The 57,671-nt window shown below is 69.1% G+C and carries 53 protein-coding genes (1 of these 53 cut by a window edge); 26 read left to right on the top strand and 27 right to left on the bottom strand.

Annotation, left to right across the window (positions count from 1 at the left end):
- On the top strand, window positions 1-1,197 hold the 3' portion of the coding sequence (locus DMH03_RS16505; protein ID WP_233611524.1) for a hypothetical protein. 255 nt of this gene lie to the left of the window's left edge; the window shows 1,197 of its 1,452 coding nt (coding positions 256-1,452); the start codon falls outside the window, past its left edge; the stop codon is at window positions 1,195-1,197.
- A gap of 161 nt (window positions 1,198-1,358) precedes the next feature.
- On the opposite strand, the gene DMH03_RS16500 is transcribed toward DMH03_RS16505, so the two are convergent.
- The gene (locus tag DMH03_RS16500; RefSeq protein WP_199748887.1) at window positions 1,359-2,732 is read right to left on the bottom strand and encodes an NAD(P)/FAD-dependent oxidoreductase; all 1,374 of its coding nucleotides are present in this window, start codon (window positions 2,730-2,732) and stop codon (window positions 1,359-1,361) included.
- A gap of 157 nt (window positions 2,733-2,889) precedes the next feature.
- Here DMH03_RS16500 and DMH03_RS16495 point away from each other — a divergent pair, with 157 nt between their 5' ends.
- Entirely contained in the window at window positions 2,890-3,618 is a 729-nt protein-coding gene (locus tag DMH03_RS16495) for a histone-like nucleoid-structuring protein Lsr2 (RefSeq protein ID WP_125792810.1), read from the top strand.
- Between the two features lie 101 nt (window positions 3,619-3,719).
- On the opposite strand, the gene DMH03_RS16490 is transcribed toward DMH03_RS16495, so the two are convergent.
- From DMH03_RS16490 to DMH03_RS16470, 5 genes are all read right to left on the bottom strand, one after another.
- On the bottom strand, window positions 3,720-4,469 hold the full coding sequence (locus tag DMH03_RS16490; protein WP_125792809.1) for a lipoate--protein ligase family protein: 750 nt from the start codon (window positions 4,467-4,469) through the stop codon (window positions 3,720-3,722).
- On the bottom strand, window positions 4,466-5,851 hold the full coding sequence (locus tag DMH03_RS16485) for an NAD(P)(+) transhydrogenase (Re/Si-specific) subunit beta (protein WP_125792808.1): 1,386 nt from the start codon (window positions 5,849-5,851) through the stop codon (window positions 4,466-4,468). The genes DMH03_RS16490 and DMH03_RS16485 overlap by 4 nt, the downstream gene beginning before the upstream one ends.
- Complete coding sequence (locus tag DMH03_RS16480) at window positions 5,848-6,147, bottom strand: NAD(P) transhydrogenase subunit alpha (RefSeq protein ID WP_007032801.1); 300 nt, start codon at window positions 6,145-6,147, stop codon at window positions 5,848-5,850. The genes DMH03_RS16485 and DMH03_RS16480 overlap by 4 nt, the downstream gene beginning before the upstream one ends.
- Window positions 6,147-7,253 (bottom strand): Re/Si-specific NAD(P)(+) transhydrogenase subunit alpha, encoded by a 1,107-nt coding sequence (locus tag DMH03_RS16475; protein WP_125792807.1) that lies wholly within the window; start codon window positions 7,251-7,253, stop codon window positions 6,147-6,149. Before DMH03_RS16475 ends, DMH03_RS16480 begins: the two co-directional genes overlap by 1 nt.
- 765 nt (window positions 7,254-8,018) lie before the next feature.
- Window positions 8,019-8,675, bottom strand: coding sequence for a TetR family transcriptional regulator (locus DMH03_RS16470; protein WP_125792806.1), 657 nt, complete (start codon window positions 8,673-8,675; stop codon window positions 8,019-8,021).
- Between the two features lie 89 nt (window positions 8,676-8,764).
- On the opposite strand from DMH03_RS16470, the gene DMH03_RS16465 reads away from it, so the two are divergent.
- The 5 genes from DMH03_RS16465 to DMH03_RS16445 all read left to right on the top strand — a co-directional run bounded on the left by DMH03_RS16465 (window position 8,765) and on the right by DMH03_RS16445 (window position 13,213).
- Window positions 8,765-9,856 (top strand): ferredoxin reductase, encoded by a 1,092-nt coding sequence (locus tag DMH03_RS16465; protein WP_125792805.1) that lies wholly within the window; start codon window positions 8,765-8,767, stop codon window positions 9,854-9,856.
- Window positions 9,857-9,869: 13 nt separating this feature from the next.
- The gene (locus tag DMH03_RS16460; RefSeq protein WP_125792804.1) at window positions 9,870-10,985 is read left to right on the top strand and encodes an acyl-CoA desaturase; all 1,116 of its coding nucleotides are present in this window, start codon (window positions 9,870-9,872) and stop codon (window positions 10,983-10,985) included.
- Window positions 10,986-10,995: 10 nt separating this feature from the next.
- The gene (locus DMH03_RS16455) at window positions 10,996-11,196 is read left to right on the top strand and encodes a hypothetical protein (RefSeq protein WP_125786427.1); all 201 of its coding nucleotides are present in this window, start codon (window positions 10,996-10,998) and stop codon (window positions 11,194-11,196) included.
- Between the two features lie 83 nt (window positions 11,197-11,279).
- Window positions 11,280-12,551, top strand: a complete 1,272-nt coding sequence (locus DMH03_RS16450; protein ID WP_125792803.1) for a sensor histidine kinase — start codon at window positions 11,280-11,282, stop codon at window positions 12,549-12,551.
- A 17-nt stretch (window positions 12,552-12,568) separates the two neighbouring features.
- Complete coding sequence (locus tag DMH03_RS16445) at window positions 12,569-13,213, top strand: response regulator transcription factor (RefSeq protein WP_125792802.1); 645 nt, start codon at window positions 12,569-12,571, stop codon at window positions 13,211-13,213.
- 86 nt (window positions 13,214-13,299) lie between these two features.
- Here DMH03_RS16445 and DMH03_RS16440 read toward each other — a convergent pair whose 3' ends face one another.
- Window positions 13,300-13,830: a GNAT family N-acetyltransferase gene (locus DMH03_RS16440; protein WP_125792801.1), complete on the bottom strand. Its 531-nt coding sequence runs from the start codon at window positions 13,828-13,830 to the stop codon at window positions 13,300-13,302.
- A gap of 31 nt (window positions 13,831-13,861) precedes the next feature.
- On the opposite strand from DMH03_RS16440, the gene DMH03_RS16435 reads away from it, so the two are divergent.
- The 3 genes from DMH03_RS16435 to DMH03_RS16425 are packed head-to-tail and all read left to right on the top strand — an operon-like array spanning window position 13,862 to window position 15,661.
- Window positions 13,862-14,425: an XRE family transcriptional regulator gene (locus DMH03_RS16435; protein WP_125792800.1), complete on the top strand. Its 564-nt coding sequence runs from the start codon at window positions 13,862-13,864 to the stop codon at window positions 14,423-14,425.
- Window positions 14,426-14,435: 10 nt separating this feature from the next.
- Window positions 14,436-15,245: a DUF3626 domain-containing protein gene (locus DMH03_RS16430; protein WP_199748886.1), complete on the top strand. Its 810-nt coding sequence runs from the start codon at window positions 14,436-14,438 to the stop codon at window positions 15,243-15,245.
- 5 nt (window positions 15,246-15,250) lie between these two features.
- Entirely contained in the window at window positions 15,251-15,661 is a 411-nt protein-coding gene (locus DMH03_RS16425; protein ID WP_125786430.1) for a secondary thiamine-phosphate synthase enzyme YjbQ, read from the top strand.
- On the opposite strand, the gene DMH03_RS16420 is transcribed toward DMH03_RS16425, so the two are convergent.
- A complete protein-coding gene (locus DMH03_RS16420; protein WP_125792799.1) occupies window positions 15,599-16,603 on the bottom strand; it encodes an ABC transporter permease in 1,005 nt (334 codons plus the stop codon). The two genes, DMH03_RS16425 and DMH03_RS16420, sit on opposite strands and share 63 nt — an antisense overlap.
- Window positions 16,604-16,731: 128 nt before the next feature.
- Here DMH03_RS16420 and DMH03_RS16415 point away from each other — a divergent pair, with 128 nt between their 5' ends.
- From DMH03_RS16415 to DMH03_RS16400, 4 genes are all read left to right on the top strand, one after another.
- Window positions 16,732-17,418, top strand: a complete 687-nt coding sequence (locus tag DMH03_RS16415) for an HAD hydrolase-like protein (protein ID WP_125792970.1) — start codon at window positions 16,732-16,734, stop codon at window positions 17,416-17,418.
- A 9-nt stretch (window positions 17,419-17,427) separates the two neighbouring features.
- Window positions 17,428-18,348 (top strand): hypothetical protein, encoded by a 921-nt coding sequence (locus DMH03_RS16410; protein WP_125792798.1) that lies wholly within the window; start codon window positions 17,428-17,430, stop codon window positions 18,346-18,348.
- Window positions 18,345-19,202 (top strand): hypothetical protein, encoded by an 858-nt coding sequence (locus DMH03_RS16405; RefSeq protein ID WP_125792797.1) that lies wholly within the window; start codon window positions 18,345-18,347, stop codon window positions 19,200-19,202. The genes DMH03_RS16410 and DMH03_RS16405 overlap by 4 nt, the downstream gene beginning before the upstream one ends.
- Window positions 19,203-19,273: 71 nt before the next feature.
- Complete coding sequence (locus DMH03_RS16400) at window positions 19,274-21,442, top strand: bifunctional lysylphosphatidylglycerol flippase/synthetase MprF (protein WP_125792796.1); 2,169 nt, start codon at window positions 19,274-19,276, stop codon at window positions 21,440-21,442.
- Between the two features lie 176 nt (window positions 21,443-21,618).
- Here the strand turns inward: DMH03_RS16400 and DMH03_RS16395 are convergent, their stop codons facing one another.
- Both DMH03_RS16395 and DMH03_RS16390 read right to left on the bottom strand, forming a co-directional pair.
- Entirely contained in the window at window positions 21,619-22,554 is a 936-nt protein-coding gene (locus DMH03_RS16395) for a hypothetical protein (protein WP_125792795.1), read from the bottom strand.
- Complete coding sequence (locus DMH03_RS16390) at window positions 22,554-24,302, bottom strand: proline--tRNA ligase (RefSeq protein WP_125792794.1); 1,749 nt, start codon at window positions 24,300-24,302, stop codon at window positions 22,554-22,556. Before DMH03_RS16390 ends, DMH03_RS16395 begins: the two co-directional genes overlap by 1 nt.
- A gap of 126 nt (window positions 24,303-24,428) precedes the next feature.
- Between DMH03_RS16390 and DMH03_RS16385 the strand changes: the two genes are divergently transcribed.
- Window positions 24,429-24,785 (top strand): VOC family protein, encoded by a 357-nt coding sequence (locus DMH03_RS16385; RefSeq protein ID WP_125792793.1) that lies wholly within the window; start codon window positions 24,429-24,431, stop codon window positions 24,783-24,785.
- A gap of 28 nt (window positions 24,786-24,813) precedes the next feature.
- Window positions 24,814-25,728 carry a 2-hydroxyacid dehydrogenase gene (locus tag DMH03_RS16380; RefSeq protein ID WP_125792792.1) on the top strand — a complete coding sequence of 305 codons (915 nt, stop codon included), beginning with the start codon at window positions 24,814-24,816 and terminating at the stop codon, window positions 25,726-25,728.
- A 320-nt stretch (window positions 25,729-26,048) separates the two neighbouring features.
- Here DMH03_RS16380 and DMH03_RS16375 read toward each other — a convergent pair whose 3' ends face one another.
- Both DMH03_RS16375 and DMH03_RS16370 read right to left on the bottom strand, forming a co-directional pair.
- Window positions 26,049-26,984, bottom strand: coding sequence for an aminoglycoside phosphotransferase (locus DMH03_RS16375; protein ID WP_125792791.1), 936 nt, complete (start codon window positions 26,982-26,984; stop codon window positions 26,049-26,051).
- A gap of 73 nt (window positions 26,985-27,057) precedes the next feature.
- Window positions 27,058-28,026: a GNAT family N-acetyltransferase gene (locus tag DMH03_RS16370; RefSeq protein ID WP_125792790.1), complete on the bottom strand. Its 969-nt coding sequence runs from the start codon at window positions 28,024-28,026 to the stop codon at window positions 27,058-27,060.
- A 59-nt stretch (window positions 28,027-28,085) separates the two neighbouring features.
- Between DMH03_RS16370 and yaaA the strand changes: the two genes are divergently transcribed.
- Both yaaA and DMH03_RS16360 read left to right on the top strand, forming a co-directional pair.
- On the top strand, window positions 28,086-28,841 hold the full coding sequence (gene yaaA, locus DMH03_RS16365) for a peroxide stress protein YaaA (protein ID WP_125792789.1): 756 nt from the start codon (window positions 28,086-28,088) through the stop codon (window positions 28,839-28,841).
- An 87-nt stretch (window positions 28,842-28,928) separates the two neighbouring features.
- The gene (locus DMH03_RS16360; RefSeq protein WP_125792788.1) at window positions 28,929-30,380 is read left to right on the top strand and encodes a trypsin-like serine protease; all 1,452 of its coding nucleotides are present in this window, start codon (window positions 28,929-28,931) and stop codon (window positions 30,378-30,380) included.
- Between the two features lie 61 nt (window positions 30,381-30,441).
- Here the strand turns inward: DMH03_RS16360 and DMH03_RS16355 are convergent, their stop codons facing one another.
- The 3 genes from DMH03_RS16355 to DMH03_RS16345 all read right to left on the bottom strand — a co-directional run bounded on the left by DMH03_RS16355 (window position 30,442) and on the right by DMH03_RS16345 (window position 34,746).
- Entirely contained in the window at window positions 30,442-31,965 is a 1,524-nt protein-coding gene (locus DMH03_RS16355; protein WP_125792787.1) for an NAD(P)/FAD-dependent oxidoreductase, read from the bottom strand.
- Window positions 31,966-32,035: 70 nt separating this feature from the next.
- Window positions 32,036-33,583: a S8 family serine peptidase gene (locus DMH03_RS16350; protein WP_125792786.1), complete on the bottom strand. Its 1,548-nt coding sequence runs from the start codon at window positions 33,581-33,583 to the stop codon at window positions 32,036-32,038.
- The gene (locus DMH03_RS16345) at window positions 33,583-34,746 is read right to left on the bottom strand and encodes a S8 family peptidase (RefSeq protein ID WP_125792785.1); all 1,164 of its coding nucleotides are present in this window, start codon (window positions 34,744-34,746) and stop codon (window positions 33,583-33,585) included. Before DMH03_RS16345 ends, DMH03_RS16350 begins: the two co-directional genes overlap by 1 nt.
- A 309-nt stretch (window positions 34,747-35,055) precedes the next feature.
- On the opposite strand from DMH03_RS16345, the gene DMH03_RS16340 reads away from it, so the two are divergent.
- A complete protein-coding gene (locus DMH03_RS16340) occupies window positions 35,056-37,881 on the top strand; it encodes an AAA family ATPase (RefSeq protein WP_125792969.1) in 2,826 nt (941 codons plus the stop codon).
- Window positions 37,882-37,936: 55 nt separating this feature from the next.
- Here the strand turns inward: DMH03_RS16340 and DMH03_RS16335 are convergent, their stop codons facing one another.
- Window positions 37,937-38,125 (bottom strand): hypothetical protein, encoded by a 189-nt coding sequence (locus DMH03_RS16335; protein WP_199748885.1) that lies wholly within the window; start codon window positions 38,123-38,125, stop codon window positions 37,937-37,939.
- A gap of 264 nt (window positions 38,126-38,389) precedes the next feature.
- Here DMH03_RS16335 and DMH03_RS16330 point away from each other — a divergent pair, with 264 nt between their 5' ends.
- From DMH03_RS16330 to DMH03_RS16320, 3 genes are all read left to right on the top strand, one after another.
- Window positions 38,390-39,331 (top strand): serine protein kinase RIO, encoded by a 942-nt coding sequence (locus DMH03_RS16330; protein ID WP_125792784.1) that lies wholly within the window; start codon window positions 38,390-38,392, stop codon window positions 39,329-39,331.
- Window positions 39,332-39,697: 366 nt separating this feature from the next.
- Window positions 39,698-41,194, top strand: a complete 1,497-nt coding sequence (locus tag DMH03_RS16325) for a DEAD/DEAH box helicase (protein WP_125792783.1) — start codon at window positions 39,698-39,700, stop codon at window positions 41,192-41,194.
- Between the two features lie 141 nt (window positions 41,195-41,335).
- Entirely contained in the window at window positions 41,336-42,523 is a 1,188-nt protein-coding gene (locus tag DMH03_RS16320) for an 8-amino-7-oxononanoate synthase (protein WP_125792782.1), read from the top strand.
- On the opposite strand, the gene DMH03_RS16315 is transcribed toward DMH03_RS16320, so the two are convergent.
- Complete coding sequence (locus tag DMH03_RS16315; RefSeq protein WP_125792781.1) at window positions 42,489-42,971, bottom strand: GNAT family N-acetyltransferase; 483 nt, start codon at window positions 42,969-42,971, stop codon at window positions 42,489-42,491. The genes DMH03_RS16320 and DMH03_RS16315 overlap by 35 nt on opposite strands.
- 33 nt (window positions 42,972-43,004) lie before the next feature.
- The gene (locus tag DMH03_RS16310) at window positions 43,005-43,838 is read right to left on the bottom strand and encodes a trypsin-like serine protease (protein ID WP_125792780.1); all 834 of its coding nucleotides are present in this window, start codon (window positions 43,836-43,838) and stop codon (window positions 43,005-43,007) included.
- 322 nt (window positions 43,839-44,160) lie between these two features.
- Here DMH03_RS16310 and DMH03_RS16305 point away from each other — a divergent pair, with 322 nt between their 5' ends.
- Window positions 44,161-44,823, top strand: a complete 663-nt coding sequence (locus DMH03_RS16305; protein WP_125792779.1) for a M15 family metallopeptidase — start codon at window positions 44,161-44,163, stop codon at window positions 44,821-44,823.
- A 74-nt stretch (window positions 44,824-44,897) separates the two neighbouring features.
- Window positions 44,898-46,292, top strand: coding sequence for a mycothione reductase (locus DMH03_RS16300; RefSeq protein WP_125792778.1), 1,395 nt, complete (start codon window positions 44,898-44,900; stop codon window positions 46,290-46,292).
- 86 nt (window positions 46,293-46,378) lie between these two features.
- Here DMH03_RS16300 and DMH03_RS16295 read toward each other — a convergent pair whose 3' ends face one another.
- A complete protein-coding gene (locus tag DMH03_RS16295; protein ID WP_233611522.1) occupies window positions 46,379-46,891 on the bottom strand; it encodes a hypothetical protein in 513 nt (170 codons plus the stop codon).
- Between the two features lie 55 nt (window positions 46,892-46,946).
- Entirely contained in the window at window positions 46,947-48,194 is a 1,248-nt protein-coding gene (locus DMH03_RS16290) for an MFS transporter (protein WP_125792777.1), read from the bottom strand.
- Window positions 48,195-48,242: 48 nt separating this feature from the next.
- On the opposite strand from DMH03_RS16290, the gene DMH03_RS16285 reads away from it, so the two are divergent.
- Window positions 48,243-48,932 (top strand): FadR/GntR family transcriptional regulator, encoded by a 690-nt coding sequence (locus DMH03_RS16285; RefSeq protein ID WP_125792776.1) that lies wholly within the window; start codon window positions 48,243-48,245, stop codon window positions 48,930-48,932.
- Between the two features lie 73 nt (window positions 48,933-49,005).
- On the opposite strand, the gene map is transcribed toward DMH03_RS16285, so the two are convergent.
- The 6 genes from map to dxr all read right to left on the bottom strand — a co-directional run bounded on the left by map (window position 49,006) and on the right by dxr (window position 56,478).
- The gene (gene map, locus DMH03_RS16280; protein ID WP_125792775.1) at window positions 49,006-49,863 is read right to left on the bottom strand and encodes a type I methionyl aminopeptidase; all 858 of its coding nucleotides are present in this window, start codon (window positions 49,861-49,863) and stop codon (window positions 49,006-49,008) included.
- A 23-nt stretch (window positions 49,864-49,886) separates the two neighbouring features.
- Window positions 49,887-51,692, bottom strand: a complete 1,806-nt coding sequence (locus DMH03_RS16275; RefSeq protein WP_125792774.1) for a penicillin-binding transpeptidase domain-containing protein — start codon at window positions 51,690-51,692, stop codon at window positions 49,887-49,889.
- 62 nt (window positions 51,693-51,754) lie between these two features.
- Window positions 51,755-52,609: a GNAT family N-acetyltransferase gene (locus DMH03_RS16270; RefSeq protein ID WP_125792773.1), complete on the bottom strand. Its 855-nt coding sequence runs from the start codon at window positions 52,607-52,609 to the stop codon at window positions 51,755-51,757.
- Window positions 52,610-52,763: 154 nt separating this feature from the next.
- Window positions 52,764-53,915: a flavodoxin-dependent (E)-4-hydroxy-3-methylbut-2-enyl-diphosphate synthase gene (gene ispG, locus DMH03_RS16265; RefSeq protein ID WP_199746421.1), complete on the bottom strand. Its 1,152-nt coding sequence runs from the start codon at window positions 53,913-53,915 to the stop codon at window positions 52,764-52,766.
- A 118-nt stretch (window positions 53,916-54,033) separates the two neighbouring features.
- The gene (locus DMH03_RS16260; RefSeq protein WP_125792772.1) at window positions 54,034-55,269 is read right to left on the bottom strand and encodes an RIP metalloprotease; all 1,236 of its coding nucleotides are present in this window, start codon (window positions 55,267-55,269) and stop codon (window positions 54,034-54,036) included.
- A 3-nt stretch (window positions 55,270-55,272) separates the two neighbouring features.
- Window positions 55,273-56,478 (bottom strand): 1-deoxy-D-xylulose-5-phosphate reductoisomerase, encoded by a 1,206-nt coding sequence (gene dxr / locus DMH03_RS16255; protein WP_125792771.1) that lies wholly within the window; start codon window positions 56,476-56,478, stop codon window positions 55,273-55,275.
- Between the two features lie 95 nt (window positions 56,479-56,573).
- Between dxr and DMH03_RS16250 the strand changes: the two genes are divergently transcribed.
- On the top strand, window positions 56,574-56,843 hold the full coding sequence (locus tag DMH03_RS16250; RefSeq protein WP_125792770.1) for a DUF2631 domain-containing protein: 270 nt from the start codon (window positions 56,574-56,576) through the stop codon (window positions 56,841-56,843).
- A 12-nt stretch (window positions 56,844-56,855) separates the two neighbouring features.
- Here DMH03_RS16250 and DMH03_RS16245 read toward each other — a convergent pair whose 3' ends face one another.
- A complete protein-coding gene (locus DMH03_RS16245) occupies window positions 56,856-57,467 on the bottom strand; it encodes a hypothetical protein (RefSeq protein ID WP_125792769.1) in 612 nt (203 codons plus the stop codon).
- Window positions 57,468-57,671: the final 204 nt, after the last annotated feature.

Here is a 57,671-nt window from a genome sequence, read left to right as displayed (position 1 = left end):
CCGCTGGTCCACGGCGACACCTCGATCAACCCGGCCACGGACGCGCTCTCGCTGTCCGCCGCGTGCACCCACAAGATCGCGGACGTCGCCCCCGGCGCCGGGCCGATCGGCACGATCATCGCCGTCGGCCCCTATGTGGAGACGGTCGACCAACCCGCCGCGGATCTCGCCGGCTCGGTCCGCGTCCTGTACCCGACGGCGACGACGATGCTCGCCGCGACGGTCTCGCTGGCCACCGCGCCCCGTCCCCGCTCGGTCCAGCAGGCGCGGGAGCTGATCGCCGCGCTCGCCCCGGACGCGCCGCCGATGCCCGAGGAGATGTTGCTCGGCGAGGGGTTCAGCGCCTACTCCGACGACGAGCCGACGGTGATCCGCGAGAACCCGCTCGTCGCCATCGCCCCGACCGTTCCGGTGCAGCATCCGGGGAAGGCGAAAAGACCGGCGAAACCGGCCGTTCCCCCCATCAAGCCCGTGCAGGCCGCCCCGCCCGTTCAGCCTGTTCAGCAGGCCGTCGCCGCGAAGCCCGCTCCTCCGGCTCGGCAAACCCCGCCACCGGCGGCGGCTCCCACTGAGCCGTCCTCGAAGAAGTCGCACCAGTCCAAGACGGTGAAGTGGCTTCCGGTCGCCGCTATCGGCCTGCTCATCGTGCTGCTGGTCGCGGCCATCAGCGTGGCCTCCGGCGGTGACGACACGGCGTCCACGCAGACTCCCCCGCCGCCGACCCCGGCCACCAGCCCTCCGCCGCCGAGCAGCAGCGCGGTGGAGAACATCCAGTTCACCTCGCGGGCGTCGGCCGCGGATCAGAAATGCGCGTCGCACGCGTACGGCGACGTCCAGTCGAGCCTTCAGCAGACGAGTTGCGCGGGGGTGAAACGGGCCAGTTTCGCCAGTTCCATCGACGGCCGGGCCGCCGCGGTGACGATCGCCGTCGTGGAATTCCCGAACACCGAGCAGGCGACCGCGTTCAAGGCCGCCGCCGACACCCCCGGCGGTGGCGGCATCCTCGACCTCGCCACCGAGACCAACCAGTGGCAGGGCGACGTCCCGGTGTTCGAGGGCGCCGCATACCAGAGCAGCCTTGACGGGAAATCGGTCCGGCTGGTCCAGGTGGTGTGGGTGCCGGGACCGTCCACTGCGGACGATCCCGGCCTGGTCCGCGGCGCGAAGGCCGCGCTCGAACTGCCGGTGAACGGCTAGGGCGTGTCCGGTAAGTCATGTTCGATGGGCTTCGTGATCCAGGTGGTTCCTGACGGTGCGAGCGGATCGCCCTCGTACCGGGTCGTACTCGGCCGCATCCGCCCGTGCCGTCAGGAACCGCCTGGGCGCGAAGACCGCGGACATGACTTACCGGACACGGCCTAAAGCCCGTATGCCTCCAGCAGGCGCAGCCACACCTCGCTGATCGTGGGGAACGACGGGACCGCGTGCCACAGCCTCGACAGCGGGACCTCCCCGACGATCGCGATGGTCGCCGAGTGCAGCAGTTCGGACACGTCCTGCCCGACGAAGGTCGCGCCGAGGAGGACACCGCGTTCGGTGTCGACGACGATCCGCGCCTTGCCCGCGTAACCGTCCGCGTGCAGCGATGAACCGGCGACCGCGATGTCGATGTCGACGACGCGGTGCGGCTTGCCCTCCTCGGGTCCGGCGAGTCCGACCGAAGCGACCTCCGGGTCGGTGAAGACGACCTGCGGGATGGCGTGGTGATCGGCCGTGGCGCTGTGCGCGCTCCAGGCCGCGGAATCGACCGGCTTGCCCGCCGCCTGCGCGGCCACGGAGTCCCCGGCGGCCCTGGCCGCGTACTTGCCCTGATGGGTCAGCGGTGCCCGGCCGGTGACATCCCCGACGGCGAACAGCCAGTCACCGTCCACAGCGGACACACGGCCGTTGTCGTCCGTCTCGAGCGGCGCGCCCGCTTCGAGCCCGATCGACTCGACGCCGAGTCCGTCGGTCGCCGGGCGGCGGCCAGTGGCGACGAGGAGTTCGTCGACGACCAACCGGTCGCCGCCCTTCAACGCCAATTGCTTGCCACCGTCCACTGCGGACACGGAGTCGATGCCGGAGCCGGTGTGCACGGTGACCCCGGCTTCGCGGAGTCCGGCGATGACCGCGTCACCCGCGAACTCCGGCAGCCGCGGCAAGGGACGCGCCCCTGAGATGATCAGGTGGACTTCGGCGCCGAGGGTGGCGAAGGCCTGCGCCATTTCGACTCCGACCACACCGCCGCCCAGTACGCCGAGACGGCCCGGAACCTTCTCCGCCGAAGTCGCCTCTCGCGAACCCCACGGGGAAACGGTGTCCAGCCCGGGGATCGACGGCGTCCGCGGGACACTGCCCGTGGCGACGATCACGGCGTGCCGCGCGGTCAGCACGTCGCCGCCGTCGACGGTGACCTCCCGCTCACCGGTGATCCGGCCGTGCCCGCGGATCGGGACGATCCCGACGCCTTCGGCCCACTTGACCTGTCCGGTGTCGTCGCCCTTGCCGGTGAACCAGTCCCGGCGCGCGAACACCTCGACCGGGTCGACCGCATCGCCCACCGGGACGCCGGGGACCCGCTTGGCGGCGGCGAGGAGGTTCCCCGGCCGTAGCAGCGCCTTGCTCGGAATGCAGGCCCAGTAAGAACATTCGCCGCCGAAGCGCTCGTGTTCGACGAGCGCGACCCGCAGTCCGCCGCGTGCTGCCCGTTCGGCGGCGACCTCGCCGACGGGGCCGCCTCCGATCACGATCACGTCAAAAGTCTGTGCTGACATGCATTCAGCGCACACCACCGCGCAGCTTCGCGCAACCTGCCGCTATCCTCGTGTCGCTGCGTGAGTCATCAGCCGCGGGTTCAGGTTGCACCGTGCCGGTTACGCAGTAGAACGATCGAGCGCGGGAGGTTTTTTCATGGCCAGGAACACTGCTGTGCATTTGCTGGATGATCTGACCGGCGAGGCGGCCGAAGAAACGGTCGCTTTCGGTTTGGACGGAATCGCTTACGACATCGACCTTTCGGCCGACAACGCCACCGCACTCCGGGAAATCCTGCGTGCCTATGTGGAAAACGGCCGACGGATCGGTGGACGGAAACTGCGGCCGCGGGTCGTGCAGCGACCCAAGGGCGCACGGGTGTCGAAGCCGACCCCGAAGACCACGGCCACCGCCGCGAAGGCCGAGGCGAAGTCGGCCGGGTCGCCGGGCCGCAAGCCCGCCGCGAAGGGTGTCGCCGGCCGCAAGCCCGCCGCCGCCAAGGCCGCTCCCAAGACCGCCGCCGCGAAGACCACCGCCGTCAAGGCGGAGGCCAAGGCTCCGGCCAGGACCACCGCGAAAGCCACCGCTGCCAAGGCGAAGGCGACCCGCGGCGCGACGGCGAAGGCCACCGCGACCAAGGCTCCGGCCGGTCGCGCGAAGACCGCCGCCGCGACCAAGACCACGGCCAAGGCAGCGCCGAAGGCCGCGGCCAAGACGACCGCCGCGAAGGCCGCACCGAAGGCAGCTGCCGCGAAGACGACGGCCGCCAAGGCCGCGCCGAAGGCCGCCGCCAAGACGCCGGTGAAGAAGGCCGCGGAGCCGAAGAAGACCACTCGCGCCGCCCGCAAGGTGCCGGCCGTGACATTCTCGGCGACCGAAAAGTAGTTCCGCCAAAAGCAAATGGCCCCCTTCGCGTAATTGAGCGAAGGGGGCCATTTGTGTCGAGTCTCGTGAGTGGTAAGTGTCGTTCTAACGACACTTACCACTCACGAGGCCGGACGCTGAGCACCTTCCGAATGCCACTTCGGATACCCGTACCGCGTGTGCCGGAGCGAGCGGTGCCACTCCCGCTCCTCGGCCGAGGGCTTCCGGGTGGTGAGTTCACCCAGTCGCGCGGCCGCCGCCACGCGGACCGCGGCCGTGACTTCGGCAACACCTTTGCGCAGGCCATGCTCGGCGAGCGACGCGACCGGACTCCGGTGGGAGTCGAGCGGACGGGGATCCGCGGGTGCCGAAGTGAGGTACCGGCCGACCCGCTCGGCCGCGGTCGACACGAGCAGTGTCGAATGCGCGAGCAAGCCCGTTCTCGTCCGGAACACGGCGAAACCGCACAGCTTCGCGTCACCGACGAACAGTCCCCGATCACCGACCCGCGACGGCAGCCCGAGTTCGGCCACCGTCGCGGTCATCAGTTCCCCGAGCGCTTCGAGCGGCTTGACGGCTTTCGCCGACAAGCCGAGTTCTGGCAGGACGAGGGTGATGTTGAGATTGCCGGGATCGTGGAACACGGTGCCGCCGCCGCTGGCCCGGCGCAGCACCGGGACGCCGTCGCTCGCGCAGACGTCGGCCTTGACCTCGCGTTCGATCTTCTGCCCCCGCCCCACGACCACGGAGTCGGTGCTGCGCCAGATCCACAGGACCGGCGCCTCCGGTGCGGCGCGCAGGAGGGCTTCGTCGAACGCGAGGTTGTCGGCCGGGTCGTCGAACGAGGCGACGACTTCCGAAGGACCGATCACAGTGCTTTGAGTTCCTCCACGATCTCGCCCACCGACGATTTGGCGTCGCCGAAGAGCATGCTTGTCTTCGCATCGTAGAAGAGCTCGTTGTCGATGCCGGCGAAGCCCGAGCTCATCGAGCGCTTGAGCACGATCACCGACCGGCTGTGGTTCACCTTGAGGATCGGCATCCCGTAGATGGGCGAGCCCGGATCGGTCTCCGCGGCCGGGTTCGTGACGTCGTTCGCGCCGATCACCAGCGCGACGTCGGTCTGGGCGAACTCGGAGTTGATCTCGTCCATTTCCTTGAGCTGTTCGTACGGGACGTCGGCCTCGGCGAGGAGCACGTTCATATGCCCCGGCATCCGGCCCGCCACCGGGTGGATGGCGTAGGCGACCGTGATCCCCTTGGCCTCCAGCAGTTTCGCCATCTCGCGGACCACGTGCTGTGCCTGTGCGACGGCCATGCCGTAGCCGGGGACGACCACGACCTTGTTCGCGTACGCCATCTGGATCGCGGTGTCGGACGCGCTGGTGCTGCGGACCGGGCGGACCTCGCCGGATCCACCGCTCGAAACCGCCGTGCCGCCACCGAACCCGCCGGCGACGATGGCCGGGATCGACCGGTTCATCGCCTTCGCCATCAGGTTCGTCAGGATCGAACCCGAAGCACCGACGATCATGCCCGCCACGATCAGCGCGGTGTTGTCGAGCGCGAGCCCCATGGCCGCGGCCGACAATCCGGTGAGCGCGTTCAGCAACGAGATGACGACCGGCATGTCCGCGCCGCCGATCGGCAGCACGACCACCACGCCGAGCACGCCCGCCGCGATCAGCAGGCCGATCATCAGCAGTTCGGCGTCACCGCCGACGGCGATGACGACCGCGAAGACGATCGCGGCGATCAGTACCAGCGCGTTCACCGGCTGCTGCAGTTTGCCCAGCGTGATCGGGCGACCGGAAATGAGCTCCTGCAGTTTCCCGAACGCGATGTTCGAGCCCCAGAAGGACACCGATCCGACGATCGCGGCGAACAACGACGCGATCGCGACGTACGCCGGCTCGTGCGCGTAACCCTCGGTGGTGCGGAACTCGACCCACGCGATGAGCGCGACCGCCCCGCCGCCGACGCCGTTGAACAGCGCCACCATCTGCGGCATCGCGGTCATCTTCACCTTGCGCGCGGACGGCACGCCGACGACGACACCGATCGCGACGCCGAGCGCGATCAGCAGCCAGTTGCTCATTCCCGGGGTCAGGAGCGTCGCGATCACCGCGATGCCCATGCCGACCGCGGCGATCCAGTTGCCGCGTACCGCGGTGCGCGGACCGGTCAGCCCCATCAGGCCGTAGATGAACAGTGCGAAGGAAATGATGTAGAGGACGGCGATGAAGGTCGTCACTTGTCACCACCGTCTTCCGGCTTCTTCGCCTTGAACATCGAGAGCATCCGGTCGGTGACGAGGAAGCCGCCGACCACGTTGATCGTGCCGAAGGCGATCGCGATCACCAGCAGGATCTTGTTCAGTACGCCGTCGACCCCGAGGCCGAGCACGATGAGCCCGCCGAGCAGGACGATGCCGTGGATGGCGTTGGTGCCCGACATGAGCGGGGTGTGCAGCGTGTTGGGCACCTTGGAAATGACCGTGAAGCCCACGAATCCGGCGAGTACGAGGATCGCCAAACTGCCTACGAGCATCACTCGCCCCCTTCTTCTTTTCCGGCGACGCAGGCCCCGGCGACGATCTCGTCGGAGAAGTCGAGCGCGAGCTTGCCTTCGGAGTCGACGAGCAGTTCGAGCAACTCGGTGACGTTGCGCGCGTAGAGCTCGCTGGAATGCGCGGGCATCTCCGCGGCGAGGTTGAGCGGCGAACAGATGGTGACGTCGTGCTCGACGACCTCCTCGCCCGGTTTCGTCAGTTCGCAGTTGCCGCCGGACTCGCCGGCGAGGTCGACCACGACACCACCGGCGGGCATCCCCTTCACCGCGTCGGCGGTGACGAGGACCGGCGCCTTGCGGCCGGGGACGAGCGCGGTGGTGATCACGACGTCGAACCTCGTGATCGCCTCGGTGAGCCTGCGCTGCTGCTCGGCCTTTTCCTCGTCGGTCAGCTCGCGGGCGTACCCGCCTTCGCCGACCGCCTCGATGCCGAGGTCGAGGAATTTCGCGCCGAGCGACTTGACCTGCTCGCCGACCTCCGGCCGGACGTCGTACCCGGTGGTCTGCGCGCCGAGCCGTTTCGCCGTCGCCAAGGCCTGCAAACCGGCGACACCCGCGCCGAGCACGAGCACCTTCGCCGGTGGCACCGTCCCGGCCGCGGTGGTGAGCATCGGGAAGAACCGGGTGAGTTTCTCCGCCGCCAGCAACACCGCGCGATAGCCCGCGACACTGCTCTGCGACGACAACGCGTCCATCGCCTGCGCGCGGGAGATCCGCGGGATCGCCTCGACGGCGAAGGCGCGGACGCCCGCCGATTCGAGCGCCGCTATCCCGTCCGGATCACCCCGTGGATTCAGGAAGCCGATGAGAATGGTGCCCTGCTTGAGCTTCGCGACTTCGGCCGCGCTCGGAGGCGCCACCTTCACCACGATGTCGGCATCCCACGGATCGCCGATCACCGCGCCGGCCTGCTCGAAGGTCTCGTCGGCGAGCAGCGCGCCGGCGCCCGCGCCGGGCTCGACCACCACCCGCAGTCCGCGTCCGGAGACGCGCTCGATGAGCTTCGGTACCAGCGCGATGCGGCGTTCACCTTGTCCGGTTTCCCGGACAACACCGACCGTGAGCTGCTCGTTTTCTGCCGCCACAGGCGACCTCCTCGCTGGAGAGGACCACACGAACCCGCACTGTTTACCACGTCCGACCGACAACTTTCCTGGCTGAACGTATCCGGGCGGCATCTTTCCGTGACATCGCTCATCACGATCGATCCAGCCATCGATCCAGGTGCGCGACGTCATAGGGGTTCGGCCGCTGATGAGAGAAAGCCGAACGTGGCGTGTCCAGGTGGTCGTGAGTGGCGTTTCGGATTCCGGTGAGGCTTCTCTTGGGTACCTGCTGCGTGACCTGTGGCGCTTCTTGCGTGATGCCAGTAAATGAAGGCCCCCTTGCTGTACCTGGGCGCAAGGATGGGGTCCTTCATGTACTGGGGAAGGGGCGAAGGTCGAGTTTCCTCGGCTGAGCCGAGGGAAAGGGGTCCTTCACGCGCTGCCGCTGTAGCGCCCAGGCTCAACATGGCGTTCCTGCCCGCCCGCAGCAGCGGGTCTGCCTCACACCGGGTCGAGCTCAGCCCAGCATGCCGTGAGGGGCTCCTTCCCTACCCTCAGAGTAGGGAAGGAGTCCTTCACGACCTGCGATCCCGACCCGCCGCCCGCTGTAGGTACCTAAAACACGGGTCGCTCTAACCCGAAACGCCACTCACGACCCGCTTGACCCGTACGACACCGGCGCGGCTGTACTCAGGCTGGCCGAAGGGGACCTTCACCGCATCAGATGCGACGAAAGCACCCTTCACCGCGTGACATGCGGCGAAGGACGCTTTCAGCCCGCCTTGCGTGGCAGCGCTTTCCGCATCACGGAACGCTTCGCCAGTTCGGCACGCCCAGAAAGATCAGCCGCAGCCGCCGTTCGGCCGTGCGCCCGATCTCGTCGTCCCGCGAAGGCGCCTCGAGCAACTCCAGCACCGTCGTGAGCATGGTCGTCACGATCAGGTCGGCGAGCAGGTGGAGATCTTCGGTGCTCCACTCGCGGAGATTGTCGAACCGCGCGAGGTCGACGGCGAGTTCGCTGACGAAGAGCTTGAGTTCGAACGCGATCGCCTGCCGGACCGGTCCCGTGCCGCCGTAACGCTCCCGGGTGAGGAAATGGAAGTGGTCCTCGTGCGCCCGGACGTGCTCGCGCAGGATGCGCACGGACATCTTGATCATGTCGTTGTACGCGGCCGGTTTGGTGCGTGCCGAACGGATCATCGTGCGCAGTGTGCGCATCGACTCCTCGACGAGCGCCACGCCCAGTTCGTCCATCGACGCGAAATGGCGGTAGAACGCCGTCGGCACGATGCCTGCCTGTTTCGCCACCTCGCGCAGGCTCAGCCCGGAGAACCCTCGTTCCGCAACCAGATCCAGGGCGGCGTCCAGCAGCGCCTGCCGTGTGCGCTGTTTGCGCTCCTGCCGGGAAACGGGCTCCGTTGTCACGACGGACAGCGTAATCGCCTCCGCACTATCACCCACGTCACATCGCCCTCCTCTCGCGTTGACAAGCGCGACCATCGCCACTTCACTATTGAGTGTACAAGCGTTCACTGAATTTGGGAGAAGTGATGACGGCACTGGTACCGCGCAGGGCCAGGCGGCTGGCCTCGCTGGCCGAGGCCCTGCTCACGCCCCATGGCATGGACCGCTACCTCGAACTCGTCGATCCGATGCTGGTCCGCCGGGAGATCCGCGGCCTGGTCACCGACGTCCGGCGGCAGACACCCGACACGGTCACGCTGACCATCCGGCCGAGCCGCGCCTGGCGGGGACACGTCGCGGGCCAGTACGTGCGGGTGACCGTCGAGATCGACGGCGTCCGCCGGACCCGCTGTTACTCGCCCGCCGGTTCGGAGCACGACGGATCACTGGAACTGACCATCAAGGCCGATCCGCAGGGACTCGTCTCGCGGCACCTGAACCGCACGGTCACCATCGGTTCGGTGCTCGGACTGTCCACTCCGGACGGTGACTTCACCCTGCCGTCGCCGAGGCCCCGGCGGATCCTGCTGCTGAGCGGCGGGAGCGGGATCACGCCCGTCCTGTCGATGCTGCGCACGCTGGCGGACGAGAAGTACGAAGGCGATCTCACCTTCCTGCACTACTCCAACGGGGCCGAAGACGCGCTCTACCGCGCCGAGCTCGCCGACCTCGCGCGTCGCCTGCCCGGCCTGCGGGTGGTACACGCGTTCACTCACACCGAAACCGGCGGCGACCTGCACGGGTTCTTCTCGAAGGAACACCTCGCCGAGGCCGCGCCGTGGTATCCCGACGCCGAAACCTTCCTGTGCGGTCCGAAGCCGCTGATGGATTCGGTCCGCGAGGTCTTCGAGGCCGACGGTCTCGGCGCACATCTGCACACCGAGGAGTTCACGCCGCCGGCGCTCACCTTCGACACCGAGAACGCCGAAGGGCAGGTGCGGTTCGCGCGCAGCGGCCGCGAATTCGCCAACTCCGGGAAACCGTTGCTGGAGCAGGCCGAAGAGGCGGGGCTCAGCCCGGAACACGGCTGCCGGATGGGCATCTGCTTCTCCTGCACGCAGATCAAGACCTCCGGTTGCGTCCGCAACGCCAAGACCGGCGAGACCTCCAGCGAAGAGAACGAAGAGATCCAGCTCTGCATCTCCGTCCCGGTCGGGGACGTCGAGATCAACGCTTAGAAAGGAGCCAGTCATGACCGGCTTGCAGGACAAGCTCACCCCCGCCCAGGTCGAGGAGTTCGGCCGCGAACTGGACGAGATCCGGCAGCGGATCGTCGCCGATCTCGGCCAGGTCGACGTCGATTACATCCACAACGTGATCAAGACCCAGCGCGCGCTCGAAGTCGCCGGCCGCGGGCTGCTGTTCGCCGGGTTCTTCCCGCCCGCGTGGATCGCCGGGGTGACCGCGCTTTCGGTGGCGAAGATCCTCGACAACATGGAGATCGGCCACAACGTCATGCACGGCCAGTACGACTGGACGCGCGACCCGGCGCTGAGCTCGCAGAAGTTCGAATGGGACACCGTCGCGCCGTCGGAGAACTGGCGCCACTCCCACAACTACATCCACCACACGTACACGAACATCCTCGACAAGGACCGCGACATCGGTTACGGCGTCCTGCGGATCGACCCGGCGCAGAAGTGGAACCCGTACTACCTGGGCAACCCGGTGTACGCGACGCTGCTCGCGCTGTTCTTCCAGTGGGGCGTCATGCTGCACGACCTCGAGTTCGACCGCGTCGTCAAGGGCGAGCGCAAGTGGTCGGACAACAAGGAGGTCGGCCTGAAGATGCTCAAGAAGGCCGGGCGCCAGGTCGGCAAGGACTACGTGCTCTTCCCGCTGCTGACCGGTCCGCTCGCGCCGCTGACCTTCCTCGGCAACGCCACCGCGAACCTGACCCGCAACCTGTGGGCGTTCTCGATCATCTTCTGCGGGCACTTCCCCGCCGACGTCGAGAGCTTCACCGAGGAAGAGACCGAGAACGAGTCGCGGGGCCAGTGGTACCTGCGACAGATCCTCGGCTCCGCGAACATCAGCGGCGGCAAACTCTTCCACATCATGACCGGGAATCTCTCGCACCAGATCGAGCACCACCTGTTCCCGGACATCCCCGCGCGCCGCTACCCACAGATCGCGGGCGAGGTGCGGGCGATCTGCGAGAAGTATGGCCTGCCCTACAACACCGGTCCCCTGCACAAGCAGCTGTTCTCGGTGGCCAAGAAGATCGTGAAACTGGCACTGCCCTGGAACGGTGAACCCCGCACTCCGGCTACCGTGGAGAGCGACAAGACCCTCCGAGCGGCTTAAGGTGTCTGACATGGTCGGTCAGTTCGAAAGCACCAAGGACGTGGTCCAAGAGGTCACCGAGTCCGCGGCCACCCACATCGGCAACATCGCGACGATCATCACCGGCGCGATCCGGGACATCGCCCGCGAGACCGGCGATTGGCTGACGGACGTCATCGAGATGCGTGAGGCGTCCCAGCGGGCGCAGGCCGACGGGACCCGCGAAGACTGAGGGTCGCCCCCACGTCGGGTTCGAGAACGAAGATTACGGAAAACCCCATGGGCACGAGGCGGTGACCACGGCAGGCTGAAGCCATGATCACCCGCCTCGCCCCGCGCCGGTTCGCCGGTCGCGTCCTCAGCGCGCAGCTGAGCCGCGCGTACTGGGCCGAGCTGGCGTGGGTGATCATCGGCGCGCCGCTGACGCTGGTGTTCATGGCGCTCGTCGTCGTCGGGCTGTTCCTCGGGATCGGCCTGAGCCTGCTCACCATCGGCCTGCCGGTGCTCATCGGCGTCCTGGCGGGAGCGCGGCTGATCGGCGCCGCCCACATCGGACTGGCGCGTGCCCTGCTCGGAACCACGGTCGCCCTGCCGGCCCGGCCCGAGCTGCGGCCGGGGCTCTGGAACGGGGTCAAAGGGCGGCTCGGCGATCCGATGGGCTGGCGGTCGATCGCCTACCTGGTGATCCGGCTGCCGTTGTCGTTCGCCGGGTTCTTCCTGGTCGTGTCCCTGTTCGTGTACGCCGTGAGCACGCTGACCTATCCACTGTTCTGGTTCACCCTGAACGGCGACGCCATGCCGACGTTCGACCTCCGCGTCGACACCTGGCCCCTCACCCTGCCGCTCGCCCTCACCGGGCTGGCCGTGCTGCTGGCGATGCCGTGGGTGGTCCACGGCATCGCCGAATTCGACCGCCTGCTGGTGCGCGGGGTGCTCGGCGCCGAGGACCTCTCCAAACGCGTGCGCGACCTCGAACGCACCCGGGCGACCGCGGTCGACGACGCGACGCGGCGGCTGCGCCGGATCGAACGCGACCTGCACGACGGCGCGCAGGCCCAGCTGGTCGCGCTGGCGATGAAGCTCGGCATCGCGAAGGACGAGCTGGCGGGTGACGGCGACATCGAGCAGGTCACCGCCCTGGTCGCCGCCGCGCATGCCAACGCGAAACAGGCGCTGGTCGAACTGCGCGACCTCGCCCGCGGCATCCACCCCGCCGCACTCGACGCAGGCCTCGACGTCGCACTGTCCACTTTGGCCGCGGGCTCGGGCATCGACGCGCGGATCACCGTGGACCTGCCGAGCAGGCCGTCGCCGTCGATCGAGACGATCGCCTACTTCACCGTCGCGGAGTTGCTGACCAATGCCGCCAAACACACTTCCGCCGCGATCGAGGTCGACGTGGGTATCGTCGGCGACGGCCTGCGCCTCGTGGTGCGGGACGGCGGTGAAGGCGGGGCCCGGCTGGAACGCGGCGGCGGGCTCGCCGGAATCGCCGAGAGGCTCGCGACAGTGGACGGCGGGCTCGACATCGACAGCCCTCCCGGGGGGCCTACGGTGATCAGCGCGGAGATACCACTACGGAAATAGAACAATGGGGGGGCGGCGTGCGCGTCGTGATCGCGGAGGATTCGGCCATCCTGCGGGCGGGACTCGTCGAACTGCTGAATCTTCGGGGACACGAGGTCGTCGCGGCCGTCGCCGACGGCGACAGCCTGTGCGCGGCGGTCCGCGAACACCGGCCGGACGTGTCCATTGTGGATATCCGGATGCCGCCGACGCACACGGACGAAGGACTCCGCGCGTCGATCGCGTTGCGTGCGGAGCTACCGGGGTGCGCGATCCTGCTGTTCTCGCAGTACGTCGAAACGCAGTACGCGACAGAACTCCTCGCCGACCGGGCGGGCGGCGTCGGCTACCTGCTGAAGGACCGAGTCGCGGAGGTGTCGGACTTCCTCGACGCGCTTCAGCGGGTCGCCAACGGTGAGACCGTGCTCGACCCGGAAGTGGTCAGCCAGCTGTTCACCGCCACCCGGAAGACGGACGCGCTCGCGGGACTGACGCCGCGGGAGCGCGAGGTGCTGGGACTGATGGCCGAGGGGCGGTCGAACTCGGCCATCGCGGCGGCGCTGTTCCTTTCGGCGGGCTCGGTGGAGAAGTACGTGTCGAGCATCTTCGGGAAGCTGGCGCTGCCCCAGTCCGAGGGGGACAACCGGCGGGTGCTCGCCGTGCTGCGGTACCTGGAGTCCTGAGAAGTGGGCTGAAGGGGACCTTCGCCGCATCTCGCGCGGTGAAGGACGCTTTCGCTGCATGGCATACGGGGAAAGTCCCCTTCGGCCTACGCCGGCTCCACCGGAACCCCGTCCACCTCCGGCAGGCACAGCTGCACCCACATGACATCCCGCCAGGCCCCGTGCTTGTACCCGATCCGCCGATAGGTTCCCACCGGCTCGAATCCCAGCGCGCGATGCAGTCCGGCGCTCGCGTCGTTCGGCAGCACCATTCCCGCGCAGAAGTTCCGGAAGCCACGCGACGCCAGCTTGTCCAGCAGCGCTTGATAGAGCGCGCGCCCGCCACCGGTCCGCCGCCGGCCGAGCTCCAGATAGATACTGACCTCGCAAGACCAGCGATAGGACGGTCGGCCGCTGAAGGGGCCTCCGTAGGCGTAGCCGGTGACGCGGCCTTCGTCGTCTTCAAGCACGAGCCAGGCATGCGATCGCTGCGCCTTGGCGATGCGCTCGGCCATCTCGTCCGGTTTGGGCGGCTCGGTCTCGAACGAGATCACCGTGTCGGTGACATACGGCGCGTAGATCTCCGCGCACGCCGTCGCGTCGGCTTCCGTCGCTTCCCTGATCACCATGGCGACCATAGTAACCGAGGCTGCCACTATAGTGAGCAGCATGTCGGATCCCTTGTCCGCGTCGCTCGCCGCGACGCTCCAGTCCGCGAGACTCGACCAGAACCTTTCGGCCAACGCCCTCGCCGAGTCCTCGGGGGTGTCCAGGGCGATGATCGGCAAGATCGAACGCGGCGAGGCGCAGCCGACGGCCGTCCTGCTCAGCAGGCTCTCCGCCGCCCTCGGGATGACGTTGTCCGAGTTGATCGCGCGTGCCGAACACGGTGACCGCAGGCTCGTGCGCGTGGCCGATCAGCCGACCTGGACCGACCCGGACACCGGCTATGTGCGCCGCGCGGTGTCGCCTTCGCTCGGCGGGCCGCTCGAACTGGTCGAGGTCGCGCTGCCCGCGGGCGCCGAGGTCGCCTTCCCCGCCCACACCTATGCGCTGACCCACCACCAGATCTGGGTGCTGGACGGGCATTTGCGGTTCCGCGAGGGCGACGTCGAGCACGAACTCGACGCGGGAGACTGCCTTCAGCTCGGCACTCCGCAGCAGTGCGCCTACGTCAACCCGACCGGTGAGCCGGTCCGATATCTGGTCGCGCTCGCCCGGCGGCACGCCTGATACTCGGATGATGGCGCACCGGGCCCTCGCGTACGTCGCGGCGAAAGCCGGCGGCGGGTACGAGGCCGGGCTGCCGGTGACCCTGCACTTCCATCCGGACAGTTCCACAGTGGACGGACGTCCGTTGCTGGCAGCGATGGCGGCGGACGGGTTCTACCGCAACCAGTTCGAAACCGGGACGAGCAACGGAGGACTGACCGCGTATCCCGGTGGAGATCGCTGGCAGTGGGAGAGCCGGATGTTCGGCGGCGCCTACGACGACGCGCCGCCCGCCGAACGGCCGAAGTACGGCGCCTTGAACTTCCGTCGCCGCGCGGCAGGCGCCGCGCCGAGATTCGGCTCGGCCCATTTCCGGATGGCCGCGCACACCGTGGACAGGACGACGTTCTGTTATCCGGACAGCGTGCTGGCACCCCGAGATTTCGGCCACGGCACCAGGGTTTCCGCGCTGATCGCCTTGGCGGAGCAAGACGACACCGATCTTCTCGACGACTACATCGAGGCGCACGTCCACGGCCCCGTCGACCTCGCGACGGATGTCGAAGCGCTCGTCCTCGACCCGAGTCACCGCGGCACCGACGTCGAAACGACCGCGTCACGACTCGGCTGCCCGGTCGAATGGCATGCGGGTTTCCGCCTGTCGACCGAAGAACTCGAACGGCACCCCGGATACCGCGGTGCCGAATTCGTCGAACTCGGCCTGACCTTGGCCGAGGACGGCTATCTCGATCCCCGTGTCCTCGGCGAAGCGCGCCACGTCGACCAGCAGGCTCTCAAACGCGTCTGGCACTACGTCGCACGCTTCGGGGCACTACCGTGAAGAGCATGTACTCCACGGAGATCGAGGTGCGCACCGGCAGCGTGGCCGTGGTGCACGACCTGACCAAGGACGCCGAGACCTTCCTGCGCGACGCGGACGCCGAGGACGGGATCCTGCACGTCTTCGTCCCGCACGCGACGTCCGGGCTGGCGATCCTCGAGACCGGCGCGGGCAGCGACGAAGACCTGCTGGCGGCGCTAGACGACCTGCTCCCCCGCGACGGCCGCTGGCGGCATCAGCACGGCAGTCCCGGTCACGGCCGTGACCACGTCCTGCCCGCGCTGCTGCCGCCGTACGCGACGATCCCGGTGCTCGGCGGCGTGCTGACGCTGGGCACCTGGCAGTCGGTCTGCCTAGTGGACACCAACCTGGACAACCCGGTCCGGCGCGTCCGCTTCAGTCTTCTGGAGGGCTGACCGGCCCGGCCAAAGCGCGAGCACCAGCCCCGCCGCGAGCAGCCCGGAGAGCACCCAGACCCCGGTCGCGACGTCCGGCGCGCCGGGTGCGCCCTGCAGCAGGCTCCGGAGGCCTTCGGCGGAGAACCGGAACGGCGTCCATGACCACAGCACCGCGCGGTACGCGGGGTTCAGCAGTTCCGGCACCTGACCCGCGACGGCGGGCGCGACCAGGTACAGCGGGCCGAGGATCGCCATCGCCCGCACGCCGAGCAGCCGCAGCAGGCCGGTCTGCAGAGCGGCGAACGCGGTAGAGGCCAGGAAAAGGAAGCCGAGGACGTCCCAGCCGAGCGGGAGCGACGAGTCCCACAGCTTCAGGAATCCGGCCAGCACACCGGTGACCAGCACACCTGCCGAAACGATCTGTGTGAAGCGCGCGGCGGCTCCCGCGTCCCGGCCGATCCGCCGTCCGGCCAGGATCAGCACGGCACCCGCGACCAGGCAGCCGACCCAAGCCAGCGCGCTCAGCGCGAGCGGGGCGACCCGGCCAGCCGCACTGGCGGGATGCAGCGTTTCGACCTTGGGTGTCCCGCCGAGTGCTTGCGCGGCGCCGGTCAGCGCCTGTTGCGCGATCTGCGTTCCGGACGGGTTCACCGCCCCGGAGACCACGACCGTCGACGGAAGTTCGAGGACTCCGTAGACCTCCTTGTCCTGCAACAGTTTCCGGCCTTCGTCGAGAGAGGTCACCCGCCACGAGACCTGGCCTCCGCCATGGGACGCGATCCCCTTCGCGGCCGCCTGGAGCGGCCCCGGGGGCGCGGCCACGGCGATGGGGAGACCGTCGGGCGCGACGGTGGCCTGCGCGCCGAAGGTGAGGAAGCCGAGTACGGCGGCGATCAGCGCACCGGCCGCCGCGGCGAGTAAGGCGAACGCCCCGGCGGGGCGATGGCTCTGGGTCGGCATGGCCGTCCTCCCATTTATTCATCTCACGTTGAATTAGTCGCCAAGGTAGGCGTCCGCGTCGCGGAAGTCAACAGACGTTGAATAAGCTCACCGGTACCGTCGACCGCGTGACTACTCCGCACCGGCTCGTGCTGTGGGACATCGACCAGACCCTCGTGGACCTGCGCGGCGTCGGCGCCGCCTGGTACACGACCGCGCTCGCCGAGGTCGCGGGCGTCGAACTGCGGGCGCTGCCGAACTTCGGCGGCCGCACCGAACGCGCCATCAGCGCGGACATCCTGACCTCGCACGGCGTCGAGCCCACCGAGGAGAACGTGCGCAAGCTCTGGCTCGCGCTGATCGCGGTCTCCGAAAGCCACGCCCCGACGCTGTCCTCCAGCGGCCGGGCGCTTCCGGGCGCCAAAGACGCGCTGAACGCCTTCGCCACGCACGGCGGCATCGTCCAGACACTGGTCACCGGGAACCTGCCGGAGATCTCCGTGCACAAGCTGACCGCGTTCGACCTGCACGAACACGTGGACTTCGAGATCGGTGGCTACGGCTCGCTCTCGGCACACCGGCCCGATCTGGTGCCCGCCGCCGTCGGCCACGCTTCGGCGAAACACGGCACCGAGTTCGCGCCGGCGTCGGTCGTCGTCATCGGCGACACCCCGGACGACGTGCGGGCCGCGCTCGACAACGGCGCCGTCGCGGTGGCAGTGGCGACCGGGCAGTTCAGCGCCGGGGAACTGGCCGACGCGGGCGCGCACACCGTGCTCGAAAACCTGTCCGACCTGCCAGCGGTGCGTGCGGCCGTGCTCGGGGACGCCGACTAAACTCGGTCCATGGCATACCCAGGCGGCAACGGCTGGCCGGAGCAACCACAGCAGCCCGATCAGCGGCAGCCCCCACAGCATGGGTACCCGCCCCAGTACGCCCAGGATCCCCAGCAGCAGTATCAGGGTTATCAGCAGCAGGGTTTCCAGCAGTTCCCGCAGCAGGCCTACCAGGGTTTCTCCCCGGAACCGCCGAAGAAGGGCAAGAAAGGCCTGTGGATCGGCCTTGGCGCGCTCGTCCTGGTCATCGCCGTCGGCGCCACGCTGTTCTTCGTCCTGCGTGAGGGTGACGATCCGCGGCCAGAGCCCACTCCACCACCCGCGGCCGCGTCCGCGTCGAACCCGCCGTCGACATCCCAGAGCGGCGGCGCCCCGGAGGACAACAAGGTCCCGTCCAAGACGTTGGGCTGGCAAGGAATCGTCTCCAGACAGGACAAGACGGCGTACGACCTGCCACCCACGGGCTGGGAGACCAAGCCGGGATACGTCACCGGGAACACCGAGCGCGAGTTCAAGATGGTGATCCACGAGGCGACGCGGTACAAGCTCGGCGCCTGCCCCGACGTCAGCGGTTCGAACCGGGGAATGGTCGGCTTCGCCACCGCGGATCAGATCCCCGTCGAAAACGCCGCCAGAGGCGCGGTCCGGCTCTGGATCCAGTCCGCCACCGGCAAGGCCGACGTGCCGCTCCCCGAAATCAAGCAGATCCCCATCGCCGGCGGCACGATCCAGGCACTCAGTTCCTCCGCCTCGTTCACCCCGAGCGAAGGCGAAGGCTGCCGGGCGCCGAGCGTGAAGGTCACGTCGGCGGCCTTCAAGATCGGTGAGCAGACCGTCTGCTTCGTGATGGTCCTCGATCAGGGCACGCCGGACGCCTTGTCCGAAGCGGACGCGCAAATGATCCTCGCGAGTTTGAGGCCGCAGCAATGACCGGCCCCGGTGGGCCCATCGACGAACCTCGGCCGTGGTTCGTCGATCCGCTCACCGGGCAGCCACTCGAAGCCGAAACCGAGGCCGAACGGACGGCGCCGCTTCCGGTCATCCGGGACAGCGCTCCGCCGCGCCGCCGCTTCCGCCTCAGGCCGGTGCTGGGCGTTCTCGGCCTTGCCGTCGTCATCGCCGTCGGCACCACGGCCACCTACCAGGCCAAGACCGCGACGCCGCCGCCGTCCGCCCACGATCTCGTCCTGCCCGATCCGGTGGGGCCGACCCGGATCAAGCCGGTGATCGCGGGCTGGCAGCCCGTGCAGTCCGACGATCACCCGCTCGTCTACGACGTCCCGCCGGACTGGAAGATCGAAGAGCCCGACGTCGCCGTCGGATACGAGACACCGGCAGGTGACCTCGTCACCCTGCAGGGTGTCGCCCGGTACCGCCGCGATTTCTGCCCCGCCGCCGAACTCTCGGCGCGGGCGATGGCGGGGTTCACCACCATCGACGAGGGCGAGGTCGGCGGTATCGCCCAGGCGGCCGAGGAAACGACCCTGCGGTGGGCCGAAGCGGCGTACGGGCGGTCCACGAAGGCCGAGGTCGGCAAGGCCGGGCCGGTGCCGCTCCTCGACGGCGGCACGACCGCCAACGCCGTGACCACCACCGTCGTCCCCGCCCCGGACGGACCGTGCCCCGCCCCCTCGGTCGCGATCACCGCGATCGCCCTCCCGCTGGACGCACTGCCCGGATCCGGGCGCTACCACGTCCTCCTGGTGCTGGCGGACCAGGAGATCTCCGGCCAGGTGGCCAGGGACGTCGTCCTCAAGATGGGTGAGAGCATCCGTCGCGAGTAGCACTCCCCTAAGGGAAATATGGGTCCCCTGCCGGATGTGGCCGACGGGCTCCCGCACTTACCTTGATCTCCATGCCAACAGGGGGAAGCGGGACGGCCGCGCCGGGCCGGACACACAAGATCGCCACGGTGCTGAGGCACCGGCTGCCTTTCACCACCCTCGTCACGGTGACCATGCTCGCGCTCGCCTTGGCCACGGGCGCGCTCTGGTCGGCCGCCGAGGATCGCGCGGTGTATCCGTACATCGCGTATGGGCTGCCGTCGCTCGAAGCGGGCCGATGGTGGACCTTGCTGACCGGACCGCTGTTCGCGGTCGTCCCGCTTTACTACCTGCCGATGGTGCTCAGCTTCGCGTTGTTCGCCGGGTTCGCGGAATGGCGGCTCGGCACGCGGCGGGCGATGGCCGTCGCCATCGGCGGCCAGTTCGTCAGTGTGCTGGTGGCGGTGCAGTTTCTCGCGTTGAGCCGTAACTCCGGCTGGGAATGGGCGGAACGGGTCGCCGGCAGCCTCGACGTCGGGTTCTCCGGCGGCGCGCTCGCCGCGGTCGCGGTCGCCAGCGCCACCCTGCGCCCGCCGTGGCGGCTGCGGTTGCGCGCCGGATTGTGCGTCTACGCCGGGATCGCGATCATCTTCGTCGGCACACTCGCCGACCTCGTGCACTTCTTCGCACTCGTCCTCGCCCTGCCGTTCGGGCGCAAGTTCCTCGGTGCCAAGGACGCCTCGCGCGAACGGAGGCCGAGCCTGCGCGAGTGGCGGTTCTACGTCGTGGCCGGGCTGCTGGTGCTGGCCGTCGCCGAACTGGTGATGTCCTTCGTGCCGGGTAACGGCCCCTTCGGTTCGTCCGAAGAGCTTTCGCTGTCCACGTGGGAAGTCATCATCCTGTGCCTGATCGTCGTGCCGATCATGAACGGCCTGCGCAAGGGGAGCCAGGTCGCCTGGTGGTGCGCGATGATCCTGACGTCGTTCGTCATCCTGCAGGTGATGGTCTACGGCGGAGTGCTCACGCTGGCGGAACTCTTCGGCGAGGACGCCGGCCTGATGGATCCGCCGCTGTTCTTCGTGGACAACCTGCTGTGGACGGTCGAATTCGCGCTGTTGATCTCCGCGCGAGGCGCCTTCCGGGTGCCGTCGCGGCGGAAGCGCCGCCGTCTCGGCCGGATGGGCAACCCCGCGCTGGCCCGCACGCTGCTCAGCCGTCACGGCGGAAGCACGCTTTCGTGGATGACGACCTGGCCGCAGAACTCGTACTTCGTGGCCGCGGACGGCAAGTCCTACCTCGCCTATCGGCGGCACGCCGGGGTCGCCATCGCCCTCGGCGACCCGATCGCCCCGGACGGCGCGGCCGACCGGACGATCGCCGAGTTCATCACCATGTGCGAGAACACCGGTCTCGTGCCGTGCCTGTTCTCCGCCACCGGCGACACCACCGCCAAGACCGAAGAGCTCGGCTGGAAGCAGGTCCAGGTCGCCGAGGACACCCTGATCGAACTGGAAACGCTGGAGTTCCGCGGAAAGCGCTGGCAGGACGTGCGGACCGCGCTCAACCGCGCCAAGAAGGACGGCATCGAGTTCCGGCTCGTCCGGCTCGCCGATCAGCCGCGCGCGGTGATCTCGCAGGTGCGCGCCATCTCCGAGGAGTGGATCAGCGACAAGGGCATGCCGGAAATGGGCTTCACCCTCGGCGGGGTCGACGAAGCGATGGACCCGGAGACCCGCGTGGGTCTCGCGGTCGACGCGGACGGCGTCGTCCACGGCGTGACGTCGTGGCTGCCGGTGCACACCGGCGCGGGCGCGATCGGCGGCTGGACACTCGACGTCATGCGCAAACGCGCCGACGGATTCCGCCCGTCGATGGAGTTCCTGATCGCGTCGTCGTGCCTGGCCTTCCGTGAGGAAGGCGCGAAGTTCGTTTCGCTGTCCGGTGCCCCGCTGGCGAGCTCCGGCGAACCCGCGCACGCCGTCGAGCGGGTGCTCGACGCGCTCGGCACGATGATGGAACCGTTCTACGGCTTCCGTTCACTGCACGCGTTCAAGGCGAAGTTCCAGCCGCGCCACGTCCCGCTGTACCTCGCGTTCCGCGACGAGGCGGATCTGCCGCGGATCGGGATCGCGCTCGGCCGGGCGTACCTGCCGAACACGGGACTGCTGCGGCTGGCGAAGCTCGCGCGCTCCGGCAAGAAGCCACAGCGCCTGCTCGCGAACCCGCAGCCTCGAACGACTTCTTCGCTGGCTTCACAGTAGAAGAGGCCTTAGCGAGAGCCGCCATGCCCTGGCGGAGGGGTAGCGGTCTGATGCCCCCGATGTGGCATTGGGGACGCTGACCGTCCCCAATGCCACATCGGGGGCAGGCCCTCGCCCCACGACCGACTCGGTCAGGCCGAATTCGGACCCTCGCCATCTCGGCTTCGCCGGCGAGTTCAGCGCAACGTCGAAGGCGGCGGCGTGATGGTCTTGCGGTCGGCCTCCGGGACACCCCGGTAGGTCTTGAGGATCTTCAGGATCTGCTCGCGGTCCGCACCACCCGGCGTGTCCTGGCCCGAATAGACGGCCAGGACCGCCGAGGCTTCGCCCAGCTCCGGTGCGAGCACGCCGACCAGGGCGCGCCGCGCGCCACAAGGTCCGGGCGGGGTGACGACCTCCGCGAGGACGATGCTCGCGGGGACCTTCTTGCCGGTACCGAGCGTGAACTCGGCAGGCTGGGCCGGTTCCTTGGTGATCTTGGCCGTCAGCGGACCGTTCTCCGGGTTGTAGGCGCTGACGGCGAGGTCGTCGATCGCTTTCTGCGCCGCGGCGGACGGTTCGGAGACCTTCACGTTCGTCACGCCGCTGCCGCCGACCCTGCTCTCCTTGTCCTGCGGGCAGTAGCCGTCGCCGACGAAGGCACTGGCGACCATGCGGATGCCCGGGACCTGGGTGCCCTTCTCCCAGCCGTGGATCGTGCCGGGTTTCGGTGTCCAGTTCGGCGGGACGTCGTAGGCGTAGACGCCGTCCTTCCCGGTGACCGACTGCCAGCCGTCGGTCACCGGCGGCGCGACGACCTGGGGTGAAGGCGTGTAGACGATGGGGGCCCGGGTGGTCGGCGAACTGCTCGACGACCGGTCCGAGCCGTTGTTCGCGAGCGTCGCGACCGCGATGACACCGAGCGTCGCGAAGAAGCCGTACATGGCCCTTCGCCCGCTTCGTGACATCGGCTGCTTCGCGGGCTGCGGCTCCGGTTCGACAGGAGCGGCCAGTTCCGGGACCGGCGGCGTGTAGCCGGACGAGTCCGAGGGCTGATAGCCCCCGAACCCGTCCAGCGCCGCGTTGTCCTCGTAGCCCGGGGAATCCCCGCGCTTCTTGCCGAACAAGCCCATTACGAACGGACGAGCTTGACCAGGTGCTCCACGACCGCGTCCACGGCGATCTCTTCACGGTCGCCGGTGCGGCGGTCCTTGACCTCGACGACACCGTTCGCCAGCCCACGCCCGACCACCAGGATGGTCGGCACGCCGACGAGTTCGGCGTCCGCGAACTTCACACCGGGGCTGGCCTTGCGGTCGTCGAGGCCGGCGCCGCCGCCGGCGGCGTCCAGTTCGGCCGCGAGCTTCTCCGCGCCCGCGGTGACCGTCTCGTCCTTGCCCGCGATGACGATGTGGACGTCGAACGGCGAGACCTCGCGCGGCCAGATGATGCCGAGGTCGTCGTAGTTCTGCTCGGCGAGCACACCGACGAGGCGGGAGACACCCACGCCGTACGAGCCCATGGTGATGCGAATGGGCTTGGAGTCCGGGCCCAGCGCGTCGAGTTCGAACGCGTCCGCGTACTTGCGGCCGAGCTGGAAGATGTGCCCGATCTCGATACCGCGCGCGGCGACCAGGGTGCCCTTGCCGTCGGGCGACGCGTCGCCTTCACGGACCTCGGCGGCCTCGATCGTGCCGTCGCCGGTGAAGTCGCGGCCCGCGACCAGGTCGACCACGTGGTGATCGCGCTCGTCTGCGCCGGTGACCCAGGCGGTGCCGTCGACGACGCGCGGGTCGAGCAGGTAGCGGACGCCGTTGTCCTTCAGCGCCTTCGGGCCGATGTAGCCCTTGACGAGGAAGGGGTTCTTGGCGAAGTCGGCCTCCGTCAGCAGCTCGAACTCGGCGGGCTCGAGCGACGCTTCGAGGCGCTTCGTGTCGACCTCGCGGTCTCCGGGGAGGCCGATGGCCAGCAGCTCCCACTCCTTCGCACCCGGCTGGCGGGTCTTCACCAGGACGTTCTTGAGTGTGTCCGCGGCGGTGAAGGTGCGACCGAGGCCGGCGTTGTTCAGGAACGCGACGAGCGACTCGATGGTCGGGGTGTCCGGCGTGTGGTGGACCTTCGCCTCGGGCAGCCCCTCGACCGGCTTCGCCTCGGGAGCGGGCGTGGTGACCGCTTCGACGTTGGCCGCGTAACCCGATTCGGTGCTGCGGACGTAGGTGTCCTCACCCGTCGCGGCGACGGCGAGGAACTCCTCGGAGGCCGAGCCGCCCATCGCGCCGGAGGTCGCCTTCACGACGACGTACTCGATGCCGAGACGGTCGAACAGCTTCGTGTACGCCTGGCGGTGCAGCTCGTACGACTTCGTCAGGCCTTCGTCGTCGAGGTCGAAGGAGTACGAGTCCTTCATGACGAACTCGCGGCCGCGGAGGATGCCGGCCCGGGGACGCGCCTCGTCGCGGTATTTGGTCTGGATTTGGTACAGGACGACGGGATAGTCCTTGTACGAGTTGTATTCACCCTTCACGGTGAGCGCGAAGAGCTCTTCGTGCGTCGGGCCGAGGAGATAGTCGGCGCCCTTGCGGTCCTTGAGGCGGAAGAGGGCGTCGCCGTACTCGGTCCAACGGCCGGTGGCCTCGTAAGGCTCCTTCGGCAGCAGCGCGGGGAACTGGATCTCCTGCGCGCCGATGGCGTTCATCTCTTCACGGACGACGTTCTCGATGCGGCGCAGCACCCGCAGGCCCAGCGGCAGCCAGGAGTAGCCGCCCGGGGCGACCCGGCGGACGTAGCCGGCGCGTACCAGGAGCCGGTGGCTCGGTACCTCGGCGTCCGCCGGATCCTCACGCAGGGTGCGAAGGAACAACGACGACATCCTGGTGATCACTTCTGGGCTCCTCGCTGGAATTACGTGCTGAGACGTTCTGCGCAGCGTAGTCACCCCGCCCAGGGACGGTTCAACCGGTTATCGCGGGCGCCCGGTTTTGTCGGTGGTCTCCGCTAGCTTGCCGCCATGGGTATCGAGCTGGGCATGATCACGATCGACTGCGCGGATCCGCGCGGGCTCGCGGCGTTCTGGACGAAGGCGCTCGGCGTGGAGGTGGATCAGGACTACGACGGCGAGTTCCTGATCCTGCACCCCAAGGTGGAGAACGGGCCCGTGCTCGCGTTCCAGCGCGTGCCGGAGCCGCGGGCGGGCAAGAACCGGGTCCATCTGGACTTCGGTACGGACGACATGGAGAAGGAGGTGGGCCGCCTGACCGGACTGGGCGCGAAGAAGCTGGACAAGAAGGAGATGCCGGGCCTCGCCTGGACGGTGCTGGCCGATCCCGTCGGCAACGAATTCTGCGTGGCCACCCACGAGGGCTGAGGCGGGCCGCGATGGTCAGAATGGCGGCATGACGGAGCGAGCCATCCTGCCCTGGACCGACATCGAGCTGCCCGAAGGTCTGAGCGCGCGGTTCTACGACGGTACGGGCCCGCTGCCGGGCGAAGGCCTCGATGGCGTCGAGGTGTACGTGCTGCCGTACGACACCGGCATGGAGCCGGCGAAGCTGATCGCCGGGCTTCCGTCGCTGAAGCTCGTGCAGTCGTTGTCGGCCGGGGTGGAGAAGCTGATCCCGCTGGTGCCGGCGGGGGTGCGGCTCGCCAACGGCCGCGGTCTGCACGACCTCAGCGTGGCCGAGCACGCGCTGGCGCTGATCCACGCGTCGCAGCGGGACCTGCCGCGCTGGTTCACGCAGCAGGCGACGGCGTCGTGGGAGCGCGAACACACGCGCTCGCTGGCCGACAGCCGGGTGCTGCTGGTCGGGTACGGCTCGATCGGCCAGGCCATCGAGCGGCAACTGCTCGCGGCCGAAGCGGTCGTGACCAGGGTGGCGAGCACGGCCCGGCCGGCGGAGCAGGTGCACGGCGTCGGCGAACTGGCGGAACTACTGCCGTCCGCCGACATCGTGGTCCTGATCCTGCCCGAAACACCCGCGACGGTGGGCTTGTTCGGCGCCGCGGAACTCGCCGCGCTGCCGGACGGCGCCCTGGTGGTGAACGTCGGGAGGGGCTCGGCGATCGACACCGAGGCGCTCACGGCCGAGACCGTCTCCGGACGTTTGCGTGCCGCGCTGGACGTCGTCGACCCCGAGCCGCTGCCCGCCGGGCATCCACTGTGGACCGCGCCGGGAGTGATCATCACGCCGCATATCGCGGGCGGGTCCGCGTCGTTCTACCCGCGCGCGAAGCGGCTGGTCGCCGAGCAGTTGCGCCGGTACGCCGCCGGCGAGGAGCCGCTGAACCTCGTGAGCGGCCAGGGCTCTTAGAGCCAAGGGTGTCTTAGGTACGTACTGCCGGTGCGCGGATGGCGGTTTCGCGTGACTGAACGGACGACACACGTGATCGGGCGGCCGACTCGTAACGGAACCCGGCCGCCGGCGTGTCGTCCATCCAGTCACGCGTGTCGTCCGCCGGATCACGCGTGTCGTCCGGTCAGTCACGTGACATCGCCAGTACCGGACCTCGTGAATGGCCAAGACGGTTATCGAGGGGTAAGGCAAAGGTGGCGTGGTCGGTGCCGGGGCCGAAGGCTCCCCCTTCACCGCATCAGACGCGACGAAGGGAGCCTCACCAGGTGAGGTGGGCGCTACTGCCAGTGCGTCCGGTAGGCGAGCCAGTCGCGCATCGCCGCGGCGAGACGGCGCTGCGCCGCGCGGACCCCGGTCGTCGCGGGCGGTTCCGGTAGCCGGCTCGCGCGTTCGGCGTGCCCAGCCAGGGCGACGCCGAACGCGGTGACCGCCCAGACCGGGACACCGGTGAGCACGGGGCGCCGCCGGAGCAGGCGGTCGACGTCGGCGGGCTCGTGTCCGGCGTCGAGCAGATACGGGACGAGCGCGACCAGATCGAGCCAGCCCGCGCCCCTCGCCGGGTAACGCCAATTGGTGACGAGCACCCTGCCCGAGCCGGTCCGCACCAGGTACTCGGGCTGGATGTCGTTGTGCAGCAACGTGTCCCCTGCCGACCAGGGATGCCAGGACGTCTCCAGCTGAACGAGCCTGTCGAGGTTGCGGACGGCCCAGCCGTCGAGGTCGTCCGGCGGTTCCTTCGCCAGTTCGTGCCAGCCGCGCAGGAGTGGGCCGAGATCGTCGAGCGCGTCCGGGACGTCGGGCAGCGGGCACGGCGTGAGTGTGCGGCCGAGTGTGCCGAAGGTGGCCAGGACAGCGGAGAGGTCCGGCGATCCCGGGCGCAGATTCGGCCTGGTGCCGTCGAAGTCGGCGAACGCGAGCACCAGCCAGTCACCGTCCACAAAGGACAGCAGCTTCGGCGTGGGTGCTTCCGGGGGAAGCCGTCGCGCGATGGCGGCCTCCGTGCGGTACCCGCCCGCTCGTGGACTGTCCGCAGGGATCGCCTTCAGGAAGACCCAGCGATGACCGCGGTCGAGTTCGAGCCTCGCGGCGACACCGCCATCGAATTCCGGGGTCTGCCACAACGAACGGCGGACCGCCGAACCGAGCTCACGCTCCACGGCGTCACGCGTCGCCGATGGCAGGTCGTGCCAGCCGAGCCGTGCGGAAACCGGCAACGCCCTACCACCCCCACCGATCTCTTCGAGAAGATCGACTGTACCGAAATCCACCCTTTCGGGTGACAACCGGTCAGGTCGGGATGGGCTTCACGTACGCGGCCCAGCGCTGATACTCGCCGAATCCGACGCGCTCGTAGACACCAAGAGCACGGTGAGTGTTGTCCTGGTCGACGTTGAGCGAAGCCCGCTGGAAACCCTGGGCCTTGGCCTGGACGAGCGTGTGCCCGAGCAGCGCGCCGGCGATGCCGCGTCCGCGAAGGGCCGCGTCGGTCGCGACGTGACTGACATACAGGTCCTTCACACCCGTGGCGGCCGCGTCGGAGGCGAAGAAGACACTCAGCACCATCGCGATCACACGATCCCGCTCCGGGCTCAGTAGCAGGAACGACAGGTCCGGCTGGAAGTCCTTCGCGCCGACGACCAGATGCCGCCACGCTTGCGGGGACTGCTCCGTGCTCCCCCAGTGGTCCGCGAAGGTCTCATTGCGAGACCGCAGGGTGAGGGCCTCGTACTTGTCCTCGTACGTGACGAGCGGGAACTCTTCGGGCAGCGGCTTGACCGGCGGGACCGAGCCGAGGTCGGCCCGCATGTCGACGATCCATCGGGCGTGCTCGTACCCGGAGTCCACGAGCACGTCAGTGAGCCAACGCTGCTTGGTGTTGGCCGCGGCGTGGAGTTCCAGCGGCACGTCCGGGTGGGACGTCGCGTGGAGCTTCTTGCCCGCCTCCTCGAACCAGCCGGTGAGGTGCGCGGCGATCGCCGCGTCGCGGTACGCGGGGTGGACGAGCGTCTCGACCCGCATCATGTGCACCGGATCCGCCGCGTCACGTTTCCGGAGCAGACCGTAGGCGACCAGGGTGTCGCCGTCCCAGGCGCTGGTGGACGCCGTCGGCAGGTCGACGGTCGGCGTACCGATCTCTTCGGCGAGGTCCTCCGCGCTGTAGTGCTCCTCGATCGGCTCGACGCGCTCCGCCTCGGCGAAGGTCTCGGCCAGTCGCGGCATGTCGTCCAAGGTCAGCGGGCGCCAGGTCAGGCTCATGCGGTCGAGGCTAAGCCCGCGCCTCGGGGTGACGCACTCCATTTAGTTACGCTTCCGTGGTGCTCGTGCTCCTGCCCCCTTCCGAAACCAAGGCCGCCGGCGGCACCGGCGCGCCACTGGACCTCGGCGCCCTGTCGTTCCCGGAGCTGAATCCGACCCGGGCGAAGCTGGCCGACGCGCTGGCCGAACTGGCGGGCGACGTCCCGGCCAGTGTCGCCGCGCTCGGGATCACGCCGCGGCAGGCCGACGAGGTCACCCGCAACGCCGAGCTGTGGACCTCGCCCACGATGCCCGCGCTGCGCCGCTACACCGGCGTCCTCTACGACGCGCTCGACGTGAAGTCCTTCACCAAGGCGACGCTGGCGAAGGCCGAGAAGCGTCTCGCCGTCGCTTCGGCGCTGTTCGGGGTGGTCGCGGCGACCGACCCGATCCCCGCGTACCGGCTTTCCGGCGGGAACGCGCTGCCGTCGCTCGGCACCGTCCGCAGCGTGTGGAAGCCGGTCCTCGAACCGGTGCTCCAGGGTATCGAGGGGCTCGTCGTCGACCTGCGTTCCGGAACCTACTCGGCGCTGGCGAAGCTCCGCCCGGACGCGGTGACGGTGCGCGTCGTGACCGAGGACGCGAAGGGCAACCGGACCACGGTGAGCCATTTCAACAAGGCCTACAAGGGACGGCTTGCCGCGGAGCTGGTGAAGTCGCGCAGCGAACCGTCCACTGTGGAACAGCTGATGCGGGTGCTGTCGAAGGCGGGCCTCGACGTCGAACGCACCGGGGAGCACAGTCTGGAGCTGCTCACCGGGGACGCGGTGCATTAGTTCCGTACCCCTACGGGCTCCTTCCTCGGTTGTTCCGCCAGGTGCACATGCGGAAAGTGATTTCCAGCCACCTGGAAAGGAACCACCGTGAACAGAAGACAACGGCTACTGGGGATCGCCACCGCCACCCTCGGTTGCCTCTCGGTCCTCCTGCCCGCGCCCGCGGCCGCGGCGAACCTGCCCGCCGTCACCCCGACGGATCAGGCGGTCGTCCCCGGTGGACTGCACACGAACTCCATCGGCGGCACCCCCGCCTCGGTCAAGGACCACCCCTTCATCATCGCGGGCCTGCGCGAAGGCGGGACGCGGCCGCAGGGCCAGACGTGCACCGGTTCGGTCGTCGCGCCGCGCAAGATCCTGATCGCCGCGCACTGCAAGGACGCGGCGGGTGAGAAGTCCTTCCTCTACGGGCTGGACGATCTCAACGCCGGTGGCGGAACGCGGATCGGCGTCGTCAGCTATGAGAAGCACCCGAAGTACGTCAACTTCGACCAGGGTTACGACGTCGCGGTGGTCACCACCGACGCCGACATTCCGGTGCCCGGTGGGCAATACGCGAAGGTCGCGACCTCGGCCGACACCGGTCTGAACCAGCCGGGCAAGTCCGGACTCGGGCTCGGCTACGGCAAAAAGGACCACAACGACGACACCCGCAACGTCGAACTGCACAAGTTCACCCTGCCGATCGTCCAGGGCAGCAACTGCAACGGCGTCGGCGCGGGCTTCAAAGACGCCACGATGATCTGCAGCGGCTACAACGACGGCCACGTCACCATCCTGCCGGGCGACAGCGGCGGACCGCTGATCGTGGATGGCAAGATCGTCGGTGTCGCTTCCTGGAGCCGCAGCGACTTCAAGTGGTACAGCGTCTACGGCAGGCTCAACAACGACATGGGCGACTGGGTCAAGCAGCAGATCGGCGAGCCGCAGAACCCGGAGACGTTCTCGCTCGGGGTGACGCCGTCCGCGCTCAAGGTCGAGCCGGGCAAGTACGTTTCGGCCACGGTGACCAGCAAGCCCGGCAAGAACGGCGCGGAGAAGGTCGACCTCAGCGCTTCGGGGCTTCCCGAGGGCGCGACGGCCACGTTCCAGCCCACGTCCATCACCTCGGGTGAGTCGGCGAAGGTGACCATCGAGGTTCCCGCCGGGACGGCCGAAAAGGACTACGCCGTCACGATCTCGGGCAAGGGCACCACCGACACCGCGACCACGAACCTGACGCTGACCGTCGGCAACGGCGGGCCCCAGCCCGGTGAGCTCAAGGTCGGCCTGAGCCCGGCCAGCGGGACTTCGCAGCCCGGCTTCTTCAGCAACGTCACGGTTTCCGCCACCGGTGGCACGGGCGCGATCACGTTGTCGGCGTCCGGACAAGGGCTGCCGTTCGCGCCGTTCTTCAACCCGAAGACGATCTCGAGCGGCGGTAGTTCGACCATGCAGGTGGTCGCGCCGTTCCAGCGCGGCACGTACCCGGTGACCGTCACCGCGACGGACTCGGCGGGCAAGACCTCCACGGCGACCTACACCCTCACGGTCCAGTAGCGAGTGTCATGAAAGGGTCGTTCAGGACATATTTCGTCCTGAACGACCCTTTCATGACACTTCAGGACCGGGAAAGCACCGCCATGGCGGCATTGTGCCCGGGGATGCCGGAGACACCGCCGCCCCGGACGGCCCCGGCACCGCAGAGCAGCACCCGGTCATGCGCCGTTTCAACGCCCCAAAGTCCCACCTGAGCGGCATCGGCGGCGTACGGCCACGACAGATCGCGGTGGAAGATGTGTCCCGCGGGCAGCCCCAGTTCGGCTTCGAGGTCCAGCGGCGTCTTCGCCTCGACGCACAACCTGCCGTCCGGCGAACGCAGAACGCAGTCCTCGATCGGCTCGGCCAGCACACTGTCCAAAGAGGACAACGTCGCCCGCAGCGCCTTGTCGCGCGCGGCGTCGTTGCGCCCCTCGAAGAGCCGCGCGGGCATGTGCAGCCCGAACAACGTCAGCGTCTGCACCCCGGCGGCCTGTTCGGCCTGGCCCAGGATCGACGGGTCGGTCAGCGAATGGCAGTAGATCTCGCACGGCGGCAGCGACGGGATCCGGCCCGCGGCGGCCTCGGCGTAGGCAGTCGCCAGCTGCTCGTAACCCTCGTTGACATGGAACGTGCCGCCGAACGCCTCACGCGGGTCGACGCCCGGATCCCGCAGCCGCGGCAGCCGTGACAGCACCATGTTCACCTTGAGCTGCGCGCCTTCCGGCGCCTCCGGCGGCTCCTCCCCCAACAGCCGCGCGAGCACTCGCGGCGCGACGTTCGACAGCACGTGCCCGCCGCGCACGGTGAATTCGTCGTCGCCGAGCCGGTAACGCACCGATCCGCCGGGATCGATGGACAGCACCTCCGCGCCGGTCACCAGCCGCGCACCCGCCGTCCGCGCGGCCGACGCGAGCGCCCCGGTCACCGCGCCCATCCCGCCCACCGGCACGTCCCAGTCGCCGGTCTCGTTGCCGATCACGTGGTAGAGCAGGCACAGGTTCTGCCGGAAGTCACCGGCTCCGGCGAAAGTGCCGATCAGCGCGTCGGTCAGGACGACGCCGCGAACGGTGTCGTCGCCGAACATCCCGGTGAGCGTTTCCGAGATCGGCCGTTCGAACAGCGCGTCCCATGCCTCCTGCTCGATGCCCGAGCGCAGTTCCTCCCTGGACACCAACGGTTCGGTCAGGGTGGGGAACGTCCGTTCCGCGACCTGGGCCGTCATCGCGTAGAACCGCCGCCACGCTTCGAAGTCCTTTGTGGACCCGGTGAGCGCGGAGAACGACGCCGCCGTACGGCCGTCGTCGCCCGTGTCGACAAGGAGACCGCCGTCGCCGACGGGTGTGTACGACGACATCCGCCGCCGCCGGAGATCGAGCCCCAGCCCGAGGTCCGCGATGATCTTGCGCGGCAGCAGGCTCACCAGATACGAGTACCGCGACAGCCGGACGTCGACGCCGGGGAAAGCCTGGAAGGAGACCGCCGCCCCGCCGACCTCGTCCCGGCGTTCCAGCACCAGCACCGAGCGGCCGGCCCTGGCCAGATAGGCCGCCGCCACCAGGCCGTTGTGCCCGCCACCGACGATCACGGCGTCAAAGGACTCCATGCAAGCCTCCCAGCGAAACGACAGTGCGCCGCGGTCATCGTGACCGCGGCGCACCGCCGTTCGCAAGGACTCAGAAGGTGATGGAGAAGCCTTCGATCGTCCCGCTGTCGAACCGGTGGACGTCACGGACCCGCAGTTTCCAAGTCCCGTTCGCCGGTTCGGAGGAGGCGTTCACCGTGTACGACGTGTGCACGCCGGTCGCCTCGCTCGGCCCTCCCGCCTGCTTGAGGCCGAACACCGCACCGCTCGGCCCGATCAGGTCTATCGCCAGGTCACCGGTGTAGGTGTGCGCGATGTCGACCTTGACCGGCAGCGTCGCCGACGCCTTGCCGTCGCAGCCGTCCTGCGTCACCGAACTGGTCACCGCGTCACCTGCGTCCGGAATGGACACCGGTGTCGTGCTGGACTTGACCCCGCACGTCGGCGTGGGGCCGCCTCCGCCGATGAACGACACGTTCAGCAGCTTGTTCACCGTCCCGCTCGGCAGGCCCTTGAGCACGCCGTCCGAGGAGTTGTTCACGAGCGCGTCCCGCGTCTGCTGCGCGGTGGCACCGGAATTCGCGGCGAGGTACAGCGCCGCCGCCCCGGCCACGTGCGGCGTGGCCATCGACGTCCCGCTCATGTTCGCCGATCCACCGTTGGACGTGGACAGCGACGTGATGTTGCTGCCAGGGGCGAAGATGTCCACGCATGAACTGTGGTTGGAGAACGAGGACTTGTTGTCACTCTGGTCCGAGGCGCCGACCGTGATCGCCTCGGGGATCCGCGCGGGGCTGACGTTGCAGGCGTTCTGGTTCTCGTTGCCCGCCGCCACCACGTAGACGAAGCCCGCCGCGATGGACTTCTTGATGACGTCGTCGCCGAGCCCGACCTGGTCCATCCGCAGGCTCAGGTTCGCCACCGCCGGTTTGGTGCCGTTCGCGGTCAGCCATTCCGCCGCGTCCACGATGGCGGAGTCGGGACCGTTGCCCGAACAGTCGTTGCCCAGCACCTTCAGCCCGACGAGCTTGACCTTCTTCGCCACGCCGTAGGTCTTGCTGCCGATGGTGCCCGCGGTGTGACTGCCGTGCCCGTTGCAGTCCTTCCCGTTGCCGCCCACGAAGTCCTTGCCGATGGACGCGCGCCCCTCGTATTCCGGGTTCTCCGGGTTGATCCCGGTGTCGAGGTCGTACGCCGTGACGCCCTCGCCCGTGTTCGGGTAGGTGAAGCTCTTGTCCAGTGGGAGGTTCTTCTGGTCGACGCGGTCGAGGCCCCAGGTCGGGTTGGCCTGAGTGCCGACGGCACGCGCGGTGCCGTCCTGGTAGACCGCCTTGACCGCCGGATCGGCCGCGAGCCTGCGGGCCTGCTGCTCGGACATCCCCTTCACCGAGAACCCGCGCAGCACGTTCTTGTACGCCGACCGCACCTCGCCGCCGTAGCGGCCGGTCAGCGCGGCCGAAGACTGCTCGACCGCCATCGTGCCGACATCGTGGAGCTCCACGATGTACTGCTCGCCGTAGTGCTGCTTCGCCTGCACGACAACGCCTTCCGCCTCCGCGGCGAGGGCGTTGCCCGCGGCGAGCGCGGCCAGCGCGGTGGCCGCGACGGCCACCACACCGGCCCGCACGCCGCGCCGCATCAGAGGCCCGCCACGTTCAGCAGCTTGTTGGTCGAACCGGAGCCCGGGCTCGTCACGACACCGCTGGTGGCGGCGTTGGCGAGACCGGAGGCGACGGCGGCGGGGGTGGCCGACGGGTTCGAAGTCAGGTAGATCGCGGCCGCGCCGGCGACATGCGGCGTCGCCATCGAGGTACCGCTCATCTGCTGGGTGCCGCCACCGTTGCGCAGGGAGGTGATGCTGGTGCCCGGCGCGAAGATGTCGGTGCAGCTGCCGTAGTTCGAGAACGTCGACCGGCGGTCGTCGCTCTGGGTGGCGTTGACGGTGATGGCCTCACGGACGCGGGCCGGGCTGGTGGAGCAGGCGTCCGTGTTGGAGTTGCCGGAGGCCACCGTGTTCGTGATGCCCGCGGACACGGCACGGCGCACGGCGGCGTCGACACCGGAGTCGGCAGGGCCACCGAGGCTCATGGTGAGCACCGACGGGCCCTTGGCGTTCTTCACGACCCAGTCGATCCCGCTGATGATCTGCGAGTACTGGCCGCTGCCCTGGCAGTTCAGCACGCGGACCGCGACGATCTTGGCGCCCTTGGCGACGCCGTAGGTGGCGCTGCCGACTGTGCCGGCGACGTGCGTGCCGTGGCCCTGGCAGTCGCGGGCGTCACTGTCGTTGTCGATGAAGTCGTACCCGCTCGTCGCGCGGCCGCCGAATTCGGTCTGGCGGTAGTCGACACCGGTGTCGAGGACGTAGACCGTCGCCCCGGCACCGTCATTCGGGTAGGTGTACTTCCGGTCCAGCGGCAGGTTCTTCTGGTCGATCCGGTCGAGGCCCCAGGTCGGGTTGGTCTGGGTGCCGGTCATGTGCGCGACCGCGTCCTGCTGGACGAAGTCGACGTTCGGGTCTGCGGCGAGCCGTTTCGCCTGCGCTTCGGTCATCTTCGCCGAGAAGCCGTTCAGCGCGGCGGTGTAGGTCGCCTTCACCTGGCCGCCGTACTTGGCCGCGAGGCCGGCGTCGCCGCTCTTCAGCGACACGATGTACCCATCCGTGACGGCTCCCGGCACACCGGCGCCGCGGATCTGTCCCTCGGCGGCCGTGGCCGATCCGGCGAAGGCCAGCGAGGCCGTCACACAGGCCCCGGCGAGTACCGCACCCGCGATCCGGTGACGTCGAAGTTCTCCACGCATTTCCTGAGCTCCGTTCACTCGAACAGGTGGTTCGCGCCGGCCGGATTCCGGACCGGCGCCGTGACGTGTAGTCACGCTGCACTCACTTTCGGGTGGCGGGACCTGCGCGAACAAGCGAGGCAACGGTCCGTAGGACTACGTATCTAATAGGGAAACCCACCGTCCCTACGAAAGTTCCGTGACGGTCCGAGTGGGTTCCGTGATCACTAAGCAGGCGCTTAAGCTGCGTTCACTCGAACGGTGTGGTTCGTGAAGCGGGGGTGACCCGGCATGGTGATCGGTGACTGCCGACGCAGGACGAGTTCGCCGGTGCTCGTCGGCCGTGAGACGGAACTGAGCGAGCTCCTCGACGGCGCGATGCGCTCGCCGTCGGTGCTCATGCTCGAAGGTGAAGCGGGCGTGGGCAAGACCCGGCTCGCCGGCGAACTGCTGGCGCGTCCGGAACTGGCCGGACGGCCGGTGCTCACCGGAATCTGCCAGCCGCTGCGCGAGCCCTTCCCATATGGCGTGCTCTTCGACGCGCTGAAGGACGTCCGCCCCGCGCGCGACCTCAACCCGGTGACCGGTGTCCTCGCGCCCTACCTGCCGGAACTCGCGGGCTTCCTGCCCCAGCCGCCGCCGAGGCTCGGCGATCCGCGAGCCGAACGGCACCGGCTTTTCCGCGCCGTCCGGGAACTGCTCGGTTCGCTGGGCCCGCACGTCCTGCTCATCGAAGACCTGCACTGGGCGGACGACGGTTCCCGCCGGCTGCTGCGGTTCCTGATGACCGACCCGCCAACGGGACTGACCCTCGTGCTCACGTACCGGCGCGAAGAGACGCCCGGCGGCATCCCGCTCGGCAGCGCCTACCGGCCGGCTCCCGGCACCGCGCACGCGCTCGTCGCCCTTCGCCCGCTGGACCGCGACGGCGTCCAGTCGCTGGTGTCGGCCCTGCTCGGCGAGGCGAACGTCTCGGCCGAGTTCGCCGCGCGGCTGCACGAACGGACCGCCGGGATCCCGTTCGTGGTCGAGGAGATCGTGCACGCGATCGGCGACGCCGAGGCCGCGGTCCACGCCGACGGCGCGACCGTGCGGCGTCTGCTCGACACGGTCGAGGTCCCGGCGTTGCTGAGAGAGGCGACGGTCGAACGCCTTGTGGCGCTGCCGTCGGCCGCCCGGCGGATCACCGAGGCCGCCGCCGTCCTCGGCACACCGTCCACTTCGGACCTGCTGACCGCCGCGGCCGCGCTCACCCCCGAACGAGCCCGCCGCGCGCTCGTCCTCGCGCTCGAACGCAACGTCCTGGTGGAGACCGGTGAAGGCACGTACGACTTCCGGCACGCGTTCGCCAGGCAAGCCGTCTACCGCACCATCCCCGGCCCTGACCGCCAGGAGCTGCACCGGCGGGCCGCGCGGCTGCTGCGCGACCGCCTTCCGCAGTCGCTGGTGCGGCTCGCCGAACACTGCCGCAAGGCGGGCGACCGGGCCGGCGCGCTGAAGTACGGCGAAGCGGCCGCCGATCAGGCGTCGACGGTCGGTGATCTGGCCACCGCGACGGATCTGCTCCGCACCCTGCTCGACGAACCGGGTCTCCAACCGTCCGATGTGGACAGACTGGCGGTCAAGTTCAGTTCGGTGGCGTGCAACGGCCTCGCGCAGACCGAAGTCGTCCCGGCGCTCGAGCGGCTGCTCACCGACGGCAGGCTGTCCGGACGGCTGAGCGGCGAGGTCCGGCTGGGGCTCGGGCTCCTGCTGGTGCGCCAGGCGGGCGGGCTGGAGGCGGCGAGGACCGAGATCGAGATCGCCGTCAACGACCTCGCCGACCGGCCCGACCTGGCCGGACGCGGGATGGGCGTCCTCGCCCAGCCGTGGGTCGGCGCGACGCCGCTGCGGGAGCACCGGCGCTGGATGGACCGGGTGGACGAGCTCATCGAGCGGGCCACGGACCGGCGGCTGAGGATCATCCTGCTGGCCAACAACACGGCGTCGCGGCTGCACATCGGGGACGCGCGCGGCTGGGACATGCTGGACCGGGCACCCACCAGCGTCGGTTCCGCCGACGAACAGCGGCATCTGGCGCGCCTGCACTGCAACAGCGCCGACGCCTGCGCCTGGATTGGCCACCATCGACGGGCGAAGAGCCTGTTGCGCAGCGGGATGCAGCTGGCCGCCGACTGCGGGGCGCCGTACGTGGTCAGCACCGCCCGCACGACGGCCGTCCACACCGACTGGCTCACCGGGAGCTGGGACGGGCTCGCCGAACGGGCGGGCGCGCTGATCGACGAGTACCGCGACCTTTTGCCGGTGACCAGCGAACTGTGCCTGGTGCTCGGCCTGCTCGCCGCCGCCCGCGGCGAATGGGACGAGGCCTCCGCCCGGTTCGCCGGCACCGCGCCGGACCAGCCGGAGAACGCGTTCACCCCGGTCGCGATCGCCGCGCACGCCGGGATGGCGGGCATGCTGCTCGCGCAGGACCTCGGCGAGGCCGCCGTCGCGCAGGCCGAAAAGGGATTGGAACTCTTGCGCGCCAAGGGTGTCTGGGCTTGGGGCGCCGATCTGCTGATGGCCGCCGTCGACGCGTACTGCGCCACCGGGCGGGACGCCGAGGCGCAGGCGCTGACCGACGAGTTCGAACGCGAGATCGGCGACCTCGACGCGCCGTCGACCTGGGCCGCGCTGGCCGCGAATCGCGGGCTCGTCGCGGCGTCCCGCGGTGACCACGCGGAGGCGATCGAGGCCTTCGAGCAGGCACGGACCCGGTTCGAAGCCCTCCCCGCGCCGTATCACGCGGCGCTGATCGCCGAACGGGCCGCGCGATGCCGCCTGGCCCGCACCGAGGACGTCGCCGAAACGTTCGCGGCACTCGCCGAGACCTTCGACCACCTCGGCGCCACCCGGGACGCCGCGCGCTGCCGCCACGCCTTCCGGTCCACCGGCGCGGTCGCCCCGTCACGGCGCGGCCGCCGGGGTTACGGCGACGAACTGTCCCCGCGCGAGCGTGACGTCGCCCGCCTGCTCGCCGCCGGGCATACCAACCGGGAGATCGCCGAAGTGCTGTTCCTGTCCCGGCGCACGGTGGAACAGCACGTCGCGAGTGTGTTGCGGAAGCTGAAGGTGCGGTCGCGGAGCGAGCTGGCGGGGCTGCGGTCGGCGTAGGCGCGATTGTCCGCCTGAAGTACATGAAGGCCCCCTTCATGTACTGGGGAATCGCTCACCGCCGAAGCGCCCGATAGCGCTTGAGCAGGGCGGTGATCCGCGAGGGATCGGCGAAGCCGTTCAGCTCGGCAAGCAAGTCGTCGGGGCACAGCTCGTAGTGGTCGCCCCACCACCGCCGCGCCTTGGTGTCCCAGATCCGGTACCCGCCGGGCACGCCCCTCGCCACGTACCGCCGCTTCGCCAACCAGTCCTCCCCGAATCGCTGTCCGCCACCAGGATCGCACCGGACGGCAACCGGGTTTCGGGGCTCTCGAAATTAAATCGGTTGCGGGCGCTCGGCGGTGTCCGCGATGATCGTGCGCGATCCGGCAGGGAGCCGGTGGATGCGACTGGGAGGTGCCTCGTGCTGATGACTGTCCGGGGCCTTTGCCGCCCCCATCCACTCGCCCCTCGCGGCTGAGCCACGACGCTCGCCCGGTGGGGCATCCCTGACTAGGAGAACCCACCAGTGCGCAAGCACGATCTCGAAGAAGAAACCTACGACCGTCCGAGCCGCACCCGTCGTCGCCGTTTCGACGACGAACCGGCACCCGCTCGCGGCGGACGGCTCACCGAAGCCGAACGCGTCCGGCTCGCCCGGCTGCGTGAGGACGCCTACACCGAGACCGACATCCCCGACGGCGCCGACCGTTGGAGCACCTGGGGAGAAGCGGAACACGGGCCGCTTCCGCGACCCGACTGGGTGATCACCGAACTGGCGGCGGTGGACACCGAGCTCGGCATCCTCAAAACCGGCAAGGAGGCGGACGTCCACCTCGTCCGGCGCAACCTGCCGGGCACCGAGGGCACCGTGCTCGCGGCCAAGCGGTATCGCAGTGGCGAGCACCGGTTGTTCCATCGCGACGCCGGATACCTCGAAGGCAGGCGGATGCGGCGGTCGCGGGAGATGCGGGCCATGGAGTCGCGCAGCAGCTTCGGCCGCAACCTCATCGCCGAACAGTGGGCGGTGGCCGAATTCGGCGCGCTGAGCAAGCTGTGGGCGGTCGGTGCGCCGGTGCCGTACCCGGTGCAGCGCGACGGCACCGAACTGCTGCTGGAATTCCTCGGCGACGGCGAGACGGCGGCGCCGCGCCTGGCGCAGGTCCGGCCGGAGCCGGAACAGTTGCGGGAACTGTGGTTCCAGACTGCGGCGATGCTGGAACTGCTGGCGTCGCAGGGGCTCGCGCACGGCGACCTCTCGGCGTACAACCTGCTGGTCGACCGGGATCGGATCATGGTGATCGACCTGCCGCAGGTGGTCGACATCGTGGCCAATCCCGGCGGGCTCGAGTTCCTCGCGCGGGACGTGCGCAACATCGCCACGTGGTTCCACTCGCGGGGGCTGCCGGAGCGGCTCACGGCCGTCCCGGAGCTGATCGAGGAACTGCGGGAGATCGCCGGTCTCCGCTGACCGTCCACAGTGTCTTGAAAGGGTCGTTCCCGACACAGCACGTCAGGAACGACCCTTTCAAGACACGCCGGGAGAAGCCGCCGTGGAGACCCTGCCCACAATCGGTCCCTCCAATTGGGAGGCCGGATAACGGTCCGGTACAGTAGTGCTAGACCGCAACCGGCGGCGTGGATGAGTGGTGTCCGTCGCCTCCAAAGCCAACCGAATGGCTCGCGGTATCCGTATCAACCAATTGGCGCGCGGTGTCATGCAGACGCGGTGTGCCGGGTTCGTCCCTGTGAACGCCCATCTGTGCACACCATCTTGCCTGCCTGCGTGCGGGCAGCCCCGGGCCTCCTTGCGACGTGCCACGTCCGAGAGGCATTTGTGACAGTCACGTTCAACTCCGGCCACTCTTCACCGTCGGCCAGGCAGCACCGCAAGCCGCGCACCCGCCCCGCGGGTGACTCGATGCTGCACAACGACGCCGTCGAGAGTGTCAAGGCCACCACCTGGGCGGAGCTCGGGCTTCCCGAGCCGCTGCTCCGGGCACTGGCCGACGCCGGTATCACCACCCCGTTCCCGATCCAGTCGGCGACCATCCCCGACGCGCTCGCCGGCCGCGACGTGCTGGGCCGCGCCCAGACCGGTTCCGGAAAGACCCTGGCCTTCGGCCTCGCGATGCTGACCCGGCTCAACGGCGGCCGCGCCCGTCCGAAGCACCCGCGTGCGCTGATCCTGGTCCCGACCCGCGAGCTGGCCATGCAGGTCGCCGACTCGCTGACCCCGCTGGCCAAGTCCCTCGGCCTGTGGTGCCGCACCGCCGTCGGCGGCATGGCCTTCACCCGTCAGGCCGACGCGCTTTCCCGCGGCGTCGACCTGCTGATCGCCACCCCCGGCCGGCTGTCGGACCACGTCCGCCAGGGCACCGCGTCGCTGTCGGACTGCAACTTCATCGCGCTCGACGAAGCCGACCAGATGGCCGACATGGGCTTCATGCCGCAGGTTCGCGAGATCCTCGACCTGACCCCGCGTGACGGCCAGCGCCTGCTGTTCTCCGCCACCCTCGACGGTGACGTCGACCGCCTGGTCCGCGCGTACCTGACCAACCCGGTCACGCACTCGGTCGCCCCGTCGACCGCCAGCGTCACCACCATGGATCACCACGTGCTCCAGGTGTCGCACCAGGACAAGCAGGACGTCATCACCGAGATCGGTGCCCGCGAGGGCCGCACGATCATGTTCGTCCGCACCAAGCACCACGTGGACCGCCTCACCGAGCGCCTGCGCGAAAAGGGCGTCCACGCGGCCGCACTGCACGGCGGCAAGACCCAGGGCCAGCGCAACCGGGTCCTCGCGGACTTCAAGGAAGGCTTCGCCCCGGTCCTCGTCGCCACGGACGTCGCCGCACGTGGTATCCACGTCGACGACATCTCGCTGGTGCTCCACGTCGACCCGGCCGCCGACCACAAGGACTACCTGCACCGCGCGGGCCGCACCGCGCGCGCCGGGGCGTCCGGTGTCGTGGTCACGCTGGTCACCCACGACCAGCGCCGCATGGTGCGCCGGATGACCGACCGCGCCGGTGTCCGCGCCGAGCAGACCACGGTCCGCCCCGGCGACGCCGAGCTCATCCGCATCACCGGTGCGCAGCAGCCCAGCGGCGAGCCGGTCATCGAGCGTCGTCGTGAATCCCCGCGTCGTGGCGGTGGCCGCGGCTACGGTGGCGGCGACCGCGGCGGTTACCAGGGCTCCCGTGAGGGTCACCGCGAAGGCGGCCGTCCCGGCGGCTTCCGCGGCCGCCCGCGTCGTACCGAGTCCGGTGGCGGCAGCGGCCGCCCGCAGCGTCCGGGCAGTCGCCCGCGTCGCAGCTTCGACAGCTGAGTAACTGAAGCCGGTTCACCCGGCGGCTAGTGCCATGAACGGTCCGTTCCTTGCGAAATTTGCAAGGAACGGACCGTTCATTGCGTTCGCTGTGGGGACCACCACGCCCAGCGCCGAACGGCGGATGGGAGACTGCGGGACGTGACTTCTCCCGGCCCCGCTCACCAGAACCTCCCGCCCGACCAGGTCTTCGACTGGCTCGACGTGGAGGCGGAGAAGCGGGCCGAGGCCGGGCTGGTGCGCAAGCTGCGCATCCGGCAGGCGCAGGAAGCGGAGCTGGACCTCGCGGGCAACGACTATCTCGGGCTCGCCAGGGACAAACGCGTCGCCGGTGCGGCCGCGGCGGCCGCGTTGCGCTGGGGCGCCGGCGCGACGGGCTCCCGGCTCGTCTCCGGCACCACCGAGGTCCACGCCGAACTCGAGCAGGACCTCGCCCGCTTCTGCGGCGCGCAGGCGGCGCTGGTCTTCTCGTCGGGTTTCACCGCGAACCTCGGCGCAGTCACGGCCCTGTCCGGCGCGGATTCCGCGATCGTGACGGACAAGTACATCCACGCCTCGCTGATCGAGGGCTGCCGCCTGTCCCGGTCGGACATCGCCGCCGTCGCGCACAGCGACCCGAACGCCTTCAAACACGCGCTGGCGACCCGCCGCAAACCGCGCGCGCTCGTCGTCACCGATTCCGTCTTCTCCGTCGACGGTGACATCGCCCCGCTGGAGCAGCTCGCCGGTGTCTGCCGGGAGCACGGCGCTTCGCTGCTCATCGACGACGCACACGGTTTCGGTGTCCTCGGCGAGGGCGGCCGCGGGGCTGTCCACGCGGCGGGGCTCTCCGGCGCGCCGGACGTCGTCACCACCATCACGCTGTCGAAATCCCTTGGCGCACAAGGCGGAGCGGTGCTCGGGCCGCGTCGCGTGATCAAGCATCTGGTGGACACGGCGCGCAGTTTCATCTTCGACACCGGCCTCGCGCCCGCCAGTGCCGCCGCCGCGCTGGCCGCGCTCAACGCGTTGAAGGCCGAGCCGGAGCTGGCCACGAAGGTGACCGAAGCCGCCGGAAACCTTGCGATGCAACTGAAATCGGCGGGTTTCCGGGTCAGCCTCCCGGACGCCGCGGTGATCTCGGTGCAGGCACCGTCGCCGGAATCGGCCGTCGCTTGGGCGGCCGCTTGCGCCGATCAGGGGGTGCGGGTCGGCTGCTTCCGCCCGCCGTCCGTGCCCGACGGCATCTCCCGCCTGCGCCTGACCGCGCGGGCCGACCTCACCGATGCCGACGTGGACCGCGCGGTCGGGGTGATCACAGCCGCTGCGCCTCCCGGCGCCACATCGTGAGGTGCGGGATCCCGTCTTCCAGGAACTCGTCGCCTTCGACGACGAAGCCGTACTTGGCGTAGAAGTCCTTCGCGTACGTCTGCGCGTCGAGGACGCACGGCGCGTCCCCGATCCCCGCGAGCGCGGTCTCCATCAGCCGTCCCGCGAGTCCCTTGCCGCGTGAGCGGACCGCCGTGCACACCCGGCCGATGCGGAAGGTTCCGCCGGCGTCCTGCAACACGCGCAGATACGAGTCGACGGCGACCGAACCGCCGATCCAGAGGTGCCGGGTGCCGGGCAGGAGGTCGCGTCCGTCGATCTCGTGATAGGCGCAGTCCTGCTCGACGACGAACACGTCCACGCGCAGGCGGAGGATGCCGTGCAGCTGTGCGGCCGTGATCTCGTCACCGGCGACGGACAGCGGGAACGACGTGGTCTCGGTGATCGGGGTGTCGGTACTCACGCCCACTTGTTAGCACATCGGACGTGAAGAAGGCATCGATCAGCCGATCAGGCCGCGGTTGTTCTGCTGCGAGATCTCGTTCGCGAAGTGCGAGACACGGGTGTAGACGCCCGGTTTACCGGCCTTCGCGCAGCCTTCGCCGAACGACACGATCCCGATCAGGGTGTCGCCCACCATCAGCGGTCCGCCCGAATCGCCCTGGCAGGCGTCGATCCCGCCTTCGGGGTAACCGGCGCACACCATGTCGCTCGGGTCGTAGCCCGAGTACGCGGTGCGGCAGGTCTTGTCGCTGACCACCGGGACGACCGCGCTGCGCAGGTAGTCCGACCGCGCGCCACCGTCGGCGACCCGGCCCCAGCCGAGCACTGTCGCCTTCGTGCCTTCGCTGTACAGGTCGGCGTTGCCGTTGTCCGCGACCTTCGCGGGCCGGTACGGCAGCTGACCGCTGACCGTCATCACCGCGATGTCGTCGCCCTTGCCCGGATCGCCGCTGTAGTCCGGGCTGACCCAGACCCGCGAAACACGCAGCTCCACGCCGTCCCGTGAGCGCTTGTCCTCACGTCCGGCGACCACCCGGACATCGGAACGCTTGACCGCGACCGCGCAGTGCGCCGCCGTCGCGACCGTCGTGGAGCTGACGATCACCGCGCCGCAGTACTGGTTGCCGCTGCGATCGGCCAGGTACACCGCGTACGGGTACTGCGAGACCGAAGCCTTGCCGCCGCCGACGATCCTCGGCTCCGCGGCCTTGTCCGGGCCGCTCACCGCGCTGTCGTCCGCCGACGCGCTGTTGACCGCGATCGGGACCATCACGGCCGTCGCGAGGACCGCTCCGACAGCGAGCAACAGGGTGCGACGTGACTTCTTGGGCATGTTCTGTCCCTTCACCGGGGCGTACGTACGGTCAGACCCTGGGAAGTCATTCGACTCCAGCGCGTACACGAGCGATCGCGAATACCCTAATCGGAGAAAGCCCGATGTGGTGTCACTGAAACGGGTGGACCTGTGCTCACCGAGCGCATCTGTCACGCTGGACCTCGTGCGGGCTACGGCGATCATTCTGGCGGCTACGGCCCTCCTGCTCTTCTCGTGTTCGAGCCCGGCCGTCACCAGCGGTCCGGCGCAAACCCCTTCTGCGGCAACGACTCCGAGTACACCCGTACCGGCCTGGCGGGTCGGTGCGACGCCGCTTCCCTTGCGCGGTGACGGTTTCGGGCAGGCCCTCCCGACACCTCCCGTGCTGGCCGACCGTTCCCTGCCGACCACCGACCTGCTTCCCCCACCCGCCGGAAACCGGTTCGCGAGCACGGTGAATCCCGTTCCGGCCGACGTGCTCGCGCGCAGCACCTGGCAAGCGGGCTGCCCTGTCTCCGCAGGCGAACTGCGCTATCTCACGCTCTCGTTCTGGGGTTTCGACGGCCGCGCGCACACCGGGGAAATGCTCGTGAACGCTTCGGTGGCGAACGCCGTCGTCACCGTATTCGGGCAGTTGTTCACCGCGAAGTTCCCGATCGAGGAGATGCGCGTGACCGCGCCCGCCGAACTCACCGCTCCCCCGACGGGTGACGGCAACAACACCACCGCCTTCGTCTGCCGCCCGGCCCGCGGCCAGCCGAACTGGTCCTCGCACGCCTACGGACTCGCGATCGACATCGACCCCTTCTGTAATCCGTACACCAAGGGTGATCTCGTCCTGCCCGAGCTCGCGTCGGCGTACCTCGACCGAGGGAAGCTCCGGCCCGGGATGATCGTCCCCGGCGACCGGACGGTGGCCGCGTTCTCCGCGATCGGCTGGACCTGGGGCGGCACCTGGGCGACACCGAAGGACCGGATGCACTTCAGCGCTGACGGGCGTTGAGCCGGGAACAACCGGCCTTCGTGACAAGTTGGCTAGAGTCGGAACCACCCGCTCCCGCCGCAAAGGAAGACAGCGTGCCCCACTACGACCTGGTGATCGTCGGTACCGGATCGGGCAACTCGATCCTCGACCCGCGTTTCGCGGACTGGAACACGGCGATCGTGGAGAAGGGCACGTTCGGTGGCACCTGCCTGAACGTGGGCTGCATCCCGACGAAGATGTTCGTGCACGCCGCCAATGTCGCGGCCACCCCCGCTTCGTCGTCGAAGTTCGGCGTCGACGAAGAGCTGACCGGGGTCCGCTGGCGCGACGTGCGCGACCGGATCTTCGGCCGGATCGACCCGATCGCCACCGGTGGACGCGAGTACCGCGTCGAGCACGAGGACAACAAGAACGTCACCGTGTACGAGGGCGAAGGCCGCTTCACCGGGCACAAGGAGCTGCGGGTCAGCTACCCCGACGGCCGCCCCTCGGAAACGATCACCGCCGACAAGTTCGTGCTAGCCGCCGGCGGGCGCCCGGTGATCCCGGACGTCCCCGGTCTCGCCGAAACCGGCTACCACACCTCCGACACGGTGATGCGGCTCGACGAACTGCCGTCGAGCATCGTGATCCTCGGCGGCGGGTACATCGCCGCCGAGTTCGCGCACGTCTTCGCCTCGTTCGGGGTGAACGTGACCGTGGTCAACCGGTCCGGCGCGCTGCTGCGGTCCGAGGACGACGACATCAGCGCCCGGTTCACCGAACTGGCCGCGCAGCGGTTCGACGTCCGGCTCGACCGGAAGACCGTCCGCGCGCGCAAAACCGCGTCGGGCGTCGCTCTGGACCTCGAAGGCCCGGAAGGCGCCGAGACCGTCGAGGCCGACGTATTGCTGGTCGCCACCGGCCGCAAGCCGAACTCCGACCTTCTCGACGTCGCCGCCACCGGGGTGACCACCGGCGAGCGCGGGCACGTCGTGGTCGACGAGTACCAGCAGACCGCGGTCGACGGGATCTACGCGCTCGGCGACCTCTCGTCGGTGTTCGAGCTCAAGCACGTCGCGAACCACGAGCAGCGCGTCGTGCAGCACAACCTGCTGCATCCGGACGAGCGGATCGAGGCCGACCACCGGTTCGTCCCGCACGCGGTGTTCACCTCGCCGCAGGTCGCGTCCGTCGGGCTGACCGAACGCGAGGCCCGCGAGCGCGGCGTCTCGTACGTGACGTCGCACCAGGACTACGCGGGCATCGCCTACGGCTGGGCGATGGAGGACACCACCGGTTTCGCGAAGCTGCTCGCCGACCCGGCCACCGGGCAGCTGCTCGGCGCGCACATCATCGGCCCGCAGTCGTCGTCGGTGATCCAGCCGCTGATCCAGGCGATGAGCTTCGGCCTGGACGCGAAGAGCATGGCGCGCGGGCAGTACTGGATCCACCCGGCGATGCCGGAACTGGTCGAGAACGCGCTGCTGAACCTTCCGCTGGACTGACCCACGCCGCATTTAGTCCTCTAAATGCGCTCTTCGGGCGCGCGTGACGCCCGAGTACGGCGCATTTAGAGGACTAAAATGCGTGTTCAGACGACGCGGTCGCAGTTGCGGGCCCCGTTGCGCGCCGCGAGCGCGCTCACCGCGTTCATCTCGGCGTCCGAGGCGCCCATCAAGGCGGGCGAGCGGGCTCCGTCCTGCTGGAACCGCTCCCCCGCCTCGACGTACCGGCGGATCGCCACCAGGAAGTCCTCCCGCGCGGATGCCGCCCCTCCAGGCACCGCGCGGACCCCTGTCGCCCCCTTGAGGACGTCCTTGGCGTCGTCCACCTTCGTCGCGACGTAGTGCTGCCACTTGCGCAGCTCCGTCGCGACGTCCCCCTCCGGGTCCGGCCAGTAGCGCTGGATCGCCACCCTGCTGTCCTTCCCCACCTGCACGCACACCCGGTCCACGGCGCGGTAGAACTCGTGCGGCGACACCACCGCTTCGGGCCGTTGCGGCGCCAAGGCGACACACACCGCGGCGAAACACGCCAGGGCCGCCCCGTACGCCGTTCCCTCCACCACGCCGACCCCCAGAACCGAGTTTTTGAACAGGTTCAACTCGCTCAGGTTATGGCTCCGCCCCTGACGGGGTCAAGAAGTTTTTTGAACGCGTTCAGACGTAGCGACGGCGACCGGCGAGGGCGCCGAAGGTCATCTGCGCGGCGAAGACGACGAGCATCATGATCCAGGGCACGGTCCAGGCATGGGTGAGATCGTGAAGCAGCCCGAAGAGGAACGGCCCGACGGCCGCCATCAGGTAGCCGATGCCCTGCGCCATCCCCGACAGCCGCGCGGTGTCCTCACCGGAGCGCGCCCGCAAAGCGATCACCGTGAGCGCGAGCGAGAAGACGCTCATCCCGAGCCCGATGAGGAGGCACCACAGCAAGGGCGAGGCGGCGGGCGCGACCATCATGCCGACCATGCCGATGAAGCCGGGGACACCCAGCCCGACGATCCACGGGCTCTGGCTCTTGTGCCGCGCGGCCATCGGCGCCACCACGAGACTGATCGGGACGGCGATGAGCGAGATCAACCCGAGCAGCAGCCCGGAATCACCCTTGCTCACCCCCGCGTCGATCATCACCTCCGGCAGCCAGCCCATCACGACGTAGGCCAAAAAGGCCTGAGTGCCGAAGAAAAGGGTGACCATCCACGCAAGGGGGCTCCGCAGCAGCGATCGCCCGCTACCCTGCTTGCCTGCCTCCGGAACGGGCACCCGCCCCGCGCCGCGGGCTGCGAGAATCCAGACGAGCAGTGCGAGCACCGCCAGCACCGACCAGGCGCCCAGACCTTGACGCCAGCCGCCGAACGCGCTCTCCAAGGGAGGGGTGAGCGCGGACCCCAGGGCGCCCCCGCCCTGCAGAGCGGCGGTGTACACGCCGGTCATCATGCCAACACGCGCCGGGAAGGAGTCCTTGATGACGACTGGGATCAGCACGTTCGCCAAGGCGATTCCCGCCGTGGCGACCAGTGTTCCGCCGAGCACGACGTACGGTCCGTCGAGCACTCGCAGCACCAGGCCGACGCCCAGCACCGACAGCGCGGCCGCGATGGCCGCGCCGATGCCGAACCGGCGGGCCAGCGCGGGCGCGGCGAATCCGGCGGCGGCGAAACACAGGCCGGGGAGCGTGGTGAGCACGCCGGCCCAGGTCGCCGTGGCACCGAGGTCGTCGCGCATCTCGCCGAGGATCGGGCCGACGCTGGTGATCGCCGGGCGCAGGTTGAGAGCCACCAGGATCACCGCGACACCCAGCAGGACGCCGCCGGTGATCACCCCCGGCCGCCACTCCGTTTCGATCGAGCCTTCGAGTTCAAGACTTTCGTCGAACGGGGAAACGGATTCTCGGGAGTCGACACGCACGTCGGCTAGTATCACATACATAGGATGATTGGATGAAGGGACAACGCTGTGCCATTGGCCACCACGCGCCGTGCCGGCCTGGTCGATCAGGTCATAGAGCAGCTGCGTGACGCCGTCACGCAGGGAGAATGGCCTATCGGTCAGCGGATTCCGACCGAACCGGAGCTGGCAGGACAGCTCGGCGTCGGGCGCAACACCGTCCGCGAGGCCGTTCGCGCGCTCGCGCACACGGGGCTGCTCGAGGTCCGGCAGGGCGACGGGACCTACGTGAGGGCGACGAGCGAGGTCTCGGGCGCCATCCGGCGGTTGTGCGGTTCGGAACTGCGCGAGGTGCTGCAGGTGCGGCGCATCCTCGAAGTCGAGGGAGCCCGGCTCGCGGCCGTGTCACGGACCGACGAGGAAGTCGCCGAGCTTCGCTCCCTGCTCGACCGCCGCAACGCCGAGCTCCGCCAGGGCCATTGGGAGGATTTCGCCCGCCTCGACGCGGAATTCCACTTCGCCGTCGTCCAAAGTGGACATAACACCCTGCTCACCGAGATGTACCGCGGGCTCACCGAGGTGATAACGGCCAGCGTGGCCGCGACGTCGAACGTGACGCCGGGAGGCGAGTACCTGCCGGAGATAGGGCACGAAGGGCTCGCCGAGGCCATCGCCGACGGCGACGCGGACCGGGCCGCCAGCGAGGCGTGCGGTTTCCTGGACGAACTCCTGGCCAGGGTGGAGCAGGACGAGAGCTGACGCCTGAAGTACATGAAGGCCCCCTTCCTTGCGCCTGGCGCAAGGAAGGGGGCCTTCATGTACTTGGATCCGCCTACGGCACCGTGAGGATTTCGGAGCCGTCTTCGGTCACCACGAGGGTGTGCTCGAACTGGGCCGTCCACTTCTTGTCCTTGGTGGTGACGGTCCAGTCGTCGGCCCAGATGTCGTAGTCGATGGTGCCGAGGGTGATCATCGGCTCGATCGTGAAGGTCATGCCCTGCTCGATGACCGTGTCGACCGACGGTTCCTCGTAGTGCAGGACGGTCGGCGCGGTGTGGAACGCCGGGCCGACGCCGTGGCCGGTGAAGTCGCGGACGACGCCGTAGCCGAACCGCTTCGCGTACGCCTCGATGACGCGGCCGATGACGTTGAGCTGCCTGCCGGGGCGGACGGCCTTGATGGCGCGCATCGTCGCCTCGCGGGTGCGCTCGACCAGCAGCCGCGCCTCCTCCGAGACGTCACCCGCCATGAACGTCGCGTTCGTGTCGCCGTGGACGCCGCCGATGAACGCGGTGACGTCGATGTTGCAGATGTCGCCGTCCTCGATCACCGTCGAGTCCGGGATGCCGTGGCAGATCACCTCGTTGAGCGAGGTGCAGCACGACTTCGGGAACGCGCGGTAGCCCAGCGTCGACGGGTACGCGTGGTTGTCCAGCAGGAACTCGTGGATCACCTTGTCGATGTCGTCGGTGGTCGCGCCGGGTTTGACGGCCTTGCCGCCCTCCTCGAGCGCCTGCGCCGCGATCCGGCCCGCGACGCGCATCGCCTCGATCACCTCGGGCGTGCGGACCCCGTTGCCCGTGTCGCGTTTCGGCGCCGGCCGGTCGACGTACTCGGGACGAGCGATGCTGGCGGGTACGAGTCGCCTCGGCGTCTGGACGCCGGGCTTCAAGGGGGATCGAACGGACATGAGCCCAGCCTACGACCTGCCGGCTAGCCGAGTCCCGCCAGGAAGCGCTGGGCGGCCTCGACCGCGGGTTTGGACGTTCCCGCGTCGGTGGTGAGCACCGCGAAGGCCAGGTCCCCGGTGTAGCCGACGAACCAGCCGTGCGAACGCGTCCCGTCGCCGAACTGGGCCGTCCCGGTCTTGCCCCGCACGTCCGGCAAGGGTTTGAGCAGTGTCGCGGTGCCATCGGTGACGACCTCGCGCATCATCGCGCGCAGCGCGTCGAGCACCTCCGGCCGGATCGGTTTGCCGAGCCCGGACGACGTCGCGGCCATCCCCCGCACCAGCGTCGGCACCGGCACCTTCCCGGACTGGACCGTCGCGGTGGCGACGGCCAGCCCGAACGGACTCGTCACGACGGTCCCCTGACCGAAACCGTTCTCCGCCCGCTGCGCGACGGTGTTCGCCGGCGGTACCGAGCCGGTGATCGTGGTCAGGCCTGGGATCACGAAGTCGGCGCCGACGCCGAGGTCGCGCGCGGCGTCGGTCAGCGCGGCGGGCGGCAGATCGGTCGAGAGTTTCGCGAAGGTCGTGTTGCAGGACTTGGCGAACGCCGTGGACAGCGGGACGACACCGAGGGCGAACTTGCCCTCGTTCGGCACCGTCCGGTTTTCGAAGGTGGCCGTGCCGGGACAGTCGACGGGGCTGTCCGCCCGCACCGAACCCGCGGACAGCGCCGCGGCGGCGGTGGCCATCTTGAACGTGGACCCCGGCGGGAACCGGCCGGTGAGCGCGATCGCACCCTGGGTGTCGGCCGGGGCGTTCTGCGCCACCGCCAGCAGTTCGCCCGTCGACGGCTGGATCGCGACCAGTGCGGAGGCCGTCGGGACCGGGACGAGGGCCCGTTCCGCCGAACCCTGCGCCTTCACGCTGAGCGTGCTGACGACCGCGGGCGCCGGTTTGGGGTTTTCGGAGTGCAGGTCGATGATCTCGCCGCCGCCCGTGTCGAGCGTGACCACGCGCCAGCCGGCCGAGCCCTCCACCTGGTCCTCGACGAGCGACCGGACCGCGGGAAGCACCTGCTTGCCGAAGTTCTTGTCGTCGGGCAGAAGCCTTTCCTGCTGACTGAACCGGACGCCGGGCAGTTCGTAGATCTCGGGCTTCACCTCTTGGTAGCTGGCAGCCCGCAGGCTCACCACCGGGTAGCCGGAGCCGGGTTTGAGCGTCTTCACCCCGTCGCGGATCGACTGACCGGTCACCGACGCTTCGAACCGGTTGAGCACCGCGCCGAGTTTGTCGGAGACCGCCACCAGGTCTCCCGCCTTCGCCGGGTCGAGCACCACGCTGACGACGGTCTGCGGGCGCAGCAACGGCATCCCGTCGCGGTCCAGCACCGGCGCGAGGTCCGGCGGGTCGGCTTTCAGCGCGATGCTCTGCTGCGCGGCCAGTTGCGGGTGGAGCGCGGTGGGCAGCCAGCGCACCTTCCAGCCGTCTTGGGTGGAATGGACCTGCGCGTCGGCCTTGTACGTCCAAGCGCGGCCGCGCGGGAGATTCCAGGTGAGCTGGTAGGTCGCCGTCCCGTTGTCCGCCCCGGAGGAATGCCGGACCTGCTTGTCCACGATCTTGACCGACTCGGGCGAAAGCGCTTTCCGAGCCATCTCCAGTACCGCGCGGGCGGCATCCGGCGAATCGGTGAAGGAGGCCGCGGCGACGACGTCACCGGAAGAGAGCCCGCCGAGGAAACCCGTGACGGCGTCTTCGGGTCCGGAATCGGCGAAGAGTCCGCACCCGGCGGCCGAGAGGCCAACCACCCCCGCGAGCACGACGACGGCGAAACGACGACCTGCTGGCATGCCCCGGATCCTGCCAGTCCCGGCCCGATCCGGCCGGACGCGACACGGCCTGGCTGTGTCCTCTAAAACAGAACCGTCGCGTACTGCCCGACCTGCTGGAAACCGATCTTCCGATAGGCGGCGAGCGCCGGGCTGTTGTAGGCGTTGACGTAGAGACTCGCGGTGCGGCCCATCCCGCGGACGAGCCGGTTCACCACGGACGCCGTCCCGGCCGTACCGAGGCCGCCGCTCCGGCGCTCCGGATGCACCCAGACCCCCTGGATCTGGCCGACCGTGGAGGACATCGCGCCGATCTCGGCCTTGAAGACGACCTCGCCGTCCTCGAACCGCGCGAACGCCCGGCCGCCGGCGATCAGTTCCGCGACGCGGGCGCGATAACCGGCGCCACCATCACCGTTGCGGGGGTCGACGCCGACCTCTTCGACGAACATGGCGATCGCGGCCGGAAGGTACCTGTCGAGCTCCTCCGGGCGCACCGCGCGGACCAGCGGATCGGCGGCGACGGACGGAACCCCGTCGAGCGCCATCAGCGGCTGGTCGTGCCGGACTTCGCGGGCGGGGCCCCATTCCGGCGCGAGTTCGTCCCACAGCCCCAGCACCTGCTCGGCCGGGCCGACCAGCGACGAACAGCTCCGCTGGCGGCGCAGGGCGCGATCGGCGAAGGAACGCAAAGCGGAGGCGTTGCCGCGCAACGGGATCAGATTCGGCCCGGAGAAGCACAACCCCTGGAGCCTGCCCGCCCGGACCGGACGGGAATCGGCGGCCCAAAGCTCACCACCGAGCCGCCAGGGGTCGAGACCCGCGGTCTCCACCCTGGCACTGACCATGCAGCTGCCGACCGGGTCTGTGGCGAGCGCGGCACGGACCGCGGGATAGTCCCGATCATCGAGCAGCCGTGCACCTGCAAGCCGCAACACCACTCCAGGGTGCCAGATCAGCGGCATAAACGGAACGCAAGCTTCACGACACGCTGAGAGAACTTGGGCTGGTGGGGGCCATCAAGCGCAATGAACGGTCCTTTCCTTGCAAAATTTGCGAGGAAAGGACCGTTCCTAGCGTGGTCTCGACCAATCAGCCGACGGTGACGGTCGGCTCGCCCTCACCGATCGTCTGGCCCGACTCCTCGGCGATCCGCATGGCCTCTTCGATCAGGGTCTCGACGATCGCGTGCTCGGGCACGGTCTTGATGACCTCGCCCTTGACGAAGATCTGGCCCTTGCCGTTGCCCGAAGCGACGCCGAGGTCGGCCTCGCGCGCTTCGCCGGGCCCGTTGACGACGCAGCCCATGACCGCGACGCGCAGCGGGATCTCCATGCCCTCCAGCCCGGCGGTGACCTGCTCGGCGAGGGTGTAGACGTCCACCTGCGCCCGGCCGCACGAGGGGCAGGACACGATCTCGAGCTTGCGCTCCTTGAGGTTCAGCGACTGCAGGATCTGGATCCCGACCTTGACCTCTTCCACCGGCGGCGCCGACAGCGAAACGCGGATGGTGTCGCCGATGCCTTGGCGCAGCAGCGCACCGAAGGCCACGGCCGACTTGATGGTGCCCTGGAACGCCGGGCCCGCCTCGGTGACGCCGAGGTGCAGCGGGTAGTCGCACTGCTCGGCGAGGATCTCGTACGCGCGCACCATGACCACCGGGTCGTTGTGCTTCACGGAGATCTTGACGTCGTGGAAGTCGTGCTCGGCGAACAGCGACGCCTCCCACAGCGCCGACTCGGCCAGCGCCTCCGGCGTCGCCTTGCCGTACTTGTCCATGATCCGCTTGTCCAGCGAACCCGCGTTGACGCCGATCCGGATCGGGGTGCCGTGGTCCTTCGCGGCCCGCGCGATCTCCTTGACCTGGTCGTCGAACTTGCGGATGTTGCCCGGGTTCACCCGGACCGCCGCGCAGCCCGCCTCGATCGCGGCGAAGACGTACTTCGGCTGGAAGTGGATGTCGGCGATCACCGGGATCTGCGACTTCCGCGCGATCGCGGGCAGCGCCTCGGCGTCGTCCGCCGACGGGCACGCGACGCGCACGATGTCACAGCCCGCAGCGGTCAGCTCGGCGATCTGCTGCAGCGTCGCGTTGACGTCGGAAGTGAGGGTGGTGGTCATCGACTGCACCGAAATCGGGTGCTCGCTGCCCACGCCGACCGACCCGACCTGCAACTGTCGGGTCTTGCGACGCTCGGAGAGGACGGGAGGAGGAAGCGCTGGCATACCAAGAGCGACAGTCACGCCTTCAAGCGTACCCACCCCGATCGGCGGACATACACGACGTCAGTCGTCACGGTGAGCAGCATTACCCGAGAAGCCCAACCGTGCTGACAGCGCGCTCCGTAACCGTCCTCCCGCGTCACTGGAACAGCTTGACCGGGTTCACGATGTCGGCGGTGACGGTGAGCAGAGTCACCGCGCCGCCGATGAAGACGAGCACCATCGTGACCGCCGACAGCTTCGTGTAGTCGACCGGACCACCCGCCGCCTTGCCGCGCAGTTTCCGGAACCAGTCCCGGACCCGCTCGTACCAGACGACCGCGATGTGCCCGCCGTCGAGCGGGAGCAGCGGCAGCAGGTTGAACACGCCGATGAAGAAGTTCAGGCTCGCCAGAAGGAGGACGAAGATCTCCCACAGACCGCGCTCGGCGGCCTCGCCGCCGATCCGGCTGGCGCCGACCACGCTGACCGGGGTGTTCGGGTCGCGCTCGCCGCCGAAGATGGAGTCCACCACCGCGGGGATCCGCGACGGGAACTCGATCAGCCGTTTGGCGGTCTCGGAGAACATCGTGCCGGTGAAACTGACCGTCGCCCCGACCGCGTCGACCGGGCCGTAGGTCGCCACCAGCGTCTTCGGCACCGGCGCGGCGCCGATCATGCCGACGTCCTTGACCGTGGTCTTCTTCTCGCCGTCGGCGACCATTCGCTGCACTCGCGGCACGTCGACGGTCAGGTTCAGCCGCTGCCCGCCGCGTTCGACCACGAACGGCGTCGGACCACCGGCGACCTGGACGGCCGCGAGCACGTCGGTCCAGGTCGGCGTCGGCTTGCCGGCGACCGACACGATCTTGTCACCGGCCTGGATCCCGGCGGTCTTCGCCGGGGTCGGCGCGTCCGCCGGGCAGGTCGTGTCGTTGAGCTGCTCCAGGGTGGTGGCCGAGCGGGCGCAGGAAGTGCTGTTGATCACCGGCTGGGTGGGAGCGGCCTGCGCCTCCGGGTTCGGCAGGCCCATGGTGACGGCCATCAAGTACAGGATGATGAAACCGAGGATGAAGTGCATCGCCGAACCCGCCGACATGACGACGGTGCGCTTCCAGGTCTTGAAGCGCCACATCGCGCGCTTCGACTCCTCCGGGGTGACCTCGTCGAGCGCGGTCATGCCCGCGATGTCGCAGAACCCGCCGAGCGGGATCCACTTCACGCCGTACTCGGTCTCACCTCGGCGGAAGGAGAAGATCGTCGGCCCGAAGCCGATGAAGTAGCGCCGGACCTTCATGCCGAAGGCCTTGGCCGCCCACATGTGACCGGCTTCGTGCAGCGCGACCGACAGGCAGATGCCCAGCGCGAACAGCACGATCCCGAGAATGAAGACCACGCGCTACTTCCCCTTACCGATCAGCGCACCGGCACGCGCGCGAGCCCAGCGCTCGGCAGCTAGTACGTCATCAACGTCGCGAGGTTCGCGACGCCATTCGTCGGCGGCTTCCACCACCTGGGCAATAGTGTCCACAATCGAGGTGAAGCCGGTGTTCTGTGCCAGGAAGGCGGCCACCAGTTCCTCGTTCGCCGCGTTGTACACCGCCGGGATGCAGCCTCCGACGTCTCCGGCGTGCCTCGCGAGCTCGACGGCGGGGAACGCGTCGTTGTCCAGCGGCTCGAAAGTCCAGCTCGCGGGCTTGTCCCAGACACACGCGGCCGCGGCGCCGGGCACGCGGTCCGGCCAGTGCAGGGCCAGCGCGATCGGCAGCCGCATGTCGGGCGGGCTGGCCTGGGCGATCGTCGAGCCGTCCACGAACGTCACCATCGAGTGGATGATCGACTGCGGGTGGACGACCACGTCGATGCGGTCGGTCTCGATGTCGAACAGGAGCTTCGCCTCGATCAGCTCCAGGCCCTTGTTGACCAAAGTGGACGAGTTGATCGTGATGAGCGGGCCCATCGACCAGGTCGGATGCGCCATCGCCTGCTCGACTGTGACGTCCGCCAACTCCTCGCGTTCGCGGCCGCGGAACGGGCCGCCCGAGGCGGTGAGGACCAGCCGGGCGACCTCGGACTCGCGGCCGGCGCGAAGGGCCTGCGCGATCGCGGAGTGCTCGGAATCGACCGGAACCAGCTGGCCGGGTTTGGCCGCCGCCAGCACGAGCGGCCCGCCCGCGATCAGCGATTCCTTGTTGGCCAGCGCGAGAGTGGCGCCGGTGGCGAGCGCGCGCAGGGTCGGCGGGAGCCCCTGTGAACCCGGAAGCGCGTTGAGCACGACATCGACCGGGGTGGCGTCGATCATCTCGACGACCGCGTCGGCTCCGGCGAAGATGCGCGGGAGTTTGAAGTCGCCGCGGTTGTAGCCGCGCTTCTGCGCCTCGGCGTACAACGCGAGCTGCAGGTCTTCCACGGCCGTCGGCCTGCTGACGGCGACGGCGTCGACCTGGTGCGCCAGGGCCTGCGCGGCCAGCGCGGCGGGATCGGAGCCGCCCGCGGCGATCCCGGCGACCCGGAACAGCTCCGGGTTGCGGGCCGCGACGTCGAGGGCCTGGGCGCCGACCGATCCGGTCGAACCGAGCACGAGCACACTTCGCGAGGTAGTCATCGGGTGCCATTGTCGCGCGGGCCCCGTCGGGCGCGTGCAGCCAGGTGTGGGATCATTCGCGGGCAAGCGAACCATCGGGTTTTGAGGAGTTGATCGTGGCGAGCAAGGCGGTCGAAAAGCGCGGCCGGGTGGGCGTCGACACCGTTGACCCCCGCGACGAGCCGTCGGCCGAGTGGGGCTGGCACGGTTCCTTCCCGAAGGCGACGCGGATCGCGGGCTGGCTGACCGCGATCATCCTGCTGGTGATGCTGTACGGCAACCACCACGGCTGGACCGAGAACCTGTGGCTGATCGGCCTGTCGCTGTTCATGATGTTCGGGCTGGTGCTCGACATGCGGAAGCAGCGCACGGCCTGGCGCAAGTAGGTCCTTCACGGCTCACCGGCCCCCGCTCTCCTTCGAGGACGGGGGCCAGTTGCCGTCCTGGGACCACAGCTCGTTGACGATCTTGACCGCGTCGCCCGCCTCGACCCCGTAGCGATGCCGGTACTTAGCGGCCGGCCGCTGGACCGCCGCCGCGACGTCCCCGATGGCGACGTTGTTCCACGTGTCGTTCGGGTAGAACTGCCGCATCACGGCGAGGAACCTGCCGGTCGCCCAGACCGGGTCGGTCCGCTGGTCGAAGGAACCCCAGCTCGCGCGCTGCTGGAAGAGCCCGACCGAGTCACCGAGGCCGCCGTCGAGGTTGGCGACACTCGACTCGACGATCACCGTCGCGATCGCGATGGCCGCCGCGTGATCGTTGAACCCCGATCTCTGGACGGTTTCGACGATCACTCTGGCGCACGACGTGTTGTACGGGTTCATGTAGCCGCGCATCTTGGTGCCGAGTTGCTGGTTGAGGCTCTTGGCTGCGTCCGCGTCGTCGGTGGACGCGCCCATCTGAACGCACGGCAAGGCGACGTGCTCGACCTGGTCAGGCCGGATCTCGGTCGGCGGGATCAGCGTGAGGGAGACGGCGAGGTACGCGGCGGTGAGTGAGCTCAGCATGTGCGGTGACCGTTCGGTGCAGGTGGTCGTGAGTGGCGATTCGTGTTCTAACCCGAATCGCCACTCACGACCACCTGGACCGATGACTCACCGCCACTCTCACCCGCCCGATGTACATGAAGGCCTTCAGGCGCCGCCTCTGTGCTTGCTGATGCACCTGGGGCGGTTGTGGCGATCACCGAGGTAGTGAGGGCCTCCTTCACT

Source organism: Amycolatopsis sp. WAC 01376 (assembly GCF_003947415.1).
GTDB lineage: Bacteria > Actinomycetota > Actinomycetes > Mycobacteriales > Pseudonocardiaceae > Amycolatopsis.
The sequence above is the reverse complement of the archived record's forward strand: the minus strand, read 5'-3'. Positions and strand labels throughout refer to the sequence as shown.

Coding starts and splice junctions, on each gene's coding strand:
- DMH03_RS16310 (WP_125792780.1), bottom strand. CDS start 43,838: ATGCCCAAGAAGTCACGTCGCACCCTGTTGCTCGCTGTCGGAGCGGTC.
- DMH03_RS16355 (WP_125792787.1), bottom strand. CDS start 31,965: ATGGAGTCCTTTGACGCCGTGATCGTCGGTGGCGGGCACAACGGCCTG.
- DMH03_RS16425 (WP_125786430.1), top strand. CDS start 15,251: ATGTACTCCACGGAGATCGAGGTGCGCACCGGCAGCGTGGCCGTGGTG.
- DMH03_RS16370 (WP_125792790.1), bottom strand. CDS start 28,026: ATGAGCCTGACCTGGCGCCCGCTGACCTTGGACGACATGCCGCGACTG.
- DMH03_RS16495 (WP_125792810.1), top strand. CDS start 2,890: ATGGCCAGGAACACTGCTGTGCATTTGCTGGATGATCTGACCGGCGAG.
- map (WP_125792775.1), bottom strand. CDS start 49,863: ATGTCCGTTCGATCCCCCTTGAAGCCCGGCGTCCAGACGCCGAGGCGA.
- DMH03_RS16420 (WP_125792799.1), bottom strand. CDS start 16,603: ATGCCGACCCAGAGCCATCGCCCCGCCGGGGCGTTCGCCTTACTCGCC.
- DMH03_RS16245 (WP_125792769.1), bottom strand. CDS start 57,467: ATGCTGAGCTCACTCACCGCCGCGTACCTCGCCGTCTCCCTCACGCTG.
- DMH03_RS16460 (WP_125792804.1), top strand. CDS start 9,870: ATGACCGGCTTGCAGGACAAGCTCACCCCCGCCCAGGTCGAGGAGTTC.
- DMH03_RS16440 (WP_125792801.1), bottom strand. CDS start 13,830: ATGGTCGCCATGGTGATCAGGGAAGCGACGGAAGCCGACGCGACGGCG.
- DMH03_RS16410 (WP_125792798.1), top strand. CDS start 17,428: ATGGCATACCCAGGCGGCAACGGCTGGCCGGAGCAACCACAGCAGCCC.
- DMH03_RS16465 (WP_125792805.1), top strand. CDS start 8,765: ATGACGGCACTGGTACCGCGCAGGGCCAGGCGGCTGGCCTCGCTGGCC.
- DMH03_RS16450 (WP_125792803.1), top strand. CDS start 11,280: ATGATCACCCGCCTCGCCCCGCGCCGGTTCGCCGGTCGCGTCCTCAGC.
- DMH03_RS16350 (WP_125792786.1), bottom strand. CDS start 33,583: ATGCGGCGCGGCGTGCGGGCCGGTGTGGTGGCCGTCGCGGCCACCGCG.
- DMH03_RS16405 (WP_125792797.1), top strand. CDS start 18,345: ATGACCGGCCCCGGTGGGCCCATCGACGAACCTCGGCCGTGGTTCGTC.
- DMH03_RS16480 (WP_007032801.1), bottom strand. CDS start 6,147: ATGCTCGTAGGCAGTTTGGCGATCCTCGTACTCGCCGGATTCGTGGGC.
- DMH03_RS16400 (WP_125792796.1), top strand. CDS start 19,274: ATGCCAACAGGGGGAAGCGGGACGGCCGCGCCGGGCCGGACACACAAG.
- DMH03_RS16430 (WP_199748886.1), top strand. CDS start 14,436: ATGGCGCACCGGGCCCTCGCGTACGTCGCGGCGAAAGCCGGCGGCGGG.
- DMH03_RS16395 (WP_125792795.1), bottom strand. CDS start 22,554: ATGGGCTTGTTCGGCAAGAAGCGCGGGGATTCCCCGGGCTACGAGGAC.
- dxr (WP_125792771.1), bottom strand. CDS start 56,478: ATGACTACCTCGCGAAGTGTGCTCGTGCTCGGTTCGACCGGATCGGTC.
- DMH03_RS16385 (WP_125792793.1), top strand. CDS start 24,429: ATGGGTATCGAGCTGGGCATGATCACGATCGACTGCGCGGATCCGCGC.
- DMH03_RS16455 (WP_125786427.1), top strand. CDS start 10,996: ATGGTCGGTCAGTTCGAAAGCACCAAGGACGTGGTCCAAGAGGTCACC.
- DMH03_RS16345 (WP_125792785.1), bottom strand. CDS start 34,746: ATGCGTGGAGAACTTCGACGTCACCGGATCGCGGGTGCGGTACTCGCC.
- DMH03_RS16275 (WP_125792774.1), bottom strand. CDS start 51,692: ATGCCAGCAGGTCGTCGTTTCGCCGTCGTCGTGCTCGCGGGGGTGGTT.
- DMH03_RS16380 (WP_125792792.1), top strand. CDS start 24,814: ATGACGGAGCGAGCCATCCTGCCCTGGACCGACATCGAGCTGCCCGAA.
- DMH03_RS16435 (WP_125792800.1), top strand. CDS start 13,862: ATGTCGGATCCCTTGTCCGCGTCGCTCGCCGCGACGCTCCAGTCCGCG.